This window comes from Methylobacterium sp. 22177 (assembly GCF_052045615.1).
Classification (GTDB): Bacteria; Pseudomonadota; Alphaproteobacteria; order Rhizobiales; family Beijerinckiaceae; genus Methylobacterium; species Methylobacterium radiotolerans.
On sequence record NZ_JBQEPK010000020.1, the window covers coordinates 45790 to 101073 of the forward strand.

At 71.6% G+C, this 55284-nt stretch carries 50 protein-coding genes, 1 tRNA gene and 1 pseudogene (1 of these 52 only partly in view); 20 read left to right on the forward strand and 32 right to left on the reverse strand.

The annotated features are described in order from the left end of the window. Both ACTJK8_RS18370 and pgeF read right to left on the reverse strand, forming a co-directional pair. A pseudogene (locus ACTJK8_RS18370) lies at positions 1-303 on the reverse strand (porin family protein); the annotation flags it as partial. A gap of 265 nt (positions 304-568) precedes the next feature. Further along, entirely contained in the window at positions 569-1336 is a 768-nt protein-coding gene (gene pgeF / locus ACTJK8_RS18375) for a peptidoglycan editing factor PgeF (RefSeq protein ID WP_053621647.1), read from the reverse strand. Between the two features lie 144 nt (positions 1337-1480). Between pgeF and ACTJK8_RS18380 the strand changes: the two genes are divergently transcribed. Then, positions 1481-1672 (forward strand): hypothetical protein, encoded by a 192-nt coding sequence (locus ACTJK8_RS18380; protein ID WP_012322302.1) that lies wholly within the window; start codon positions 1481-1483, stop codon positions 1670-1672. Between the two features lie 42 nt (positions 1673-1714). On the opposite strand, the gene ACTJK8_RS18385 is transcribed toward ACTJK8_RS18380, so the two are convergent. The 10 genes from ACTJK8_RS18385 to rpsF form a co-directional block, all read right to left on the reverse strand. Continuing rightward, the gene (locus tag ACTJK8_RS18385) at positions 1715-2785 is read right to left on the reverse strand and encodes a class I SAM-dependent methyltransferase (RefSeq protein ID WP_053621646.1); all 1071 of its coding nucleotides are present in this window, start codon (positions 2783-2785) and stop codon (positions 1715-1717) included. Continuing rightward, the gene (gene lgt, locus ACTJK8_RS18390; RefSeq protein ID WP_440762333.1) at positions 2782-3684 is read right to left on the reverse strand and encodes a prolipoprotein diacylglyceryl transferase; all 903 of its coding nucleotides are present in this window, start codon (positions 3682-3684) and stop codon (positions 2782-2784) included. The genes ACTJK8_RS18385 and lgt overlap by 4 nt, the downstream gene beginning before the upstream one ends. 82 nt (positions 3685-3766) lie before the next feature. Continuing rightward, the gene (locus ACTJK8_RS18395) at positions 3767-4654 is read right to left on the reverse strand and encodes a VOC family protein (protein WP_440762334.1); all 888 of its coding nucleotides are present in this window, start codon (positions 4652-4654) and stop codon (positions 3767-3769) included. Between the two features lie 59 nt (positions 4655-4713). Further along, on the reverse strand, positions 4714-5616 hold the full coding sequence (locus ACTJK8_RS18400) for an SMP-30/gluconolactonase/LRE family protein (protein ID WP_024828104.1): 903 nt from the start codon (positions 5614-5616) through the stop codon (positions 4714-4716). Between the two features lie 10 nt (positions 5617-5626). Beyond that, complete coding sequence (locus ACTJK8_RS18405; RefSeq protein WP_012322307.1) at positions 5627-6076, reverse strand: cupin; 450 nt, start codon at positions 6074-6076, stop codon at positions 5627-5629. A gap of 227 nt (positions 6077-6303) precedes the next feature. Further along, positions 6304-7791 carry a replicative DNA helicase gene (locus ACTJK8_RS18410; protein WP_012322308.1) on the reverse strand — a complete coding sequence of 496 codons (1488 nt, stop codon included), beginning with the start codon at positions 7789-7791 and terminating at the stop codon, positions 6304-6306. A gap of 289 nt (positions 7792-8080) precedes the next feature. Further along, entirely contained in the window at positions 8081-8653 is a 573-nt protein-coding gene (gene rplI / locus ACTJK8_RS18415; RefSeq protein WP_043075047.1) for a 50S ribosomal protein L9, read from the reverse strand. Positions 8654-8694: 41 nt separating this feature from the next. Next, on the reverse strand, positions 8695-9744 hold the full coding sequence (locus tag ACTJK8_RS18420; protein WP_024828103.1) for a DUF2232 domain-containing protein: 1050 nt from the start codon (positions 9742-9744) through the stop codon (positions 8695-8697). A gap of 128 nt (positions 9745-9872) precedes the next feature. Continuing rightward, on the reverse strand, positions 9873-10124 hold the full coding sequence (gene rpsR / locus ACTJK8_RS18425; protein WP_007561044.1) for a 30S ribosomal protein S18: 252 nt from the start codon (positions 10122-10124) through the stop codon (positions 9873-9875). A gap of 3 nt (positions 10125-10127) precedes the next feature. Continuing rightward, complete coding sequence (rpsF, locus tag ACTJK8_RS18430; RefSeq protein WP_012322311.1) at positions 10128-10592, reverse strand: 30S ribosomal protein S6; 465 nt, start codon at positions 10590-10592, stop codon at positions 10128-10130. A 567-nt stretch (positions 10593-11159) separates the two neighbouring features. Between rpsF and hpnA the strand changes: the two genes are divergently transcribed. From hpnA to ACTJK8_RS18460, 6 genes are all read left to right on the forward strand, one after another. Further along, entirely contained in the window at positions 11160-12188 is a 1029-nt protein-coding gene (gene hpnA / locus ACTJK8_RS18435; RefSeq protein ID WP_029357992.1) for a hopanoid-associated sugar epimerase, read from the forward strand. After that, positions 12185-13081: a squalene synthase HpnC gene (gene hpnC / locus ACTJK8_RS18440; protein WP_012322313.1), complete on the forward strand. Its 897-nt coding sequence runs from the start codon at positions 12185-12187 to the stop codon at positions 13079-13081. The genes hpnA and hpnC overlap by 4 nt, the downstream gene beginning before the upstream one ends. Further along, complete coding sequence (gene hpnD, locus ACTJK8_RS18445) at positions 13078-13929, forward strand: presqualene diphosphate synthase HpnD (RefSeq protein ID WP_012322314.1); 852 nt, start codon at positions 13078-13080, stop codon at positions 13927-13929. Before hpnC ends, hpnD begins: the two co-directional genes overlap by 4 nt. After that, complete coding sequence (gene hpnE, locus ACTJK8_RS18450) at positions 13929-15230, forward strand: hydroxysqualene dehydroxylase HpnE (RefSeq protein ID WP_012322315.1); 1302 nt, start codon at positions 13929-13931, stop codon at positions 15228-15230. Before hpnD ends, hpnE begins: the two co-directional genes overlap by 1 nt. 42 nt (positions 15231-15272) lie before the next feature. Then, complete coding sequence (gene shc / locus ACTJK8_RS18455; RefSeq protein ID WP_012322316.1) at positions 15273-17270, forward strand: squalene--hopene cyclase; 1998 nt, start codon at positions 15273-15275, stop codon at positions 17268-17270. Positions 17271-17503: 233 nt separating this feature from the next. Continuing rightward, positions 17504-18202, forward strand: a complete 699-nt coding sequence (locus ACTJK8_RS18460) for a phosphorylase (protein ID WP_440762335.1) — start codon at positions 17504-17506, stop codon at positions 18200-18202. A 115-nt stretch (positions 18203-18317) separates the two neighbouring features. On the opposite strand, the gene ACTJK8_RS18465 is transcribed toward ACTJK8_RS18460, so the two are convergent. Continuing rightward, positions 18318-19844, reverse strand: coding sequence for a Do family serine endopeptidase (locus ACTJK8_RS18465; RefSeq protein WP_012322318.1), 1527 nt, complete (start codon positions 19842-19844; stop codon positions 18318-18320). 326 nt (positions 19845-20170) lie between these two features. On the opposite strand from ACTJK8_RS18465, the gene ACTJK8_RS18470 reads away from it, so the two are divergent. Next, entirely contained in the window at positions 20171-20536 is a 366-nt protein-coding gene (locus tag ACTJK8_RS18470) for a hypothetical protein (protein WP_024828097.1), read from the forward strand. A gap of 70 nt (positions 20537-20606) precedes the next feature. On the opposite strand, the gene ACTJK8_RS18475 is transcribed toward ACTJK8_RS18470, so the two are convergent. The 4 genes from ACTJK8_RS18475 to ACTJK8_RS18490 form a co-directional block, all read right to left on the reverse strand. Then, positions 20607-23324 carry a valine--tRNA ligase gene (locus tag ACTJK8_RS18475; RefSeq protein ID WP_440762336.1) on the reverse strand — a complete coding sequence of 906 codons (2718 nt, stop codon included), beginning with the start codon at positions 23322-23324 and terminating at the stop codon, positions 20607-20609. A 113-nt stretch (positions 23325-23437) separates the two neighbouring features. Further along, positions 23438-23989: a PopZ family protein gene (locus ACTJK8_RS18480; protein WP_071000560.1), complete on the reverse strand. Its 552-nt coding sequence runs from the start codon at positions 23987-23989 to the stop codon at positions 23438-23440. A 197-nt stretch (positions 23990-24186) separates the two neighbouring features. Then, the gene (locus ACTJK8_RS18485) at positions 24187-25800 is read right to left on the reverse strand and encodes a TolC family outer membrane protein (RefSeq protein WP_043075051.1); all 1614 of its coding nucleotides are present in this window, start codon (positions 25798-25800) and stop codon (positions 24187-24189) included. 413 nt (positions 25801-26213) lie between these two features. Then, the gene (locus tag ACTJK8_RS18490; RefSeq protein WP_440762337.1) at positions 26214-26960 is read right to left on the reverse strand and encodes a collagen-like protein; all 747 of its coding nucleotides are present in this window, start codon (positions 26958-26960) and stop codon (positions 26214-26216) included. A gap of 279 nt (positions 26961-27239) precedes the next feature. Here ACTJK8_RS18490 and ACTJK8_RS18495 point away from each other — a divergent pair, with 279 nt between their 5' ends. Then, positions 27240-27464: a hypothetical protein gene (locus ACTJK8_RS18495; protein WP_012322324.1), complete on the forward strand. Its 225-nt coding sequence runs from the start codon at positions 27240-27242 to the stop codon at positions 27462-27464. Positions 27465-27506: 42 nt separating this feature from the next. On the opposite strand, the gene ACTJK8_RS18500 is transcribed toward ACTJK8_RS18495, so the two are convergent. Next, positions 27507-29420, reverse strand: a complete 1914-nt coding sequence (locus ACTJK8_RS18500) for a putative bifunctional diguanylate cyclase/phosphodiesterase (protein WP_106427881.1) — start codon at positions 29418-29420, stop codon at positions 27507-27509. 295 nt (positions 29421-29715) lie between these two features. Between ACTJK8_RS18500 and ACTJK8_RS18505 the strand changes: the two genes are divergently transcribed. Both ACTJK8_RS18505 and ACTJK8_RS18510 read left to right on the forward strand, forming a co-directional pair. Then, entirely contained in the window at positions 29716-30783 is a 1068-nt protein-coding gene (locus tag ACTJK8_RS18505) for a spore photoproduct lyase family protein (protein ID WP_440762338.1), read from the forward strand. 63 nt (positions 30784-30846) lie between these two features. Then, positions 30847-31305 carry a nucleoside deaminase gene (locus ACTJK8_RS18510; RefSeq protein ID WP_024828093.1) on the forward strand — a complete coding sequence of 153 codons (459 nt, stop codon included), beginning with the start codon at positions 30847-30849 and terminating at the stop codon, positions 31303-31305. A 16-nt stretch (positions 31306-31321) separates the two neighbouring features. On the opposite strand, the gene ACTJK8_RS18515 is transcribed toward ACTJK8_RS18510, so the two are convergent. Together ACTJK8_RS18515 and ACTJK8_RS18520 are read right to left on the reverse strand one after the other, a co-directional pair. After that, positions 31322-31633, reverse strand: coding sequence for an ETC complex I subunit (locus ACTJK8_RS18515; RefSeq protein ID WP_012322328.1), 312 nt, complete (start codon positions 31631-31633; stop codon positions 31322-31324). Positions 31634-31658: 25 nt separating this feature from the next. Further along, positions 31659-31735 (reverse strand) — tRNA-Pro (locus tag ACTJK8_RS18520). Between the two features lie 334 nt (positions 31736-32069). On the opposite strand from ACTJK8_RS18520, the gene ACTJK8_RS18525 reads away from it, so the two are divergent. The 4 genes from ACTJK8_RS18525 (at position 32070) to ACTJK8_RS18540 (ending at position 35307) form a co-directional block, all read left to right on the forward strand. Beyond that, positions 32070-33020 (forward strand): SMP-30/gluconolactonase/LRE family protein, encoded by a 951-nt coding sequence (locus ACTJK8_RS18525; protein WP_440762339.1) that lies wholly within the window; start codon positions 32070-32072, stop codon positions 33018-33020. A 103-nt stretch (positions 33021-33123) separates the two neighbouring features. After that, positions 33124-33831, forward strand: coding sequence for a glutathione S-transferase N-terminal domain-containing protein (locus tag ACTJK8_RS18530; protein ID WP_012322330.1), 708 nt, complete (start codon positions 33124-33126; stop codon positions 33829-33831). Between the two features lie 7 nt (positions 33832-33838). Next, positions 33839-34414 carry an NUDIX domain-containing protein gene (locus ACTJK8_RS18535; RefSeq protein WP_012322331.1) on the forward strand — a complete coding sequence of 192 codons (576 nt, stop codon included), beginning with the start codon at positions 33839-33841 and terminating at the stop codon, positions 34412-34414. Further along, a complete protein-coding gene (locus tag ACTJK8_RS18540; protein WP_024828089.1) occupies positions 34411-35307 on the forward strand; it encodes an inositol monophosphatase family protein in 897 nt (298 codons plus the stop codon). Before ACTJK8_RS18535 ends, ACTJK8_RS18540 begins: the two co-directional genes overlap by 4 nt. Before the next feature lie 85 nt (positions 35308-35392). Here ACTJK8_RS18540 and ACTJK8_RS18545 read toward each other — a convergent pair whose 3' ends face one another. Beyond that, on the reverse strand, positions 35393-37375 hold the full coding sequence (locus ACTJK8_RS18545; protein ID WP_440762340.1) for a DUF4139 domain-containing protein: 1983 nt from the start codon (positions 37373-37375) through the stop codon (positions 35393-35395). Between the two features lie 378 nt (positions 37376-37753). Continuing rightward, positions 37754-40378: an ATP-dependent chaperone ClpB gene (clpB, locus tag ACTJK8_RS18550; RefSeq protein ID WP_012322334.1), complete on the reverse strand. Its 2625-nt coding sequence runs from the start codon at positions 40376-40378 to the stop codon at positions 37754-37756. A gap of 199 nt (positions 40379-40577) precedes the next feature. Between clpB and ACTJK8_RS18555 the strand changes: the two genes are divergently transcribed. Beyond that, the gene (locus tag ACTJK8_RS18555) at positions 40578-41348 is read left to right on the forward strand and encodes an MOSC domain-containing protein (protein ID WP_012322335.1); all 771 of its coding nucleotides are present in this window, start codon (positions 40578-40580) and stop codon (positions 41346-41348) included. A 54-nt stretch (positions 41349-41402) separates the two neighbouring features. On the opposite strand, the gene ACTJK8_RS18560 is transcribed toward ACTJK8_RS18555, so the two are convergent. Next, a complete protein-coding gene (locus tag ACTJK8_RS18560) occupies positions 41403-41993 on the reverse strand; it encodes a c-type cytochrome (RefSeq protein WP_012322336.1) in 591 nt (196 codons plus the stop codon). Further along, positions 41993-43267 (reverse strand): PQQ-dependent sugar dehydrogenase, encoded by a 1275-nt coding sequence (locus tag ACTJK8_RS18565; RefSeq protein ID WP_012322337.1) that lies wholly within the window; start codon positions 43265-43267, stop codon positions 41993-41995. The genes ACTJK8_RS18560 and ACTJK8_RS18565 overlap by 1 nt, the downstream gene beginning before the upstream one ends. A 317-nt stretch (positions 43268-43584) precedes the next feature. On the opposite strand from ACTJK8_RS18565, the gene ACTJK8_RS18570 reads away from it, so the two are divergent. Further along, a complete protein-coding gene (locus ACTJK8_RS18570; RefSeq protein WP_012322338.1) occupies positions 43585-44238 on the forward strand; it encodes a protein-L-isoaspartate O-methyltransferase family protein in 654 nt (217 codons plus the stop codon). Between the two features lie 34 nt (positions 44239-44272). Here the strand turns inward: ACTJK8_RS18570 and ACTJK8_RS18575 are convergent, their stop codons facing one another. From ACTJK8_RS18575 to ACTJK8_RS18585, 3 genes are read right to left on the reverse strand one after another with little or no spacing between them, the layout of a single operon-like run. Next, positions 44273-45739 (reverse strand): flavin-containing monooxygenase, encoded by a 1467-nt coding sequence (locus tag ACTJK8_RS18575; RefSeq protein ID WP_440762341.1) that lies wholly within the window; start codon positions 45737-45739, stop codon positions 44273-44275. After that, positions 45736-46638: an alpha/beta hydrolase gene (locus ACTJK8_RS18580; protein WP_012322340.1), complete on the reverse strand. Its 903-nt coding sequence runs from the start codon at positions 46636-46638 to the stop codon at positions 45736-45738. The genes ACTJK8_RS18575 and ACTJK8_RS18580 overlap by 4 nt, the downstream gene beginning before the upstream one ends. Before the next feature lies 1 nt (position 46639). Then, complete coding sequence (locus tag ACTJK8_RS18585; RefSeq protein WP_012322341.1) at positions 46640-47485, reverse strand: SDR family NAD(P)-dependent oxidoreductase; 846 nt, start codon at positions 47483-47485, stop codon at positions 46640-46642. Between the two features lie 74 nt (positions 47486-47559). On the opposite strand from ACTJK8_RS18585, the gene ACTJK8_RS18590 reads away from it, so the two are divergent. Together ACTJK8_RS18590 and ACTJK8_RS18595 are read left to right on the forward strand one after the other, a co-directional pair. After that, the gene (locus ACTJK8_RS18590; protein WP_234741133.1) at positions 47560-48249 is read left to right on the forward strand and encodes a TetR/AcrR family transcriptional regulator; all 690 of its coding nucleotides are present in this window, start codon (positions 47560-47562) and stop codon (positions 48247-48249) included. 57 nt (positions 48250-48306) lie between these two features. Next, positions 48307-49554: a NupC/NupG family nucleoside CNT transporter gene (locus tag ACTJK8_RS18595; protein ID WP_012322343.1), complete on the forward strand. Its 1248-nt coding sequence runs from the start codon at positions 48307-48309 to the stop codon at positions 49552-49554. 4 nt (positions 49555-49558) lie between these two features. Here ACTJK8_RS18595 and ACTJK8_RS18600 read toward each other — a convergent pair whose 3' ends face one another. The 3 genes from ACTJK8_RS18600 to pqqA (ACTJK8_RS18610) all read right to left on the reverse strand — a co-directional run bounded on the left by ACTJK8_RS18600 (position 49559) and on the right by pqqA (ACTJK8_RS18610) (position 50896). After that, positions 49559-50512, reverse strand: a complete 954-nt coding sequence (locus ACTJK8_RS18600) for a class I SAM-dependent methyltransferase (RefSeq protein ID WP_440762342.1) — start codon at positions 50510-50512, stop codon at positions 49559-49561. 124 nt (positions 50513-50636) lie between these two features. Next, positions 50637-50726 (reverse strand): pyrroloquinoline quinone precursor peptide PqqA, encoded by a 90-nt coding sequence (gene pqqA / locus ACTJK8_RS18605; RefSeq protein WP_020090597.1) that lies wholly within the window; start codon positions 50724-50726, stop codon positions 50637-50639. Positions 50727-50806: 80 nt separating this feature from the next. Further along, positions 50807-50896 carry a pyrroloquinoline quinone precursor peptide PqqA gene (pqqA, locus tag ACTJK8_RS18610; RefSeq protein ID WP_041372433.1) on the reverse strand — a complete coding sequence of 30 codons (90 nt, stop codon included), beginning with the start codon at positions 50894-50896 and terminating at the stop codon, positions 50807-50809. Between the two features lie 393 nt (positions 50897-51289). On the opposite strand from pqqA (ACTJK8_RS18610), the gene mgtE reads away from it, so the two are divergent. Continuing rightward, on the forward strand, positions 51290-52702 hold the full coding sequence (gene mgtE / locus ACTJK8_RS18615) for a magnesium transporter (protein ID WP_373866325.1): 1413 nt from the start codon (positions 51290-51292) through the stop codon (positions 52700-52702). Between the two features lie 128 nt (positions 52703-52830). Here the strand turns inward: mgtE and ACTJK8_RS18620 are convergent, their stop codons facing one another. Together ACTJK8_RS18620 and ACTJK8_RS18625 are read right to left on the reverse strand one after the other, a co-directional pair. Continuing rightward, positions 52831-54372, reverse strand: a complete 1542-nt coding sequence (locus tag ACTJK8_RS18620) for an acyl-CoA synthetase (RefSeq protein ID WP_440762343.1) — start codon at positions 54370-54372, stop codon at positions 52831-52833. A 143-nt stretch (positions 54373-54515) separates the two neighbouring features. Beyond that, on the reverse strand, positions 54516-55284 hold the 3' end of the coding sequence (locus tag ACTJK8_RS18625; RefSeq protein ID WP_440762344.1) for a molybdopterin cofactor-binding domain-containing protein. The gene runs 1454 nt beyond the window's last position; 769 of the gene's 2223 nt are visible here — the last part of the coding sequence; its start codon lies off the right edge, out of view — the gene reads right to left on this strand; the stop codon is at positions 54516-54518.

Consider the following 55284-nt stretch of genomic DNA (forward strand, 5'->3'; position numbering starts at 1 on the left):
CTGCCAGTTGTAGCCGATCTGGCCACCGCCGGAGAAGCCGTCCTGGCTGCGGTTGCGGAAGGAGGCGACGGTGCCGGGGGCGGCGTAGGGGAAGGGCACCGCGAAGGTGTTGCCGGTGTTGCGGTCGCTGGCGTCGAAGGCGTAGCCGGCGTTGATACCGAAGTAGGCGCCGGTCCAGGTGAAGACCGGGACGGGGGTGAACACCGGCGGCGGGGCGGCGCGGCGCGGCAGGTCGGCCGCGAAGGCCGAGCCGGCGAAGGCGACGCCCGCGAGGGCCGTGGTCACACGGAGCATGGATTTCATGATCTGGTCCTCACTGGTGGTCCGCGCCGTCCGTCGCGGGAACGGTTGCGGAACCGGGTCTGGCTGCGTTCCAGCGGTTCCAGGGTTGCTTTGCGCTCCGCGGTGTCGCCGACCGCTCTCGCGGCCCCTTGTGGCAACCCGCCGTTTTCCCCGGCACCTTAACCCCTGAACGCGGCCGAATGGCCAAGGTTCATTTACGGCTACGCTTTTTTCGGTCTCGCGGTCGACAAAGTGTCGCACCCCCGCATCGTGAGGAACCGCGCGGTCAGGGGACGAGCGCGATCGCGGAGATGAGACGGCCGTAATCCGCCTCGCCGCGATGGGTGGTCCGCCGGTAGCTGTAGAACCGCTCGGGATCCGCGTAGGTGCAGAGGTTCAGGGCGGTAGCCTCACCGATCTCGGCCTCTTCCAGCCGGGCCAGGATGAAGCCCGGGAGGTCGAACTGCGCGTGTCCGGGCCGCGTGCCGGGGCCGAGGAAGCGCTCCATGCCGGGGGCGTCGCTCCGGAACCGCGCGACGAAGTCCGGGCCGACCTCGTAGGAGGCCTGCCCGATCGTCGGTCCCAGGACGGCGACGATCCGGCTCCGCCGCGCCCCGAGCGCCTCCATCGCCGACACGGTCGCGCCGATCACGCCGGTGAGCGCCCCCTTCCAGCCGGCATGGGCTGCGCCGACGACGCCGTTCTCGGGGTCCGCGAACAGGATCGGCCCGCAATCCGCGGTGGCGATGCCGAGCGCCAAGCCCGGTACCCGCGTCACCATGGCGTCGGCCTTCGGCCGCTCCTCCGCGAAGGGCGCCTCGACGGTGACCACCTCGGCCGAATGGACCTGATACAGGCTCACGAGCCGGTCCGGCGGCAGGCCGAGCCGCGCGCACATCCGCGCCCGGTTCTCGGCGACGCGCTCCGGCGCGTCCTGCGAGCCGAGGCCGCCGTTGAGCGACGCGTACAGGCCCTCCGAGACCCCGCCGACGCGGGTGAAGAAGGCGTGGCGCATGCCCGCGTGGGCGGAGAGTTCCGGCGCCTCGATGAACATGCCTGCGGTCACGGTCGGCCTCGCGCTTGCCCCTGTCGCGCCCCGATAGCGCAAGGGCGGACCCTTGACGATGTCGTTCAAGCGTCAGATTCTTGCTGCATTGCAGTATGGAGCCGATCCGGCTCCGCCTTGAGAAGGATCGCAATGTCACGAGGGATCGAGACCGACGCCCTGCCCGAGACGCCCGAGGCCGAAGAGCCCCGGATCCCGAGTGCGCCTGCCCACCCCGTCACGGGAGAGCCCGCCGCCTTCGACCCGACCGACCTCAACCCGCCCGCGCCGCCGACGCCGCGGCCCGCCAGCCAGACCGATTCCGGCTTCGGCTCCTTCGGCTGAGCGATCCCGACCCCGTTCGGGGCCGAGGACCTTCCCGGCGGCTCAGGGCGCCGGAAATCCCGGGAGCGGCCCGAGGGACGGGCCGCTCACCGCCAGCACCTTGAACAGTCTGCCCATGCCGCCCCGGCCCGGATCGGTCAGGCGGGTGACGGCCGCATCGATCGCGGTGACCTGCGCCGGATTGGCCCGTGCCCTCAGCCGCTCGGCACGGGCGCCGAGGCCGAGCGCCGCCAGGAAGTCACCCTGATCGACCGGACCGTGGATCGCTGCGCCCTCGGCCCGGGCCGCCTGGGCGAGGGCGGCGAAATCGACGTGATGCGTCAGATCCGCCTCGCCAGGCTCCGCCAGCGGGTCGGCGAAACGATGTCCTGCCAGCGCCTGGAGGGTGTCGCCGAAGCCCGGGCGGACATGGCCGTAATCGACGACCAGCAGGGCGCCTCCACCGGAAACCAGCCGTCGGGCCAGCGCGCGGATCAGCGCGAGGCCGGCCGCCGGCACGCTCATCAGCGCGCCGTCCGGGCCGTCCGCCACGAGGCCCGGGACCGGCTCCGGCGACAGGCCGAAGGCGAGACCGCCCGCCGGATCGAGGCCGATCTGCCGCTCGTGCCAGCCCGACGGCCGGCGCTCGAACTGGCGCACCGGCAGACAGTCGAAGAACTCGTTGGCCAGGATGATCGTGGGCCCCTCGGGCAGCGTATCGACGCTGTCGTGCCACACGGCGCCGGTCCCGGAGAGGGCGCGGGCCTGCGCGGCCCGCAGCACCGGGCTCGTCTCGACGAGGTGCGGTGCCACGCGCACCCCGGGGAGCGCCGCCCGCAAGGCGCGCAGCGCGTCCGCCATCAGCGTGCCGCGGCCGGGCCCCAGCTCCACCAGGAGGAGCGGATCCGGCGCCCCGATCGAGCCGCGGACGTAGGCTGTCCAGGCACCGAGCAGCTCGCCGAACATCTGGCTGATCTCGGGCGCGGTGGTGAAGTCGCCCTGGGCGCCCAGGGGATCGCGGGTGCGGTAGTAGCCGTGGACCGGGTGCCCGAGGCAGAGGGCCATGTAGCGGTCGACACCGATCGGCCCGTTCTGGCGGATCAGCGCCGCGATCTCGGCTCCGAGCGGTGTCACGCCTCGACGGCCGCCTTGCGGGCCGCCTCGGCCGCCGGCGCCTCGACGGGATGGCGGGGACGTGTCCGGCCGGTCGCGGCCAGCACGATGTAGGTGAGGCCGACGATCATCATCGGCACGCACAGCAGCATGCCCATGGTCACGCCGCCGCCCATCGGACCGACATGGTCGCCGAACAGGAAGCCGAGCTGGCGATCCGGCTCGCGGAAGAACTCGCAGAAGGTCCGGGCCAGCGCGTAGCCGAGGACGAAGATGCCGCCGAGGAGCCCCGGCTTGCGGAAGCCGAACCGGCGGACGCTGAGCGCCATCACGATGAACAGCAGCAGGCCCTCGGTGGCCGCCTCGTAGAGCTGGCTCGGGTGGCGCGGCAGCGGCCCGCCGCTCGGGAACACGATCGCGTAGGGGAAGTCCGGCGCGACCCGGCCCCAGAGCTCGCCGTTCACGAAATTGGCGATCCGGCCGAAGAACAGGCCGATCGGCACCACCACGGCGCCGATATCGAGGAGCGTGTAGGCGTTGAGGCCCTTGCCGCGGGCGAACAGCACGAAGGCCAGGATCGCCCCGACGAAGCCGCCGTGGAACGACATGCCGCCGTTGCGGATCGCCAGGATCTCCCACGGATCGGAGATGTACATCGGCAGATTGTAGAACAGCACGTAGCCGATCCGCCCGCCGAGCACGACGCCGAGCGCCACCCAGACGACGAGGTCGTCGATGTCGGCGACCTGCGGGCGCTTCACCACGCCCCAGAGACCGTCGGCCGTGACGAGGCGGCGCGCGTAGTACCAGCCGCCGATCAGGCCGGCGATGTAGGCGAGCGCGTACCATTTGATCGTGATCGGCCCGATCGCGATCGCCACCGGATCGATGGCCGGAAAGGGCAGGGCGAGGAGCGGCATCTATCTCACCTCCGGGGCGGCCGGCTTGGACGCCGGAGGGGCGACGCGTCAAGCCCGGAGGCCCCCTTCCGAAAGCGCGGCCTCAGCCGCGCACGAACAAGAAGCCGTGTCCGTCCGGGCCGGCGCAATAGGCGGCCGCGCCGTCGGCGGAGGTCAGCGGAGTTTGTCCGCTCTCGCGCAGGCGGTGCGAGAGGGACTGCGGGTCCGCCGCGGTGAACACGGAGCGGGTGGAGGCCCGGTCGGCGGGCCCGAAGACGAGCCGCCGCTCGGTCGCGGGCGTGCGGTAATGCAGGAGCTCCACGTGCGGCGCGGGCTCCGGAGGCTCGAGGGCGATCACGTCGACCTGCGGATCGTCGACGCCGTCGAGGCGCGCCTGCTCCGGCCCGCGGTTCAGGCCGCGCTCCGCCACCGACAGCCCCAGGGACCCGGTCAGGAAGGCCAGGGTGGCGTCGAGGTCGGTGACGGTGATCGCCGAGTGGTCGATTCCCAGGAACAGGCCCGGCGCGTCGCGCCAGCGGGTCGCGGCGGGCCCGTCGGGAAAGTATATCAACTCCAGGGGATGCCCGTCGGGGTCGCGGAACTTGTAGGCGGTCACGCCTCCCGTGGAGGCCGGCAGACGCTGCGGCCCGCCGCGGCTGATCGGCATCGGTGCGAGCCGTGCCAGCTGCGCCGCCGCGGCCCCCATGTCGCGGACCGGGACCGCCAGGTGCTGGAAGAACGGATCCGTCGCCGCTGGATCGGCCGGGTAGGGCGCGCCGGGCGGATCCACCGTCAGGAATGTCACGCTCTGCCCGCCGAGCCGCATGCGCAGCTGCGTGGCGCGCCGGCCCGCGAGGCCCATCGCCTCCGCCTGCGCGCCGGGCAGGGGTTCCGGTGGAGCGATCCGCGCGAAGCCGAGCCCGTCCCGGTAGAAGGCTTCGGTGACGGCGAGGTCCGCGACGGTGCGGCCGAAGCCGACGAGGGCGCGCACGCCGCTCTTGGGAGCGGTGCCGCTCTTGGGAGCGATGCCGCTCGGGGGAGCGATGCCGCTCACAGGAGCGGTGCCCCCCGCACGTTCACGTAGATCGCGTAGAGTGCCTGCGAGGCGCAGAGAAACAGGCGGCTGTTGTTGCGGCCGCCGAAGGTGAGGTTGGCGACCGTCGCGGGCACGAGGATCTTGCCGACCAGTTCGCCGCCGGGGTCGATGCAGTGGACCCCGTCCCCGGCGCTCGACCAGACATTGCCGTGCTCGTCGCACCGGATCCCGTCGGCATTGCCGGGCGCGATCTTGAAGAGCACCGAGCCGCCCGACAGGCTGCCGTCCTCGGCCACGTCGAACACGCGCACGTGCTGCAGCGGGTCGGTGTCGAACTGCAGCCCGGTCTCGACGATGTAGAGCCGCCGCTCGTCGGGCGAGAAGCAGAGCCCGTTCGGGCCCTGGAAATCGTCGGCCACCACCCGCAGCGAGCCGTCGCGGGGGTCGAAGCGGTAGACGGCGGCGGGCAGCTCGGATTCCTGCTTGCCGCCCTCGTAGTCGGTCTGGATGCCGTAGGGTGGATCCGAGAACCAGATCGTCCCGTCCGACTTGCAGACGATGTCGTTGGGCGAGTTCAGCCGCCGCCCGCGGTAGCGCTCCACGAGGCTGGTGATGCGGCCATCGAGCTCGGTCCGATGGATGCGCCGGCCGCGGTGCGAGCAGGACAGCATCCGCCCCTGGCGGTCGCGGGCGTGGCCGTTCTCGAAGTCGCCCGCCTCCCGGTAGACGCTCAGGCCGGCGTACTCCGCCCAGCGCATCACCCGATTGTTGGGAAGATCGGAGAACAGCAGCTCGTCGCGGTCGCCGAACCAGACCGGGCCCTCTGTCCAGCGGAACCCGTCGGCGAGCTTCTGCAGCGGGGCGTTCGGCAGGATGTAGGCCTTGAAGCGCGGCTGCGTGAGTTCGAAGCCGTCCATGGGGCCGCCCTTACTTGAAGCGGCCGGGCTGGTTGACGGTCGGCTCAACCTGGAGCCCGGTCACGATCATCGTGCAGGGCTCGTCGCCCACCGTGCCGGAGAGGTGGCCCTTCTTGCCATCCCGTTCCTTGGTGTTCTGATCCTCGCCCATCATAAGCTCGCCCGGGCCCATCTCGACCCGGTGGCCGTCCATCGTTTCCACGAACCAGCGGCCCGAGAGGATCGCGATCCATTGCGGCCGCGGGTTCTCGTGCCACTCGCCGACCCAGCCGACCGGCAGGACCGTGAAGGTCACGACCGACGGCGCAGGATCCATCTTGTCGTTCCACTGGGGCGCGGTCTCGGGGTTGATCCCCTCGAACTTGAACCGCTCGAGGTGGAACAGCTCCTGGCGGCTCACACCCTCCGCATCGGTGTAGACGTGCCAGTACGGCATCTTCGGAGGGGTCGGCTCACTCATCGTCGCTCCTGCCGCGGCGGGACTCACCCTCCCACAACGGCCGGGCTTGGCGATGGTTCGCGTCTGCCGACGAAGGCCCGGATGCCCCAGACGTCGTTCCGGGGCCGGATGAGCGGACGGCTTCCGCGACGGTGCGAGCGTAGCGAAGCCAGCCCGTGTCGCGCCGTGGCCTCCCCGTGGGGCGCTGGCCTGGGTCGCGTGCTGCGCTCCCGAGGACGGCGCGACGCTCACATCTGCTCGGGGATCCGGTCCGTCTGCGCGAGGTTCGAGAACCGGGTGATGTTCGCGTCGAACTGCAGTTCCACGGTGCCGGTGGGGCCGTGACGCTGCTTGCCGAGGATCACCTCGGCCTTGCCGTGGACGCGCTGCATCTCGGCCTCCCAGGCGAAGAACTCCTCCGTGCCCTCGCGAGGCTTCTTGTTCCCGACGTAGTACTCCTCGCGGAACACGAACATGACGACGTCGGCGTCCTGCTCGATCGAGCCCGACTCGCGCAGGTCGGCGAGCTGCGGCCGCTTGTCGTCGCGGTTCTCCACCTGACGGGAGAGCTGGGACAGGCCGATGATCGGCACGGCCAGCTCCTTGGCCAGCGCCTTCATGCCGGTGGTGATCTCGGTCATCTCCTGCACGCGGTTGTCGCTGCGCTTGGACGAGCCCGAGAGGAGCTGGAGGTAGTCGACGATCAGGAGGTCGAGGCCCTTCTGGCGCTTCAGGCGCCGGGCGCGGGCGGCGAGCTGCGCGATCGAGATGCCGCCGGTCTGGTCGATGTAGAACGGGATCGTCTGCATGTCCCGGGCGGCGTCGGTGATCTTGTAGAAATCCTCGGGCCGGATGTCGCCGCGGCGGATCTTGTAGGACGGCACGCCCGACTGCTCGGCGATGATGCGGGTGGCGAGCTGCTCCGCCGACATTTCCAGCGAGAAGAAGCCCACGATGCCGCCGTTCACGGTCTTGGTCGTGCCGTCCGGCTGCTTCTCGCCGCGGTAGGCCTTGGCGATGTTGAAGGCGATGTTGGTCACCAGCGAGGTCTTGCCCATGGCCGGGCGGCCCGCGAGGATGATCAGGTCGGAGGGCTGCAGGCCGCCCATCTTGGCGTCGAGGTCGGACAGGCCCGTGGCGATGCCCGAGAGCTTGCCGTCGCGCTGGTAGGCCTTGGCGGCCATGTCGACCGCGGCGGTCAGCGCGTCCGAGAATTTCTGGAAGCCGCCGTCGTAGCGTCCGGCCTCGGCGAGCTCGTAGAGCCGCCGCTCCGTGTGCTCGATCTGGTCGCGGGGCGACTCCTCCACCGGCGCCTCGTAGGCGCCGTTCACCAGGTCCTCGCCGATGGCGATCAGCCGGCGGCGGATGGCGAGATCGTAGATCGTGCGGCCGTACTCGCCGGCGTTGATCACCGTCGTGGCGTCGGCGGCCAGTCGCGCGAGGTACTGCATGACCGTCTGGCCGCCGAAATCGGCGTCGCCCAGATAGGTCTTCATGGTGATGGGCGTGGCGAGCTTGCCGGCCTTGATCAGGGACGCTGCCACTGTGAAGATCTGCTGGTGGGCATCCTCCATGAAGTGTTCGGCCAGCAGGAAGTCCGACACCCGGTAATAGGCGTCGTTGTTCACCAGGATCGCGCCCAGCAGCGCCTGCTCCGCGTCGATGTTGTGCGGGGCGACGCGGTACTCGGCCTGGACCGCTTCGAGCTTGGCCGTGAGCGCATTGGGCAGGGCCATCGGCGGACGACTCCGTATCAGGCGCCGCGGCGGGCGCGCCAGGATCACACCGCACGACCTTGACCCCGGTATGGTTACCGAAGCCTAGCCGACGGCCGGTTCTCCCGGGCCGGGGCGCGGAAAAGCGGACGCCCGCCGACTCTCGCGAGCGACGGGCGTCCATGCTGGAACAAAACTGGAACGTGTCAAGCCTCGGGGGCAATCATCCCCAGTGTTCACCGGTATACACGGCGGGCAAGGACCCCGCCGCCCGGCCGGCCGGTTGGCTGGCCGGGACCTCGAACCGGGATCAGCCGCGGTCGTCGGCACCCTCGCCGGCATCGGCCAGCGCCTGACCGACCTCGAGGCCGAGGTCGTCGAGGTTGAACGCCTCGCGCTCGGTGACCGACTCACCGCGGGCCTGGCGCTCGGCCTCCTCGGGGCTGCGGGCGACGTTGACGGTGATCTCGACCTCGACCTCGGGGTGCAGCACCACCGGGACCGTGTGCAGGCCGAGCGTCTTGATCGGCTGGTTCAGGATGAACTGACCGCGATCCACCGTGAAGCCCTCCTTCGAGACGACCTCGGCGAGGTCGCGGGTCGAGACCGAGCCGTAGAGCACGCCGGTCTCGCCCGACTGCCGGATCAGGATGAAGCTCTGGCCGTTCAGCTTCTCGGCGACGACCTCCGCGTCCTTCTTGCGGTCGAGGTTGCGGGCCTCGAGCTGGGCGCGCTGGGCCTCGAAGTGCTTCTTGTTGGCTTCCGTCGCGCGCAGCGCCTTGCCGCGGGCGAGCAGGAAGTTGCGGGCGAAGCCCGGGCGAACATTCACGGTCTCGCCCATCTGGCCGAGCTTGGCCACGCGCTCGAGCAGGATCACTTCCATGGTCTTTCTCCTTCAGGTGTTCGGCCACGCGGGCCGGGGTCTCACGGCGCCGGATCGCCCTTGGGACGTCGGCGGTCGAGGGCTGTGTCGGCGAGGCCGAACAGGGTGAGGGCGACCAGAGCGATGCCCTGGGTCACGAACAGGATCAGGTACATGCCGAACAGCATGAGCCCGCGCCCCGGCCGGCCGCGCGAGCGGTCGTGGAAAGCGGCGAGCCCCTGGAGCGCGAAGGCCGCGCTGAACGCGCCGAGGAGCGCGACCCCGAACACGCCGACGTAGCCGGGCGCGAAGCACATCGCGACGGCCGCCGCGACCGCCACGAGCGTGCTGCGCGGCATGGCGGTGGAGGGGATGTCGGGCCAGGGCCGCGGCAGGCGTCCGGAGATCTTCACGATCCGGGCCGAGGCCCAGAGATAGAAGGCCAGGAGCAGCGCGAGGCCGTTGGCCGCGAAGGCGGGCACGACGCGGGCGAGGGCGTCCGCCACCTCGGCCCGCGTGACGTCCGCCGGATCGGCATCGGCCTGCGGAGCCGGATCGGACGCGGTCGTCCCGTCCCTGCCGGCCGCCTCGCTGCCGGTCGAGGGCGCGTCGGCGCGCGGAGTCCCGGTGCGCGGGGGCTCGACGGACGGGCGGGTGGCGGGCAGCCGCGTCTGGACCAGGGTCTGGGCGAGGCCGCGCAGCTGCGCGTCGAAGGTGGCGTGGTTCGGCGAGGACAGGACAGCGATGGCGATGAAGGCGAGGGCAGCCGTGGCGGCGATCCAGCCGAGCAGGCGGCCGGTCGGGTACCATTCGAGGCCCGCCCGCGTCTCGCGCCCGAGGAGCGTGAGGTAGGCGAGCCACCAGGCGGGCAGGGCGATGTAGGCCGCGAAGGCCAATCCCATGAAGGGTGCGATCACCAGGACCAGCGCGAGGCTGCCGGCGGCGGCCGCGGCGAGCGCGGCCTTGTGGCTCCAGCCCAGGCCGACGATCAGGATCGGCAGCGGCGCCACGAGGTAGAGCAGGATCGCGAGCGGGGTCGCCTTCAGCAGCACCCCGAACAGGAGTGCGGAGACGAGGCCCGCGCCGATACCGATGCCGATGTGCTGTGCCATGAAGTCCGCTGTCCCGCTGCCGGTGCGGCAGGGTTAGAGGCGGCTACGCGCCCCAACGATCGGGCGGCGCGAGCCGCCCTCTGAGAGGGCCGGCCCGGGCAGATGCCGGGCCGGCGGGTTCCGATGGCCTACTTGATCACGTAGGGCAGCAGGCCGAGGAAGCGGGCGCGCTTGATCGCCTGGGCGAGCTCGCGCTGCTTCTTGGCCGAGACCGCGGTGATCCGCGACGGCACGATCTTGCCGCGCTCGGACACGTAGCGGGACAGGAGCTTGACGTCCTTGTAGTCGATCTTCGGCGCGTTCGCGCCGGAGAACGGGCAGGTCTTGCGACGACGGAAGAAGGGACGGCGTCCGCCGCCCGCACCAGCACCGAATGCCATGGGTTAGCCCTCCCCGCCGAAGCTGCGCTCGCCGCGGTCACCGCGATCGCCGCGGTCACCCCGGTCGCCGCCGAAGCCGCCACCGCCACCGAAGCCCTCATCATCGCGACGACGGCCGCGCTCGCGATCCTTGCGGTCATCGCGGTCGCGCTTCTGCATCATGGCGGACGGCTCGGAATCGAGCTCCTCGACCCGGATGGTCATGAAGCGCAGCACGTCCTCGGAGATCTGCATCTGGCGCTCCATCTCGGCGATGGCGGCCGGCGGGGCGTCGATGTTGAGGAGCGCGAAATGCGCCTTGCGGTTCTTCTTGATCCGGTAGGCGAGGGACTTCACGCCCCACATCTCGATCTTCTCGAGACGGCCACCGTTCTGCTCGATCACACCCTTGTAGGTGTCGATCATCGTCTCGACCTGCTGGGACGTCACGTCCTGGCGGGCCAAGAGCACATGCTCGTAGAGAGGCATCGTCGGGCCTTTCATCGTCATAAAGGAGCCCGGCCGCCGGAGGGCGGCTGATTCGGGCCGGTTCATCTCGCGCTACGCTCGGCGCCAAGCCCTTCGAGCCGATTTTCAGGCCCGAGCGGTTGATCGAAGGCGGAGACACCGGACGACGGGATCTGGGAGAGCCCTGTGCCGCGAGCGGCACCGTCCGTTCAGCCCCCGGCCGGAGCGAACGCGAGGGGCGGCGCATAGTCGGTTTTTGCGGGCGTGGCAAGGTCGTCTTGCCCATCACGGAGCCGGATGCGGCTCTGCGCGGCCTCGCCCCTGTCCGGCGCCGACCAGGACCGCATCCTCGGCGCGCGGCCGTTCCGTGTCAGGCGCTTCGCCCGACGGTGCGCCGTCATTCCGGATGCCGATCCGGAACCCCTGTCGGTGCGATGCCTCGCGGCGGCGTGTCGGGCGCCCCGGCGCCGCTGCGCGGCCCCGTCCGGACCCGCCGCGGCTTGCCGCTCGGGCGGTTCGATGACACAAGCGCGGCGCGGCTGGGGATCCCCGGCCGCGCTGGTTTTTCGGTAATCCTCCAGATCCGCGATGGCAGAGGCCCCATCTTCCGGCCCCTCCGAGGTCGGTCCCGTGCTGATCACCGGCGCGAGCGGTTTCCTCGGCTCAGCCCTGGTCGACGTGTTCCGCCGGGCCGGCTTCCCGGTGCGCATCCTCGTGCGCGCCTCGAGCCCTCGCCGAAACCTCACCTGGACCGACGTGGAGATCGCCGAGGGCGACATGCGCGACCCGGCCGCCGTGGCGGCGGCGATGCGCGGCCAGCGCTACCTCATCCATGCCGCGGCCGATTACCGGCTCTGGGCGCCGGACATGGAGGAGATCGTCCGGACCAACCGCGACGGCACGCGCCTCATGATGCGCGCCGCCCTCGAGGCCGGGGTGGAGCGGGTCGTCTACACGTCGAGCGTGGCGACGATCAGACCGCCGGCCGACGGCGTCACGCCCTCCGACGAGACCATGCCGCTGACGCCCGAGACCGCGATCGGCGCCTACAAGCGCAGCAAGGTCGTGGCCGAGCGCGTGGTCGAGGAGATGGTCGCCCGGGAGGGCCTGCCGGCGGTGATCGTCAACCCGTCGACGCCGATCGGTCCCCGCGACGTCAAGCCGACGCCGACCGGGCGGATCATCCAGGAGGCGGCGCTCGGCAAGATGCCGGCCTTCGTCGACACCGGCCTCAACCTCGCTCACGTGGACGACGTGGCCCAGGGGCATCTGCTGGCGCTGCGCAGGGGGCGGATCGGCGAGCGCTACATCCTCGGCGGCGAGGACGTGTTCCTCTCGCAGATGCTCGCCGACATCGCCGGCATGGTCGGCCGCAAGCCGCCGACCGTGAACCTGCCCCGGGCCGCCGTGTACCCGGTGGCGTTCTTCGCGCAGCTCGCCGCCCGGGTCACCGGCAGGCAGCCCTTCGCGACGATCGACGGGATCCGCATGTCGCGCTACCGGATGTTCTTCTCGGACCGGAAGGCGCGCGCCGAGCTCGGCTACACGGCCCGGCCCTACCGCGAGGGCCTGTCCGACGCGATCACGTGGTTCCGGGAGGCGGGCTACCTCGCATGAGCACCCTCGATTCCGCCACCGCGACGCGCTCCGGCAAGGGCCACCGGGACGAGAATTTCCCCGTCGCCTCGCACCTGATCCATCCCCGCCACCGGGGCGCGATCCTGGCCTTCTACAACTTCGTCCGCGCCGGCGACGACGTGGCCGATCACGCCGCCCTGTCGCCCGAGCGCAAGCTCGAGCTGCTCGATCGCCTCGCCGACGCGCTCACGGGCGCCGGGCCGTCCGATCCCGAGGCCGAGCCGCTGAAGCGCGAGCTCGCGGCCCGCGGCCTGCCGCCCCGGCACGCGCTCGAGCTCCTCGACGCGTTCCGCATGGACGCGCGCAAGAACCGCTACGCCGACTGGGACGAGCTGATCCATTACTGCCGCTACTCGGCCATGCCGGTGGGGCGGTTCGTGCTCGACGTCCACGGCGAGGATCCGGCCCGGGTCTACCGAGCCTCCGACGCCATCTGCGCGGCGCTGCAGGTCATCAATCATCTCCAGGATTGCGGCAAGGACTTCGCCGCACTCGACCGGGTCTACCTCCCGCAGGATTGCCTGGACCGTCACGGCGCCACCGTGGCGATGCTCGGCGAGGCCAAGGCGCCGCCGCAGCTCCGGGCCGCGATCCGCGAGCTCGCGCAGCGATGCCTCGAGCTCCTCGACGAGGGCGCGGTCCTGCCGGACCTGATCGACGATCTGCGCCTGTCACTGGAGATCGCCGCCATCCACCGGCTCGCCGTCGTGCTGAGCCGGGGCCTGCTGGAGCGCGACCCGCTCTCCGAGAAAGTTCATCACGGCAAGGCCGCCTTCGCGCTGACGGCGCTGGGCGGCATCGCCGCCACCCTGGCGCGCCGGCCCTTCCGCGGCCGGACCGTCCGGGCCGCGGCTCAGGGAATCCGCTCGTGACCGCCACCGCCACGCCCGCCCAGGACCCGGAGAGCGCCGCCCCGGCGCTGCCCGCCGCCGGCTCCTCCTTCTACACGGCGATGCGCCTGCTGCCGAAGGAGCGGCGGGAGGCGATGTACGCCGTCTACGCCTTCTGCCGCGCCGTCGACGACGTCGCCGACGACGGCGGCACCCGCGCCGTCCGGCAGGTCGAGCTCGACCGCTGGCGGGCCGACATCGACGCCCTCTACGCCGGCCGGCCGGCCGCGCGCGTGCGCGACCTCGTGGAGCCCGTGCGCCGCTTCGGCCTGAAGCGCGAGGATTTCCAGGCGGTCATCGACGGCATGGCGATGGACGCCGTCGAGGACATCGTCGCCCCCGACGCCGAGACCCTCGACCTCTACTGCGACCGGGTCGCGAGCGCGGTCGGCCGGCTGTCGGTGCGGATCTTCGGCATGCCGGAGGCGGACGGCATCCGGCTGGCGTGGCATCAGGGCCGCGCGCTCCAGCTCACCAACATCCTGCGCGACATCGACGAGGATGCCGAGCGCGGCCGCCTCTACCTGCCCCGGGAGAAGCTCCGGGCGATCGGCCTCACCGACCCGACGCCGGTCCAGGCGATCAGCCATCCCCGCATCGGCGAGGTCTGCGTCTCCCTCGCCCGCGAGGCCGAGGACCATTATCAGGCGACCTGGGAGATCATCCGGCGCAGCCCCCGCAAGGCGACCAAGGCCGCCCGGCTGATGGCCGCCGCCTATCACCTCTACCTCAAGGCGGTCCTCGCGCGCGGCTGGGCGATGCCCCGCGCCCGGGTGAAGCCCGGCAAGCTCGCGCTGCTGGGCGTCGTCCTCCGCCACGGCCTGATCTGATGGGCACCGTCCACGTCGTCGGCGCCGGCCTCGCCGGCCTCTCCGCGGCCGTCGCGCTCGCCGAAACCGGCGCCCGGGTGGTCCTGCACGAGGCCGCCAAGCAGGCCGGCGGCCGGTGCCGCTCGTACTATGACCCGGCCCTCGGCCTGACCATCGACAACGGCAACCACCTGCTCTTGTCCGGCAACGCCGATTCCCTCGGCTTCCTCCGGACCGTCGGCGCGCCGGCCGACGCCCTGGTCGGCCCGGATGTGGCCGAATTCGACTTCGCCGACCTGCAGACCGGCGAGCGCTGGCGGCTGCGGCCCAACGCGGGGCGGCTGCCCTGGTGGGTGATGAGTCCCGCCCGCCGCGTCCCCGGGACGCGGGCGCGGGACTACCTCGCGCCCCTCGGGATCCTGCGCGCGGCCTCCGGCAAGGCGGAGGGCGCGGGCGGAACCATCGGCGCGCACATGGCCTGCGAGGGCACGCTCTACCGGCGCCTCTGGCACCCGGTGCTGCTCGCGGCCCTCAACACCGAGCCCCGCGACAGCGATGTCGGGCTGGCTGCGCGGATCCTGCGCGAGACCCTGGGCGCGGGCGGCAAGGCCTGCCGTCCCCTCGTCGCGGTCGAGGGCCTGTCCTACGCCTTCGTCGATCCGGCGATCCGCTACCTCACGGCGCGCGGCTGCGAGATCCGCCTCGGCCGGCGCCTGCGCGGACTGGAAAGCGCGGAGGGCCGCGTCGGGCAACTCGTGTTCTCGGACGGCCCCGAGAGCCTCGGCCCGGAGGACGGCGTCGTGCTGGCGCTGCCGCCGTGGGTGGCCCGGGAGGTGTTGCCCGGTCTCCTCGCCCCGACGGAATTCCGCTCCATCGTGAACGCGCATTTCGCGCTGGCGCCGAAGCCCGGCAGCCCCCTCGTCCTCGGCGTCGTCAACAGCCTGACAGAGTGGCTTTTCGCCTATCCGGACCGGTATTCGGTCACGATCAGCGGTGCAGACCGGCTCCTCGACGTGCCTCGCGAAGACCTCGCGCGGCAGATCTGGGCCGAGATCGCGCAGCTGTACAACCTTGCACCGGACCTGCCCAGCTGGCAGATCGTAAAGGAGAAGCGTGCGACCTTCGCGGCGACGCCGGCGGAGGCCGCGCGGCGCCCGAAGGCCGAAACCGCCTACGACAATCTCGTCCTGGCAGGCGATTGGACCGCCACCGGCCTGCCGTCGACGATCGAGGGAGCGATCCGCTCGGGCCAGACGGCCGCACGTTCCTTGCGTGCGGGATCTGTCGTGCGCGCTGGAACCCAGGTGCGCGGCGCAGCTTGAGGCATGGCGTCCGCCGCGAGGCGGTCGTTCGAGGCGAGGACTATGAGAGAGGCCGTAAGCAAAGTCGAGGCGCTGCAGCGCTCCAAGACTCAGGGGATCTCGCTCGAGGACGTCGAGCGCGGCGTGGCGCAGGCGACGCGCGCGCTGACCGCCCTGGCGCACGACGACGGGCACATCTGCTTCGAGCTCGAGGCGGATGCCACGATCCCGTCCGAGTACATCCTGTTCCACCATTTCCGCGGCACGCAGGTCCCCGGCGACCTCGAGGCCAAGATCGGCAACTACCTCCGCCGCACCCAGGGGCGGCACGGCGGATGGGCCCTCGTCCACGAGGGGCCGTTCGACATGAGCTGCACGGTCAAGGCGTACTTCGCCCTCAAGATGATCGGCGACGACATCGAGGCGCCGCACATGCGCCGGGCGCGCGAGGGCATCCTGTCCCGCGGCGGCGCGGCCAACGCCAACGTGTTCACCCGCTTCATGCTGGCGCTCTACGGCGAGGTGCCGTGGCGCGCCGTGCCGGTGATGCCCGTCGAGGTGATGTTCCTGCCGAAGTGGTTCCCGTTCCACCTCGACAAGATCAGCTACTGGGCCCGCACCACCGTGGTGCCGCTGTTCGTGCTCCAGGCGACCAAGCCCCGGGCGCGCAACCCGCGCGGCATCAGCGTGCAGGAGCTGTTCGTCACGCCGCCGGAGAGCGTCCGCTCCTGGCCGGGCTCCCCCCACGCCACGTGGCCGTGGACGCCGATCTTCGGCTTCATCGACCGGGTGCTGCAGCGGGTCGAGAATCACCTGCCGCGCAAGAGCCGGCAGCGCGCCATGGAGATGGCCCGCGCCTGGGTGAGCGAGCGCCTCAACGGCGAGGACGGCCTGGGCGCCATCTTCCCCGCGATGGTCAACTCGGTGCTGATGTACGAGGTGATGGGCTACCGGCCCGATCACCCGCAGGTCCGCGTCGCCTGCGACGCGATCGAGAAGCTCGTGGTCGAGAAGGCCGACGAGGCCTACGTCCAGCCCTGCGTCTCGCCGGTCTGGGACACGGCGCTCGCGAGCCACGCGCTGCTCGAGGCGGGCGGCCCCGAGGCCGAGGCCCAGGCCCGCGCCGGTCTGGACTGGCTGAAGCCCCGCCAGGTGCTCGACATCGTCGGTGACTGGGCGGCGCGCAAGCCGAAGGTCCGGCCGGGCGGCTGGGCGTTCCAGTACGCCAACGCGCACTATCCCGACCTCGACGACACCGCCGTGGTGGTGATGGCGATGGACCGGGCCATGCACCAGCACGGCCTCGTCGCCGGCATGCCGGACTACAAGGCCTCGATCGCCCGCGCCCGCGAGTGGGTCGAGGGGCTGCAGTCGGAGGACGGTGGCTGGGCGGCGTTCGACGCCGACAACAACCACATGTACCTCAACCACATCCCGTTCTCGGATCACGGCGCGCTGCTCGATCCGCCGACCGCGGACGTGACTGCCCGCGTGGTCGGGATGCTGTCCCAGCTCGGCGAGACCCGGGAGACCTCCCGCGCCCTCGACCGCGGCGTGAACTACCTCCTGAACGACCAGGAGGAGGACGGCTCGTGGTACGGCCGCTGGGGCATGAACTTCATCTACGGCACGTGGTCGGTGCTCTGCGCCCTCAACGCCGCCGGGGTGGACCCGGCCGATCCGCGCATCCAGAAGGCCGTGTCCTGGCTGATCCGGATCCAGAACCCGGATGGCGGCTGGGGCGAGGACGCCTCCTCGTACAAGATCGACCCGGCCTTCGAGCCCGGCTCGTCCACCGCTTCGCAGACCGCCTGGGCGCTGCTCGCCCTAATGGCGGCCGGCGCGGTCGATGACCCGGCCGTGACCCGGGGCATCAACTTCCTGACCCGCACGCAGGGCGCGGACGGATTCTGGAAGGAGGAGCGCTACACCGCCACGGGCTTCCCGCGGGTGTTCTACCTGCGGTACCATGGCTACCCGAAGTTCTTCCCGCTCTGGGCGATGGCGCGCTTCCGCAACCTCAAGCGTGGCAACAGCCGGCGCGTCCAGTTCGGCATGTGACGTCCGCCGACGTCCTGGGGCCGGCCCGGCGGGCCGGCTCCGCTCCGCCGGATCGCAGCGCGTTCGACCGTCCCGACAGCCGATCCGCGAGCCCCGGTACCCGACACGTGGCCTCCTCTGACAGCGATCCCGCGGGACCGGACGAGCCGCCCCCCGCGCCGGATCCGGCCCGGACCCCGCCCCGGCGCTCGCGCCTGCTTGCGGACCTCGCCGGACTGGTCCACGAGCGCGCCATGATCGATCCCGCCGCACCCGTCCTGGCCGTCACCGGCCTCGCCCGCGAGCGCCGCATGGCGGCGGGGGAGGGGGTCGAGGCGATGGGGGCCGGCGGCAATCCCCACCGTCTCCGCCAGCTCCTCGAGGCCCGCACCCAGCCCGGCTGCCGGGCGGTGGTCAGCTTCGGCATCGCGGGCGGCCTCGATCCCTCGCTCCGGCCCGGCGACGTCGTGGTCGGCACCGGCGTGGTCAGCGAGGAGGGGCGGCGCGCCGCCGATCTCGACCTGTCGGCCACGCTGCTCAACATCCTGTCCGGCGTCGGGCCGCGGGTGATCCCGGCGGATCTGGCGGGCGTCGACACCGCGGTTCTCGCGGTCGACGGCAAGACCGACCTGCGGACCACCACCGGCGCCGCGGCCGTCGACATGGAATCGCACGTGGCCGCGTCCTTCGCGGGCCGGCACGGCCTGCCCTTCGCGGCCGTGCGCGTGATCTGCGATCCGGCCGACCAGGCGTTGCCGGCCTTCGCGGCCTCGGCGCTCACGCCGGACGGCGAGCCCGACATCGCCGCCGTGTTCTTCGCCTTCGCGCGCGGCCGCGCGCGCCTCGGAGACCTGATGCGCCTCGCTCGGGACTCGAACGCCGCCTTCGCGGCGCTGGGACGGTGCCGGACACGGCTCGGACCGGGCCTGGGCATACCGGCCCCGGGGCGCTGAGACGCGCAGCCGCGGTGAGGGTGGCTACGAAAAAGCGCCGGCCTGCACGGCCGGCGCGAGTCGGAGGTCACCACGAGACGGCGCGGGGCGGACCCCGCGCCGGGAGGAACCGGCCTCAGCCGGCCTTCTTGTTGAGCGAGACCGCCACGAACCGGGTCTGGCCCTTGCCGCTCTTCACCCGCATCAGCACGGCCTTGCGCCCGCTCGTCTCGGCCGCCCGGATCTGCGTCGCCACGTCCGCCGGGCGGGACACGCTCTGGCCACCGACGTCGAGGATCACGTCGCCGGCCTCGATGCCTTTGGCGGCCGCCGGGCCGTCGGGATCGACCTGGACCACCGCGACGCCCTGATCCGACAGGCCGACATCGCCGGCCGGGGCGAGCTGCAGGCCGAGCCGCGGCTGGCCGTTGCCCGAGTCGTCGTCGCGGCTCGCCATCTTGGTGCCGTCGGTCGGCATCGTGCCCAGCGTCACCGTGGCGGTGTCGGTCTTGCCACCGCGCAGGTAGCTCAGCTCGACCTTGGCGCCCGGCTTCAGGCCGGCGATCTTGCGGGACAGCTCGCGGGCGCTGTCCACCGTATCGCCGTTGACCTTCTCGATCACGTCGCCCGCCTTCAGGCCGGCCTTGGCCGCCGGGGTTCCGTTCTCGGCGTGGTCGACGAGGGCGCCCTTGGCCTTGTCGAGGCCCAGACCCTCGGCGATATCCTGCGTCACGGGCTGGATCTGGACGCCCAGGTAGCCGCGGGCGACCTTGCCGTCGGTGCGGAGCTGGTCGACGACCGCCTGGACGGTCTCGGCGGGTATCGCGAAGGCGAGGCCGACGCTGCCGCCCGACGGGGACGCGATGGCGGTGTTCATGCCGACCACCTCGCCGTTGACGTTGAAGGTCGGCCCGCCCGAATTGCCCTTGTTGATGGGCGCGTCGATCTGCAGGAAGTCGTCGTAGGGGCCGGCGCCGATGTCGCGGCCCCGGGCCGAGACGATGCCGGCGGTCACGGTGCCGCCGAGACCGAACGGGTTACCGATCGCCACGACCCAGTCGCCGACCTGCGGAGCGGCCTTGCCGAACTGCACGTACGGGAAGTTCGAGCCCTCGGTGATCTTCAGGAGCGCGACGTCCGTCTTGGAATCCTTGCCGATGACCTTCGCGTCGAGGGTGCGGCCGTCGTCCAGCGTCACCTGAACGGTCTTGGCATGGTCGACCACGTGGTTGTTGGTGACCACGTAGCCGTCGGCCGAGATGATGAAGCCGGAGCCGACCGCGCCGCGCGGGCCCTGATGCTGAGGCTGCATGCCGCCCGGGCCGTTCTGGCCGAAGCGCTTGAAGAACTCGCGCAGCTGCGGCGGCACGTTCTGGAGGTTGCGCCCCTGGCTCGGGCCGTCGTCGTCGTCGCTGCTCGCCGAGTCGTCGAGCTTCACCTTCACCGAGACGACGCCCGGCTTCACCTTGCTGACGATGCCGGCGAACGAGCCCGGCGGGTGCTCGGGAGCCTCGATCGGCGACTTGGGCAGCGCCTGCGCGTAGGCCGGGGTCGCGGCCGGCAGATAGCCGCTGCCGACGGCACCGCCGGCGATCAGCGCGGCGGCCGCCACGGAGGCGAGGGCGCGGCGCGAGGTGCGGCCAGTGGGACGGGTCTCGGTCATGGGGGGTCTCAACCTCTCGGGACTGATCGGGACGACGCCGGCGGTCGCGGCCGTCGATGGGATCTGTCTAAGGGGTGGCGCCTGACCCGGGCGTGGCGATCAAATTACCGTTTGGACAGGTGGCCGAGCGGTCGCGAAGCCCCGGCGCGACCACGGCGATCGACCGATACCGGAGGCCCGACGTCGCGGCGCCGGCCGAGCCGGATCCGGGCCCGTGCCGTCCGACACCGCAGTTTCCGGGAGTCGATCTAAATTACCGCTCAGTTCGGCAGGCCGGCGTAAACTCGGTGCTGCTAGAACCGAGCGTGTAGGCGGAGGGATCGACAATGAAGGCGCTGCTGGCGGCTGCCATGTTTTTCGGGTCGACTGTCGGCGCGCTGGCGGTCGAGTCTTACGCGGATTACCGTGATTACTTCGACGCGAAGCCTGTCGTCAGAAGTCGCGCGCCGTGCAGCGTTTCCGACGGGACATACGGCGTCGATACGCGCCGCCCCGGCGATGAGCGCACCGCGAAATCGGGAGCCAACTTCCGGCCCGGCTACTGGAACCAGGCCGGCGGCTACGTTCCGCCGGACTATTCCCTGCATCCGCGGGGCGCGTCGCAGGACGGCTTCTGGACCCCGAACGACGCGTCCGCCGCCAATTGGGGCGGGCCGCGGGCGTTCACCGGCACGCTCGGCACCCGCCGCTGACGCGGGCGCAGGGCGCCGAGGCCAAGCCGGGACGCGGCCTGACGGTTCGGGGCGCGTCCCGGACGGGCGCTCAGTCGCCGCTGAGCCGGACCAGAGCTTCCTCGATCTTCGCCAGCCGCGCCGACTCGCTCTCGCGGCGCTCCCGGTTCTCCTCGATGATCTCCTCGGGCGCCCGGGCCACGAAGTCGGCGTTGCCGAGCTTGGCGTCGATCTTCTTGATCTCGCCCTGCGCCTTGCCCTGCTCTTTCCTCAGGCGCGCGACCTCGGCGGCGAGGTCGACCACGCCTTCCAGCGGCAGGGCGGCGACGCTGCCACGCACGAGGAGCTGCACCGAGTTCTTCGGCGGCGTCTCCGCGAAGGTGATCTCCGACAGCCGGGCGAGGCGCAGGAGCGTGTCCCGCCACGCCTCCGCCCGCGCCCGGACCTCCGGGGCGGCGCCGACCATGACCAGGGGGATCTGCGCGCCGGCCGGGACGTTGGTCTCGGACCGCGCCGAGCGGATCTGGCTGACCAGATCGACCACGAACCCGACCTCGGCCTCCGCGGCCGCATCGGCGAGCCCGCCGAGGTCCGGCCAAGCGGCCAGGGTCAGCAGTCCGCGCTCCGGCAGGTCGGCGCCCTTGATCGCCCACAGCTCCTCCGTGAGGAACGGCATGAACGGGTGCAGCAGCTTGGCGACCTGATCGATCAGGAACGCCACGCTCGCCTGCGTCTCGGCCCGAATCGCGGGATCGACGCCCTCGCCCTGGAGCACAGGCTTGGCGAGCTCGAGATACCAGTCGCAGAAGATGTTCCAGACGAAGCGGTAGGCCGCCGCCGCCGCGTCGTTGAAGCGGAAGGCCTCGAGGGCGCCCGTGACCTCGTCGACCGCGCGGGCCGCCTCGGTGAGCGCCCAGCGGTTGATCGCGCCGGTGGCGGAGCGCGGGTCGAAGGCCGGGTCGAGGCGGCAGCCGTTCAGCTCGGCGAAGCGGGCGGCGTTCCAGAGCTTGGTCGCGAAGTTGCGGTAGCCCTGGACCCGGTCGGTCGACAGCTTGATGTCGCGCCCCTGAACGGCCAGCGCGCAGAGGGTGAAGCGCAGGACGTCGGCGCCGACCTGATCGATCAGCTCCAGGGGATCGACGACGTTGCCCTTGGACTTCGACATCTTCGCGCCCGACGCGTCCCGCACCAGGGTGTGCAGGTAGACCGTCTCGAACGGCGCCCGGTCGGTGAGGTGCAGGCCCATCATCATCATCCGGGCGACCCAGAAGAACAGGATGTCCTTGCCGGTCACCAGGGTGTTGGTCGGGTAGTAGCGCGCGAGTTCCTGGGTCGAGTCCGGCCAGCCCAGAGTCGAGAACGGCCAGAGCGCCGAGGAGAACCACGTGTCGAGGACGTCCGCGTCGCGGGTGAGGGCGACCGGTCGGCCGCGCTGCGCCTCGGCCGCGGCCCGCGCCTCCTCCTCGCTCTCGGCGACGAAGATACCGCCTTCGTCGTCGTACCAGACCGGGATCTGGTGGCCCCACCAGAGCTGGCGCGAGATGCACCACGGCTCGATGTTGGTGAGCCACTGGAAGAAGATCTTCTCGTAGTTCTCGGGCACGAACTTGGTCTGCCCGTCGCGCACCGCCTGCAGGGCGCGCTCCGCGAGCGGCTTGACATTCAGGTACCACTGGTCGGTCAGGTACGGCTCGATGACCACGCCCGAGCGGTCGCCGTGCGGGACCGCGTGGGTGTTCGGCTCGATCGCGCGCAGCCGACCGCGCGCCTCCATCAGCGCCACCACCTCCTTGCGGGCCTGCGCCCGGTCGAGGCCGTGGAGCGCCAGGGCCTCCGGCTCGGGCGCGACGCCGTCGAGGAAGTCGGCGTTGCCGTCGAGCTGCATCCGGCCCTCGGGGTCGAGGACGTTGATCAGGCCGAGCCCGTGGCGGCGGCCGACGTCGAAGTCGTTGAAGTCGTGGGCGGGCGTGATCTTGACCGCGCCCGTGCCCTTCTCGGGATCCGAGTAGGTGTCGGCCACGATCGGGATCAGCCGCCCGACCAGCGGCAGGCGCACGCGCTGGCCGACGAGCGCGGTGTAGCGCGCGTCCTCGGGATGGACCGCGATGCCGGTGTCGCCCAGCATCGTCTCGGGGCGGGTGGTGGCCACCGTGATGACGGCGCCGGTCTCGTTGCCAGCCTCGTCCACCACCGGGTAGTCGAAGTGCCAGAGATGGCCTCTGGTCTCGATCTGCTGGACCTCCAGGTCCGAGATCGCGGTCTGGAACTTCGGGTCCCAGTTCACCAGCCGCTTGTCGCGGTAGATCAGGCCCTGCCGGTGCAGGTCGACGAAGGTCTTGAGCACGGCCCGGCTCAGGCCCTCGTCCATGGTGAAGCGCTCGCGGGACCAGTCGCAGGAGGCGCCCAGCCGCTTCAGCTGGTTGACGATCGCGCCGCCGGACTCCGCCTTCCAGGCCCAGACCTTCTCGACGAACGCCGCGCGGCCGATCTCGCGGCGGCCCGGCTCCTGACGCTCCATCATCCGCCGCTCCACCACCATCTGGGTGGCGATGCCGGCATGGTCCGTCCCCGGCTGCCAGAGCACGTCCTTGCCGCGCATGCGCTCGAAGCGGCAGAGGATGTCCTGCAGCGTGTTGTTGAGGGCGTGACCCATGTGCAGCGAGCCCGTCACGTTCGGCGGCGGGATCACGATGCAGTAGGGCGGAGCGCCGGCGCGCTCGGGTCGGCCGGCGCGGAAGGCGTCCGCCTCGGCCCAGGCAGCGGAGATCCGCGCCTCGACGGAGGTGGGCTCGAAGGTCTTGTCCATCATCGCGGGTACGGGCCGGCGCTTGTCCAAACGGGGGTTGCCCCGCTTTCGACCGTCACGCCGCTCCCGTCAACACGCGGAGGGTGGCCCGCGGCCACCAGAGCCAGGCCGCCGGCTCAGCGGCCGCGCGAGACCCGCTCGATCTCGGCGCGCACGAGGCGCTCGACCACGGCCGGCAGGTTGTCGTCGAGCCAGGATTTCAGCATCGGCCGGAGCATCTCCTTGACGAGATCCTCCAGGGTCCGGGCGTTCTGCGTCAGCACCGTATGGGCCAACAGGTTGAACGCGCCGCTGACGCTGGCATCGGTGGCCGGAGAGACCAGGGCTTCCGGCTCCGGCTCGGGGGCGCGGGCGGCCTGGAGCACGGGCTGCGGCGGCGGCGGCGGGGGCGGCTCCGGGGCCGGTTCGGGTTCCGGGAGCGGCTCGGGCTCGGGCTCCGGCGCGGCGGTGACCGGATCCTCGAAGTCGATCGCGTCGAAGTCGAGCAGGTCCGGGGCCGGCTCGGGTTCCGGCTCCGGCTCGACCACGCGCGGGCGCGTCACCGGCTCGGCGACCTCCGCGAGGTCGAGCACGTCGTCGGGCTCCGGAGCGGTCACCGGGACCTCGGCCGGCTTGGCGGCCTGATCGTCGGCGATGATCCTTCGGATCGACGCGAGGATCTCTTCCATGGAAGGCTCGTGCGCCTTATCGGCAGCCTTGTCCTGGAATTTCGAGTCCGGGATCTTGGGGCTTGCTGCACTCATCGGCAGGCGCACTCGGGCATGGGAGACTGGAAAGCGACCCGAACGGATCGATCTTCAATCAGTATTCCATGCCGTTTCGTCGCGGCAAGCGCGCCCGCAACACACTCCCCGTGGAAAAGCCGTCAGCGGCCGTCCGGCGTGCGCAGGCCGAACCACAAATCCTTGACCTGATCGTAGTGGACCTTGGCGCTGTAGTATTCGACCGGGAGCGCCGTGAAGCGCGCGGTCAACTGTCCGATCGCCTGGACCACCCCGTAGGAGAAGATCACCCGGTCGCGCTGGGCGACGATGAGGTTCACGCGGGAGTTCAGCAGTTCCTGCTGCGCGTTGAGGACGTCGAGGGTCGTGCGCTGGCCGACGCGCGCTTCCTCGCGCACGCCGTTCAGCGCCACCTCGTTGGCCTGGACCTGGGCCTGGGCGGCGATCACCTGCGCCTTGGCGGCTTCGAGCCGGCCCCAGAAGTCGACGATCTGGGCGCGGACCTGATCGCGGATCTGATCGACCTGGATGCGGGCCTGGCCGACCGATTCCTTGGCCTGCCGGATCTGCGCGTAGGTCTGGCCGCCCTCGTAGATCGGGATCGAGAGCCGGCCGCCGACGAAGCCGACGAAGAAGCTCTGGTTCGGCCCGTTCTGATCGTAGAGCTGGCTGAGCGAGCCCTGCAGGCTGAGCTGCGGGGCGAGCTGGCCTTCCAGGACCTTCACCTGGGCCTCGCTCGCGTCGACGTTGTGGATGGCCGAGACGACCTGCGGGTGCTCGCGCAGGCCGACGGCGATCGCCTGATCGAGACTGCGCGGCACGAACCGGTCCAGCGGGCGGCCCGGCGCGAGCTGGCGCGGCTCGACGCCGATGTTCTGCCGGTAGACGCCGATGCTCGTGCGGAGGGTCGATTCGGCTTGGGCGACCTGCGACCGCGCGCCGGCCAGTCGGGCCTCGGCCTGCGCGACGTCGGTCCGGGTCACCTCGCCGACGTTGAAGCGGTCCCGGGTCTGGCGGAGCTGCTCTTCCAGAACTTCGACGTTGTTCCGGTTCAGCTCCAGCGTCGCCGTGTTGCTGAGCACGTTCATGTACGCCTGGACGGCGTTGTACAGGACGGTCAATTCGGTGAAGCGCAGGCTCTCGCGCTGGCTGTAGACCTGCGACTCGGCGCGTCGGACGGTGTTGTCGGTCTGGAAGCCGTTGAAGAGCGTCTGCGTGACGTTCAGGCTGGCGGAACTCGGAAGGTACGTGGTGCGCGTCGTCCGCCGGGAGGTGATGACCTGGCTCGCGATGTCGGACGTCGCGCCGCCGGCCAAGCCCTCGCCGCCGGTCGCGGATCCTGCCGCCCCGGCTCCTGAGGTCCCGATGCCCGTGGTTCCGCCCGCCGTCCCGATCCCCGTCGTCCCGATCCCCGTGGTGGTCCCGGTACCGGTCGTCCCGGCGCCGGCCGTCCCGCCCAGGCCTCCGCCTGTCGTTCCGAGGCCCGCTCCGGCGGTGGTCGCGGTCGTGCCGGCGGTGCCCGCCGACGCGACGGAGCTGGACGAGCGCGTCTGAAGGTACTGGACGCCGATCGCGGCGTTGACGTTGACAGTCGGCCGGTAGCCCGACTGCGCGATCGCCACGTTCTCGTCGATGGCGCGCACGCCCGCGCGGCTGGCGTTCAGGCTCGGATTGCCCTGATAAGCCTTCGCGAGAGCGCTCTCCAGAGTCTCGGCGGATGCCGGCATCGCAGCCAGCATCGCGAGTCCGGACACCATCCCGGCCAGGCGGAACGTCGGGCAACTCGCTGGTGGACGTCGTGTCACGATGAACAAGCCCTTGCGGTCTCTTTCGGTCCGGAAGTCCGAGACGAAAACGGCCAAGGTACGGCGTTTCGCTCGTCTCCGATCAAGCCCGCCCCACCGTCACGCTTAGCGCAAACCGGGCGATTTGGCTCGCCTCGCCGTGGGTCCCGCGGCGGAAAGTGCGGCGTTGGGGCATTAAGGTGACACACCCCGCACGCACACCGCGGCGTGGACGCGTATTGAGCTGTTTAGTTTCATAAATACGCCCCTTCAGAGACTATTGCCGGCATGCGGAGGCGCGAGAACTCGGAGCTGACCGAGCGCCGGCAGGGGAGGGGGCGGTCCGTCCGCGACCGTTCGACTCCGCCGACGGCACCGGCGCCCGCCTAGTACCGGTCCATTCCGCCGCCCCCGGCGTCGGGCTCCAGCTCCAGCGGGCCCTCGGGGCCTGAGTCGGATTCGGGCGCACGGCGCGCGCGCGCCGGCGGACGCGGTCTGGGCACCGACCCTGTCAGCGCTTCCGACGGTTTCGGCTTCGGGGCTGCGCTCGGGGAAGCCGGCTGTCCGCGGGAGCCGGGCGGCCCGGGCGGTCCGGCCGGACCCGTGGCGCCCATCAGCCCCGGAGCGCCGGCCATTCCGGCGGGGCCGCGCTCGCCCGGCGGACCCGGCGGTCCGGCGACACCCTGTGCGCCGGCGGGCCCCTGCGGTCCGGGCGGTCCCATCGCGCCCCGCTCCCCGGGCGGCCCGGCCTCGCCCCGCGGACCGGCCTCGCCGCGCGGGCCGACCAGACCCGGCGCCTGCGGCCCCTGCGGCCCCTGCTGGCCGCACTCGCCGACCACGATGCTGCGGCTCTGCTTCGGCGTCCGCAGAATCGCGATGCAGGTGGCCGGATGGTAGACGACGCGGAACTCGAAATAGCCGCGGCTGTCGGTCCTGTGCGGGAACTGGCCGTCGAGCGTGATCTCCACCCCCGGATCGTCGGCGTAGCCGATGATCCAGAGGTCGCCGCCGGTGATCTTGGCGGCCTCGATGCGCATCTCCGCCGCCCGCGCCGGCAGCGCGCAGGCGGCCGACAGGGCCAGCATCGAACAGAGCGCCCAGCGCTCGCGCCACAGGCGCCTGGCAGATCTCATGGCAGGTCACACAGTCTTTTCGACAGTCAGAATGCCATAGCCCGCAAACTAGGCAATAAATTGCGGAGAAAGTTGGATGTGGAAAAGCGCGACCGGCCGAACGCCGTAATCCGAAATGGGTATTCGCAGGGCGCACGGCGGGGCCCGTAGCGTGCCCGCGCTGGACCGGGTCAGGCGCGTGCGGACCGGGCCAGCTGAGGGATGGCGTGCCCCGGTCCACCGGTCAGCGCCGCGCGAGCGCCCCGGGTCCGAGTCCGATCCGCGGTGGAGGGTTCAGCCGTGGACGACAGCGATCCGCCCTGGGACACGGACCCGCTCTGGTACGACCGGACCGAGTCCGGGGCGCCGCCGGGGCCCATCCTCGAAGCCCTGGCCTGGCTGTTCCTGCTGGCGATCGCCGGCTGCGCGGGGCTCGTGTGGCTCTACGGGATGCCGGACCGCCTGTGGCGCGCGGCGGCGCGCCGGCTCCCGTCCCGCGATCCCGCGGATGCGGAGCGTTTCTGAGGGGGGCTGGCGGCCGTGACCGCTCCGCGCACCGGCGCCGGGTCAGGCGGCGATGATGCGCGTGCCGAGCAGGGTGGCTTCCAAGTCTGCTACGGGCATCGGGCGGCCGAGATGGTAGCCCTGCAGGAACGGGCAGCCCATCGCCTGCAGGATGTTCAGGTCCTCGGCCGACTCGACGCCCTCCGCCACGACGTCGAGGCCGAGCAGCCGGCCGAGGCCGAGGACGGCGAGGACGAGCCCGCGCTTGTCGTCGCTCGCCCCCAGGCCGGTGACGAAGCTCCGGTCGATCTTGATCCGGTCCGCCTTGAGCTGCCGCAGCGAGGAGAGCGACGAGTAGCCGATCCCGAAATCGTCCAGGGCGACCCGGATGCCGGCGCGGGACAGCGCCTGCAGCTTTCCCTGCACCGCGCCGATGTCGAGGGCCGTCTCCTCGGTGATCTCGATCTCCAGCATGGTGGGCGGCAGGCCGAGGAGGCTCAGCCGCTCGATGACGATCTCGTCGACCGGCACCTGTGCCATCTCCCGGGGGGAGACGTTCATCGCCACGCGGACGCTGCCCAGGCCGCGGCGATGCAGGATCTCCAGCATCGCGCAGACCTGCTCGAGGATGTAGCGGAGCAGCGACTCTGTCAGGCCCGCCATCGCGGCGGCGGCGATCAGGTCCGGGGGCGCGATCCAGCCGAGTCGCGGATGCTCCCAGCGGATCAGAGCTTCCAGCCCGACCAGGGTCCGGCCGTCGCCCGCGTAGATCGGCTGGAACCAGACCTTCGGGGCGTTCTCGACCAGGGCCTGCGACAGGTCGCGCTCCAGGTCCCGCCGCATCTGCAGCCGCTCGCGCAGGCTCGAATCGAACACGCGGAAGCGGTTCCGCCCGGCAGCCTTGGCGGCGTAGAGCGCCTCATCGGCGCAGCTCAGCATCTCGGTCAGGCTGGGCTCCCGACTGGCGTGGACGCCGATGCTGACCCCGAGGCGACCCGCGTCGAAACCGTCGAACGGCTGCGACACCGCGGTGATGAGGTTCGCCGCCATGACGGCGTCGGGCACGCCCGACGTCACGGGATCGTACAGCACGGCGAACTCGTCGCCGCCCAGCCGGGCCGTGAGACCGTTCTCCGGGAGCGCGTCGTTCAGCCGGCGCGCCACCTCGACGAGCACCCGGTCTCCCGCCTTGTGGCCGTAGACGTCGTTGACGAACTTGAACCCGTCGAGGTCGAGCATCAGCAGGCTGAGTGTCCCGGTGCGGAGCCGGTTCTCCGTCGCCTGGAGGAAGCCCGCGCGGTTCAGCAGGCCGGTGAGATCGTCGTGCGTGGCGCGCCACCGCATCTCGTCCACGAGGGCGCTCGCGCTGGCATGGGCCTCGGCGCGCGAGCGGGCGAGGGCGTGGGCCTCGTTCTTGAGCCGGCTCGCATCGCGGAACACCGCCTCGCTCCGGAACGCCGTGTGCGTCAGGGCGAGGAAGTAGAGCAGCACACAGGCGGCGAGGCAGTTCCGGTCGAAGTCGCCGGCATAGGCGAGGCAGGCCGTGACCGACAGCAGCGGCAGGGCGATGAAGGCGAGCGGGATGCGCGCGTAGGCGGTCCCGTGCGTCACCGCCCCCGCGGTCACGCCGCAGGTGATCGTGAGATAGAACAGGGTCTCGGCGGTGGTGTAGCCGTCGCACAGGAGCGGCTGGCAGGCCCAGACCAGTCCGGAGAGGAATGCGGCGAACGTGCAGGCGCGCAGGTGCCGGTCGACGGAGCGCGCGGCGGCCGCGGCGAGGCTCGGCGTCATGTCGGCGGTCAGCGCCAGGCCCAGGCAGGGAATCCGGCAGAGGGCGATGCGCAGGAGATTGACGCTGGTCGAGGCCGCGAACCAGACGGCCCCCACGGTGCCGTGCCCGCTCCGATAGGCGACCAAAATGCTCGCCAGGCCGAGCAGCATGTTGACCGGTATGGCGGCCAGCACGCTTCCGCGCATCGCGTCCAGCTGGTCCCGCCGGATCAGCGCGTTCCACCTCGGATCCGCAGGGTCGAGAGAATCACCGGAGCCGGATGAACCCGGCACGGACCTCTCCTGGTCCCGAACGATCATTGCACGTCCACTCGAAGATGAGGGACTCATGGCAGCGAATCGTAAGATATCGTTGAACGATCAACGTTCGCCGCGCGCGATCCCGCGCAGCGGGGACAGAGACGACCGGTCGCAAGGCATTCCGGCCGCGTCGGCGCGCACCATATCGGGTCCCGGGCCGCTTCCGGGCCCCGGATCGTCCATGGCCCTGACCCGCGACCTGCTCGACATCCGGACGATCTATCACGAGCCCGCCGTGGGCGACTTCCCGCTGGGCCGGGAGATCCTGGCGCGCTTTCCCGACGCCGCGCGCATCGTCGTGCCGTCGCACTGGAACATTCCGGAACTCCACGGCAACGCGGGCTCGGTGGAGGATTGGGTGAGGATCAAGCGCTCGACCCTCGTCCTCGGCGTGAAGAAGGGCCTCGCGATGCGCCCGAACGGCCGCAGCGCCCACTTCATCGCGCCTTCGACGTCCAACGGCTGCGCCATGGCCTGCGCCTACTGCTACGTGCCGCGCCGCAAGGGCTACTCCAACCCGATCTCGCTGTTCGTGAACGTCGAGCAGGCCTGCGCGGCGATCGCCCGCCACGCCGGGCGCCAGGGGCGCCTCCCGGAGCCGGATCCGATCGATCCGGAGTACTGGGTCTACGATATCGGCGAGAACGGTGACCTGTCGGTGGACGCGGCGGTGAGCGACGGCGCGCGCGCCCTGGTCGCGCTGTTCCGCACCCTGCCCAACGCCAAGGCCTCCTTCGCCACGAAGGCCGTGAACCGCGACCTCCTGGCCTACGATCCGCAGGGCAAGACGCGCATCCGCTTCTCGCTCATGCCGGCGCGGATCGCCCGAATCGTCGACGTGCGCACCGCCCCGATTCCCGAGCGGATCGCCGCCATCGACGACTTCGTGGCCGCCGGCTACGAGGTCCACGCCAACTTCTCGCCCGTGATCCTCTACGAGGGCTGGGAGGCGGACTGGCGGGCGCTGTTCGCCGAGATCGACGCGACGCTGTCCGACGCCGCCAAGGCGCAGCTCAAGTGCGAGATCATCATGCTGACCCACAACGCGGATCTGCATGCGGTCAATCTCGGCTGGCACCCGAAGGCCGAGGACCTGCTCTGGCGGCCGGACATCCAGGAGTCGAAAGTCTCGGAGGGTGGCGGCGCCAATCTGCGCTACCGGGCCGGCTGGAAGGGCCGGTGGCTCGCGCGGTTCAAGGCCCTGCTCGCCGAGACGATGCCCTACTGCACGGTGCGCTACGCGTTCTGAGCGCGGATGGCTGAACTTCCCGGCATGCGCGGCGTTGGCGCGCCAGGGGAGGAAAGCTCAGCCATGTCGACGCACGAGGACCATATCCGCGAGGCGGTCGCCCTCGCCGCGGCCAATGTCGAGGCCGGCGGCGCGCCCTACGGCGCGGTGATCGTGCGGGACGGCGCCGTGCTGGTCCGCGCGGCGAACACCGTGCACGCGACCAACGACCCGAGCGCCCATGCCGAGATGGTGGCCCTGCGCGAGGCCAGCCGCCTGCTCGGCCGCCGCGACCTCGGCGACTGCGTGATGTACGCCAGCGGCCGTCCGTGCCCGATGTGCCACGCGGCGATGCGGCTCGCGGGTTTCAAGGAGGGCTACTTCGCCTTCTCGGCCGAGGAGGCCGAGACCTACGGTGCCGGCAGCGCGGCGATCTACGCCGAGCTGTGCCGACCCCTCGACGCGCAGCCGATGCGGGTCACCCAGATCCGTCCGCCGGGCGATTCGCCTTACGCGGCCTGGAGGGCGCGCCGGGAGGCCTGACCCGGCCGCGCGGAGCTCAATGCGTCCAGGGGGCCGTGCGGTTGAACTTGAAATTGTCCGAGTACGACAGCCCCTTGCGGTGGGCCGGCTTGGCCGGCTGCTCGACGCGGAACGCGATCCCCTCGCGCTTCGCGTAGGCCACGGCCTCTTCCTCGGTGTCGAACTCGAGGCGCACCTGCTGGAGCATGTCGGAGGACCCGTTCCACCCCATCAGCGGATCGATCTCGCGCGGGCTGGTCCGGTCGAACTCCAGGATCCACTGCTTGGTTCGGGCGAGGCCCGACTGCGTGGCATCCCGAGACGGACGGAAGATGCGGGCGCTCGGCATCTGACTCGACAAGCTCCTGATCGAATGGTCGGGGCGATAGGATTCGAACCTACGACCCCCTGGTCCCAAACCAGGTGCGCTACCAGACTGCGCCACACCCCGACTGCCACACGGCCTCAATGCCGTAGCGGTTCCGCCGTTCCCCCGCAAGGCGCGGCGCGGTGCGCGCGGCCTGTGCCGGCGGCGGCTTCCCCGCGCAGAGATCGCGCGGCACCTCGCTTGTCAGACAAATGGGAGGGCGTTAGCGTCGGTTCCGGGACGAGGGCTGGGCCTCCCCGCCGTCGAACCGGCGCCTGCCATCACTGGGGGGTGGAGGATGGTGCGCTCGGATCGGCGTGCCGGGTGGTTCCGGTCCTCGTCGCCGCGGCGTAGGTCCGCGCCCGCGCGGCGGGTCTTGCCGGCCTTCGCGGAAACGGTGACGATCACCGCGAGCGACATGGATTTGACCGTGTGGACACCGAGCCCGCGCTACCCCGACCCGGCGGTCGAGATCCTCGACGCCGCTTTCGCCCGCTACCGGGTGTTCAACGCGGCGGTCGAGCGCCTCGCGACCGGCTTCCGCTGGTGCGAGGGGCCGGTCTGGTTCGGCGACGGTCGCTACCTGCTCTGGAGCGACATCCCCAACGACCGGATCCTGCGCTGGGACGAGGAGAGCGGGGTCGTCGGCCTCTACCGGAAGCCGTCAGGCTTCGCCAACGGCAACACCCGCGACCGGCAGGGGCGGCTCGTCACCTGTGAGCACGGAGGACGTCGCGTCACCCGCACCGAGCATGACGGCGCGATCACCGTCCTGGCGGACACGTTCGAGGGCCGCCGGCTCAACTCGCCCAACGACGTGGTGACCGCGGCCGACGGCGCGGTCTGGTTCACCGATCCGCCCTTCGGGATCGGCGGCTTCTACGAGGGCGTCCGCGCCGAGCCCGAGCTGCCGCACAACGTCTACCGGCTCGACCCGGTCACCGGCGTGCTGGAGGCGGTGGCCACCGACCTCGCCGGCCCCAACGGCCTGTGCTTCTCGCCCGACGGCCGCGTGCTCTACCTCGTGGAGTCGCGCGGCCGGCCGACCCGGCGGATCGTCGCGTACGACGTGGTCGCCGGCCGCGCACTCGGAGACCGGCGGGTCCTGATCGACGCCGGGCCCGGCACGCCGGACGGTCTGCGCTGCGACGTCGACGGGAATCTCTGGTGCGGCTGGGGCATGGGCGACGACGCCCTGGACGGCGTCATGGTGTTCAACCCCGACGGCCGGCCGATCGGCCGCATCCGTCTTCCGGAGCGCTGCGCGAACCTGTGCTTCGGCGGCCGGCACCGCAACCGCCTGTTCATGGCGGCGAGCCAGTCGCTCTACGCCGTCCACGTCGACGTCCAGGGCTGCGCTGGCGGGTGAGGCCCCGATACCGGGGCCCGAGCCCGCCGCCGGGCTCATGCTTGACCGGAGCGCCGCGCCGACCCACTTCCCGTCCGCCGGGGGCATAGCGGGACACCGACCGATGATCGAACTCCACTACTGGCCGACGCCGAACGGCCATAAGATCACGATGTTTCTCGAAGAGGCGGGCATTCCCTACCGTATTCACCCAGTCAATATTGGTAAGGGCGAGCAGTTCAATCCCGATTTCCTCAAGATCGCGCCCAACAACCGGATGCCGGCGATCGTCGACGACGAGCCGGCGGGCGGCGGCGCGCCGGTCTCGCTGTTCGAGTCGGGGGCGATCCTGCTCTACCTCGCCGAGAAGACCGGGCGCTTCATCCCGGGCGACCTGCGGGGCCGGGCCGAGGTGCTGCAGTGGTTGTTCTGGCAGATGGGCGGCCTCGGCCCGATGCTCGGCCAGAACCATCACTTCTCGCAGTACGCGCCGGAGAAGATCGACTACGCGATCAAGCGCTACGTCAACGAGACCAACCGGCTCTACGGCGTCCTCGACCGGCGGCTGGCCGACCGCGCCTTCGTCGCCGGGCCGGACTACTCCATCGCCGACATGGCCTGCTATCCCTGGATCGTGCCGTGGGAGAAGCAGGGTCAGAACCTCGACGAGCACCCGAACCTCAAGCGCTGGTTCACGGCGATCGCCGAGCGGCCCGCCACCAAGGCGGCTTATGCCCGCGCCCCGGAGGTCAATCCCGACTTCGGCAAGACCATGAGCGAGGATGCCAAGAAGGTGATGTTCGGACAGACCGCCTCCAGCACCAGGCGCTGACCGGACCATGACCGAGACCCTGCCCGCGCTGCCGCTGGAGGTGATCCACCGCGGCTGGAACACCTTCGGCATCGCCACCCTGACGCTGCCGGATGGCAGCGCCGTGCGGCGGGCGCTGGAGGATCACGGGCAGGCCGCCTGCGTGCTGCCGTACGATCCCGAGCGGCGCGTGGCGCTGCTCGTCCGGCAGGCGCGGGTTGGGCCCGCGTTCTGGGGGGAGTCGGCCGAGTTCGACGAAGCCCCGGCCGGCGGACTCGACGGGGACGCCCCCGAGGCGACCGCGATCCGCGAGGCGATGGAGGAGGCGGGCGTTCGGTTGACCCGGCTCGAGCCGGTCGCGCACGCCTACAGCATGCCGAGCGTGTCTTCCGAGCGCCTCTGGCTCTACCTCGCGCCCTACGGCGCCGCCGACCGGGTCGGTCCCGGCGGTGGGCTGCACGCGGAGGGCGAGCAGGTGATGGTCGTGGAGATGCCGCTGACCGCGCTGGCGGAACAGGCCCGGGCCGGCCGCCTGCCCGACCTCAAGACCCTGGCCCTCGTCCAGGCCCTGATGCTCCGAAGCCCCGAACTGTTCGCCGCATGACCCTCTCGCCCACCGCACCCGCGCCGGATGTCCTCGCGGCGATGCTCGCCTTCGCCGAGGAGGCGGCCCCTCTGGCCCTCGCCATGCGGGCGGGCGGCCTCGCCATGAGCAACAAGGGCCCCGATCTCGGCCAGGCCCTGACGGAGGCCGACCTCGCCGTCAGCCAGCTGATGCACGCGCGGTTCGGCCCCGACCTGATCGAGGAGGAGACGGCCGAGGATCTCGGGCAGGCGGCGGCCCGGGCGCTGCTCGCCCGCGACGCCTGGACCTTCGTGGGTGACCCGATCGACGGGACCCGGCCTTTCGCGGGCGGCCTGTCGGGCTGGGGCGTCATGGTGGCGGCCTGCCGCGCGGGCTGGCCTCGAGCCTGCGTCATGAGCCTGCCGGCCTGGAACGAGGACCGCTCGGCACCGGCCCGGGGCACTCCGGCGGAGGCTACGGAGGGGCTCCTGCTGGCGGCGAGCGAGGGCCGCGCCTTCTGGGCACCGACCCGCGGCGGCCGCATGACGACGGCGCTGCGCCCGCTCGAGCGCGCGGCGCGACGGACCGGCCATGTCGGCTGGCTGTCGGTCACGGCGCAGCGCTACACCCTGGATTACGGCCGCGGCTGGTTCCCCTGGAGCGAGGGCGGGGCGATCTCGGACGCCGCGCTCCTGGCGACCGGGCGCCTCGACGCGACCCTCAGCAACAACCGATTGTGGGACCTGGGTCCGATCCTCCCGCTGTTCGAGGCGCTGGGCTTCCGCCTGTTCCACTGGCCGGACCTCGGAGATCCGCCGGCGGACTTCGTCGACCTGTTCGACGCGGAGCTGTCGGCCCACGACGACCTCTGGCTGGTGTGCCGGGACCGTGCCCAGGCCGCCGATCTGGCGACGGCCATCCGCCGCGCCTAGGACGGGGCCCGTGAGGGCCGCGCCCGGGCGCAGGGCCCGACGAACGGGCGGTTCTCCCGGACCGCGACAGGAGCCGGGCGGGCTCTCAGAGCGCCGCGATCAGCGTCCGGATCCGCGCCCGCGACGCCTTGAGTCCGCTCTCGGCCTCGGCCCGGGCGGCGGCGAGCTTCGCCAGCTCGTCCTCCTGGCCACCCATGCGGGTAAGGTAGCGCCGCGCCAGCTCGCTGTCCTTCGGAACGGCGCCGAGATTGCTGCGGATGCGCTCCTGCTCCGCCTGCACCTTCGCCTCGCGCTCGGCGATCTCCTCGACGGTCCGGGTCGCCGCGGCGACCTCGGCGCGGGCCTGGGACAGGGTCTTGAGCTTGCCGCCCAGCTCCGGGTCGGTGGCGAGGCCGGCCCACCGGACCAGCAGCGCCTCGTCGGCGTCGACGAGATTGTAGGCGTCGATCTGGACGTGCTCGAGCACGGCCCGGGTCTCGGCCGTCCCGCCGGCGGGGACCGCGACCTTGAGCCGATAGGCCGTGGGGGTCTCGCTGTCGCGGGCGGAAGCGGTGAGGGTCCAGCCCTCCCGTCGGGGATGCTCGATGATCACGGACCGGGCGGCGTCCGGCGCGCCCTTGATCGTGTAGGTCGTGACCTCCCGGGCGATCACCGTCGCGCGCGCCACGCCGTCGACCACGGTGATCTGGGTCAGGGCTTGGCTCGGCTCGGTCTCCGCCTGGACGGCGACCTTGCGGTCGAGGGCGAAGCTGGCGAGCCGCTGCTCGCCGACCGGCGTCGCGGGCAGGCGGGCATCTCCCAGGTAGCCGGCCTTGCGGTCGTAGAGGGTGATGAGGCCCGCCGGCAGGGTCGCGGTGGCGCTGTTCCGGATCCGGAAGGCCGCGGTCGGATGGATCCCCCGTCCCGGCTGCCAGAGGGCGACCCGCTCGGCCTCGATCTCGGTATCGATGAACGGCACCGACAGCGTGCTGCCGGCGCGGAGATCGACCGGATGCGGCAGCGTGAAGTTCGCCGCCACATCCCCCTCGCTGGCGGCGGCGCCCGCGGTGGCGGCCGCGGCGTCGTAGCTCGGTTCCGCTGACTCCGCCCGGGTGTCCATCCGCGCCATCGGTGCCGGAAGGGGCGCGGCGGCGGGCGCAGGGGCGCGCAGGCGCGCGACCGACCTCGGGGCGACCGTGCCTGGGTCGAGGTCCGGCATGCCGACATCCTCGACCATCACCGGCGCCTCCGGTCTCTTGCGCCAGTAGCGCCGGTGCAGGCGCTGGAGAAGCGCCACCGGCGAGCCGGACGAGAGGGTGACGTCGACGCCTGCCCAGTCGGCCCCGAGGGCGTTCTCGATGATGGCCCAGGCCTGCAGGTTCGCGCGGCCGCCGCCGCCGTCGACGATGCGGTAGCTCGTCTTCCAGACCGGTGCGGCGACCACGTAGGTCAGCCGGACCTCGCGCTGGCCACGCCCCGAGACATCGACCTCGACCCGGTGGGCGTCTCCGACCTTGGCCGTCCCGGCCGCCGCGATCGCCTCGGCGATCTTGGCCGCCATGGCCGAGTCCTGGATCGTGACGGCGGCGCCGTCCTCGATCGGCACGGATTCGAGCGTGCCCGTCCCGGTCAGCACGGTCAGGATCGCGACCTCGCCGCTCTCGGTCCCGGCGTTCCGCTCGGACACGCCGAGCACTCGCCCCTCGAGTGTGCGCCCGCCGCTCTGGATCCTGATCGGAACGCCCTGCAGCTTCCCCAGGAGGCGTGCCGGCCCGGACAGGTCGTCCGCGGTGAACGGCATCGTCCGCAGCGTCTCGTCGGCCTGATCCAGCCCGTCCAGGCGCAGGGCACCGACGGTGCCGACGGGATCCCGCACCACGAGGCTCTTGAGGATGTCGTCGATCTGCTCGGAGCGAGCGTCGAGCCCGATCGTCGCGTCGCCGTCGACCGGGTGGTCCTGGGTGACTTCCGCGAGGCCGCCGCTCGACAGGGTGACGGCGCGGATCCGCCCCGGGGACGCCGCCCTCAGGGGCGGCGCGGCCGCGATCATGCACAGCAGAACGCCCGCCCACACGACATGAGACGTCACCAAATCGCCTGCCTCCCGTTCGAGCGCCGTCCGCCGCGGCGGTCGCGGATGTGATGGCGGGTTCGAGCCGCCGGCACGGCACCGTGACGCCCGCTCCCACGCGGTCGCCGACGGGGAGCCGGCAGCCCGCGCGCCTCGGCCTGCGCGGCAGATCGCCCGTCTCCGCGGCAGCCGGTGATACCGCGAAGCCGGGAACCGCGACGGCGCGACGCGTGCCGCCAGGATTCTCCGTCCCGTCGGCGCTGTCCAGCCAACTAGGTCATCGCGGTGCCGCAACTCCGGACCCGATCCCGGGCGCCGTCGGCCTGGCGTCCGGGGCGCAAAAGAAGGCGGCGCGCCATCGCGTGGCGCGCCGCCTCGGTGTTGGGTCTCGGGCGATCAGTTCAGCGTCGCGTTGACCGGCCGCCGCTCGGCGCCGACCGTCACGTCGCCGATCATCAGGCCCATGGGCCCCAGCCGGACCGGCACCGTCTCGCCGTCGTGGACCTTGCCGGAGAGCACCAGCTCGGCCAGCGGATCCTGGACGTTCTTCTGGATCACCCGCTTCAGCGGCCGCGCCCCGTAGGCCGGGTCGTAGCCCTTGTCGGCGAGCCAGTTCTTGGCGTCCTCATCCACGTCGAGGGCGATCTTGCGGTCGTCGAGGAGCTTCTGCAGGCGCCCGAGCTGGATCTCGACGATCGCCCCCATCTCCGACCGCGCGAGGCGGTGGAACAGGATGATCTCGTCGACCCGGTTCAGGAATTCCGGCCGGAAGTGACCGCGCACCACGCCCATCACCTCGTCGCGGACCGCGTCGGTGTCCTGGCCCGCGGGCTGGTTCACCAGGTACTCGGCCCCGAGATTCGAGGTCATGATCAAGAGCGTGTTGCGGAAGTCGACCGTCCGCCCCTGACCGTCGGTGAGCCGCCCGTCGTCGAGAACCTGCAGCAGGACGTTGAACACGTCCGGATGCGCCTTCTCGACCTCGTCGAACAGCACGACCTGGTAGGGCCGGCGCCGCACGGCCTCGGTGAGGGCGCCGCCCTCCTCGTAGCCGACGTAGCCCGGAGGCGCGCCGATGAGCCGGGCGACCGCGTGCTTCTCCATGTACTCGGACATGTCGATGCGCACGAGCGCCGTGTCGTCGTCGAACAGGAAGCCGGCGAGCGCCTTGGTCAGCTCGGTCTTGCCCACGCCCGTCGGGCCCAGGAACATGAATGAGCCGATCGGCCGGTTCGGATCCTGTAAGCCCGCGCGGGCGCGCCGGACCGCGGTCGAGACCGCCTCCACCGCCTCGCGCTGGCCGACGACGCGCTTGGACAGCGCCTCCTCCATGGCCAGCAGCTTCTCGCGCTCGCCCTCCAGCATCTTGTCCACCGGCACGCCGGTCCAGCGGGAGACGACCCCGGCGACGTGGGCGGGCGTGACCGCCTCCTCCATCATCGCGTCGCGGCCGTTCTCCGCCTTGGCCTCGATCTCGGCGAGCTGCTTCTCGAGGCCCGGGATGACCCCGTAGGCGAGCTCACCCGCGCGCTGGTACTGGCCCTGGCGCTGCGCCGCCGCGAGGTCGTTGCGGGCCTCGTCGAGCTTCTTCTTGAGGCCGGCGGCCGTGCCGAGCTTGTCCTTCTCGGCCTTCCAGCGCGCGGTGATCGCCGCCGACCGCTCCTCCAGGTCGCCGAGCTCCTTCTCGAGCCGGACCAGCCGGTCGCGGGAGGCGGAGTCGGTCTCCTTCTTGAGCGCCTCGGCCTCGATCTTCAGCCGGACGATCTCGCGGTCGATGTTGTCGAGCTCCTCGGGCTTCGAGTCGACCTGCATGCGCAGGCGCGAGCCGGCCTCGTCGACGAGGTCGATCGCCTTGTCGGGCAGGAAGCGGTCGGTGATGTAGCGGTTCGACAGCGTCGCGGCCGCGACCAGGGCGGAATCCTGGATGCGCACGCCGTGGTGCTGCTCGTACTTCTCCTTCAAGCCGCGCAGGATCGAGACCGTGTCCTCGACGGTCGGCTCCGACACGAAGACCGGCTGGAAGCGCCGCGCCAGCGCCGCGTCCTTCTCGACGTGCTTGCGGTACTCGTCGAGCGTGGTCGCGCCGACGCAGTGCAACTCGCCGCGGGCGAGCGCCGGCTTCAGGAGGTTCGAGGCGTCCATCGCCCCGTCCGCCTTCCCGGCGCCGACCAGCGTGTGCATCTCGTCGATGAACAGGATGATGCCGCCCTCGGCCGCCGTGACCTCGGAGAGCACGCCCTTCAGCCGCTCCTCGAACTCGCCGCGGTACTTCGCGCCGGCGATCAGCGCGCCCATGTCGAGGGCCAGCAGGCTCTTGTCCCGCAGGGACTCGGGCACGTCGCCGTTGACGATGCGCAGCGCCAGCCCCTCGACGATCGCGGTCTTGCCGACGCCGGGCTCGCCGATGAGGACCGGGTTGTTCTTGGTGCGCCGGGACAGGACCTGGATGGTCCGCCGGATCTCCTCGTCGCGGCCGATCACCGGGTCGAGCTTGCCGTCCCGTGCGGCCTCGGTGAGGTCGCGGGCGTACTTCTTCAGCGCGTCGTAGGCGTTCTCGGCCGAGGCGTTGTCGGCGGTGCGGCCCTTGCGCAGCGCGTTGATCGCGGCGTTGAGCGAGGCGGGGGTGACGCCCGCCGCCTGCAGCGCGCGGCCGGCCTCGGAATCCTTCTCCACCGCGAGGGCGAGGAGCAGCCGCTCCACCGTCACGTAGGAATCGCCCGCCTTCTCGGCGGCCTTCTCGGCGGTGTCGAACAGGCGCATCAGCTCGCGCGTCGCCTGCGGGGCGGCGGCGTTGCCGGAGACCTTCGGCTGCTTGGCGAGCCACTGCTCGGTCTGAGCGAGCGCCACCCGGGACTGACCGCCCGCGCGGTCGATCAGACCGGCGCAGAGGCCTTCCGGATCGTCGAGCAGCACCTTCAGCAGGTGGCCCGGCTGAAGCTGGGGATGTCCCTCGCGCATCGCGAGGTTCTGAGCCGCCTGCACGAAGCCGCGGGCGCGCTCGGTGTACTTTTCGAAGTTCATGCACAACCCTCCCGTACCGGCATCCGCCGCCCGATGAGAGGCGCGGCGCCACCGAAACGTCGCCCTCCGGCTATCCGCCGCGCGAGGGCCCCGGCGCCGCTGGTGGCCGCCGGTAGACCCGATGTGGTGTTGCAATTCAGCACCACAAGGGGCGGCGAAGCTCTTGCACCCCGGATCATTTCAGGGCCACGCTCCGCGCATGACCGCATTGATTCATGTCAGCGCCCTGTATCGCTATCCGGTGAAGGGCCTGAGCCCTGAACCCGTCGCGCGGGCGGAACTCGAGACCAGCGGTTTCTTCCCGGGCGACCGGCTCTACGCCATCGAGAACGGGCCGTCAGGTTTCAACGCAGTGGCGCCCCGGCACCAGCCCAAGACCAAGTACCTGATGCTCATGCGCGACGAGGCGCTCGCCCGCCTGCGCACCCGCTACGACGACGCCACGGCGACGCTGACCGTCGAGGGGCACGGCGAGCCGCGGGCCTTCCGCCTCGACACCGAGGCGGGGCGAGAGGGGCTCGCGGAACTGATGCGGCGCTTCGTCCCCGAGAGCCTGCGCGGCGAGCCGAAGGTGCTCGCCGCCCCGCCGCAGTACCGCTTCACGGATTCGCCGACCGGCTACGTGTCGCTGATCAACCGCGCGAGCGTGGCGGCGGTGGAGGATTACCTCGGCGCGCCCGTCGACCCGCTGCGCTTCCGCGGCAACCTGCTGGTCGAGGGGCTCGAACCCTTCGCCGAGCTGGAGATGGTCGGCCGGGTGATCGAGGCGCCGAGCGGGCTGCGGCTCAAGATCACCAAGCGGACGGTGCGGTGCGCGGCGACCAACGTCGACCCGGTCAGCGGCGTGCGCGACTGCGACATCCCCTGGACCCTCGACGCGCGCCTCGGCCACCGCGACCTCGGCGTCTACGCGGAGGTGATCGCCGGCGGGACGCTGGCGAAGGGTGACGCGCTGCGCGTGGTGGGGTGACGAGCTAACTCTTCCCTCCGGTGCTGCCGTCGTCGCGGTCAGAGGGAGGTCGTGTCAGAGCCGCGACACGTAGGCCGCGAGATCCTTGATGTCCGCCTCGCTCAGGCCCTGCGCGACCTCGTTCATGGCGGGATCGTAGCCGGGCCGGGCGTTCGACTTGTAGGCGGCGAGCGCCTTGGCGAGGTAATCCTCCCGCTGCGCGCGGATCCGCGGGATCGCGTCGCGGCCCGCGAGGTCCGGTCCGTGGCAGGAATTGCACTGGTGCTTGGCGACGAGCGCCTGCGCGCGCGCCGCCAGAGCCGCGTCGGCCGGTGGCCCGGCCCAGGCGGGCGGCGGCAGCGTCGCCACCGCGTCGGCGTAGCCGCGCAGGTCGTCGTCGGAGAATCCGGCGGCCACCTCGTTCATCGGCGGCGCCTCCCGCTGCTTCTCCCGGAACTGGAAGAGCTGCGTGACCACGTAGTCCGGGAGCTGCCCGCCGAGCGAAGGCACGCCCTCCGTCGCCGACGTGCCGGCCCCGTGGCAGCCGATGCAGGGAGCGAGGCGCTCCTGCATCGCCGCGTCCGGGGCGGCGCGCGTCGCGCCCGTGAGCAGCAGCCCGCCGAGGGCATAGACCAGCCCGCGGATCAAACGGAGATGGCGGCGCATCACCGGCCGTAGCTGACGCGGTAGATCGCGCCGTTGTAGTCGTCGGAAACGAGCAGCGATCCGTCCTTGGCGACCAGCACGTCGACCGGCCGGCCGACATACTTGTTGTCCTGAAGGAAGCCGGTCAGGAACGGCTCCACCGCGGCGGTCTTGCCGTCCGGTCCGGGCTTGGCCACGACCACGTCGCCGCCGAGCTTGGTCGTGCGGTTCCACGAGCCGTGCCGGGCGACGAACATCGCGTCCCGGTAGGCCTCCGGAAACTGCGTTCCGGTGTAGAACCGCAGGCCGAGCGAGGCCGTGTGCGGGCCGAGGAGCGCCGCCGGCGCGGTGAATTCCGAGCAGGCGTGGCCCCAGCCGTATTCCGGATCCGTGAACGTGCCCTGGTGGCAGTACGGATAGCCGAAATGCTGCTTGCCCGGCTCCGTGAGCACGTTCAGCTCGTCGTTCGGGATGTCCTCCGAGACCCAGTCGCGGCCGTTATCGGTGAACCAGAGCTGCTTGGTCTTCGGGTTCCAGTCGAACCCGACGGTGTTGCGCACGCCGCGGGCGATCACTTCGGCGTTCTTGCCGTCGAGGTCCATCCGCCGGATCTGCGCGTGGGTGTCCGGCGGCATCACGATGTTGCCCGGCGCGCCGACCGGGACGTAGAGCTTGTTGTCCGGGCCGATGGCGATGAACTTCCAGCCGTGGGCCTCGTCCTTCGGAAGGTCGTCGTAGACCAGGGTCGGCTTCGCCGCGCCATCGAGATGGTTCGCGATGTCGTCGTAGCGCCAGATCTTCGAGAGTTCGGCGACGTAGAGCGCGCCGTCGTGGTACGCGACGCCGTTCGGCCGGTGCAGGCCCGTCGCGATGGTCTTCACCGCGCGCTTCCCGTCGCCGTCCGGCTTCGGCAGCACGGCGTAGACCTTCCCCACCGTCCGGGTGCCCACGTACAGCGTGCCGTCCGGCGCCTGGGTCATTTCGCGGGCATTCGCGAGGCCGCTGGCGTAGACCTCGATCTTGAAGCCGTCCGGAACCGTCAGCTTGTCGAGCGGCAGCTTGGCGGCCGCGGTCGCCAGCGGCGGTCCGGCCACCGGCGCGAGCTTGGCCGCGGCGCCGCCCTCGGGGCGGCCGTAGAGGGCCGAGCCGCGATCGACCTGGACGCTGGGCGGCGGGGCCGCGGTCGCGGGCGTCTCCTGCGCGGCGACCGGGCCGGATCCCATCAGGCCGAGACCGAGTCCGGCGAGGGCGGCGGTGAGGCTGCGGGTCAGGATCGGCTGGCTGATCGGCGTCATGATGTCTCCCGGTGGGGGCGGCCCCGCGGACCGTCCGCTCGCTCTGCACTCTTTATTCAACGGTCGGCCGGAGAGCGCGACCGGGCCGGGCGCCGCGGAGGCGACACTCCGCGGCCGCCGTAACGCGGGCCGAGATCAGGTGCGCCGCCGCGCCCTCCAGGGCCATCGCCGGCTGTCGCGTCGGCTCACCTTGCGTTTTGGGCGATGATCTCCGAAAACGCCCCCCGTCCGGGAAGCTTAGGCTTGGCCGGGGATGCCGGCCGTCCGCCGGAGCCCGGCCGACGCGGCGTTCCGATCCGGTTCGAGGACACGTATCGATGATCGATTACGCGCAGGCGCGGCGGATGATGGTCGACTGCCAGTTGCGGACCTTCGACGTGAACGACAACACAGTGCTCGACGCGTTCGACACCGTGCCGCGCGAGGCCTTCGTGCCGAAGGGCCGCGAGCCCTTCGCGTATATCGACCAGACCCTGAACCTCGGCGAGGCCGACGGCGAGACACGCTGCATGCCGGCCCCGATGGTCGTGGCCCGGATGATCCAGGCCCTGCGGGTCCGCCCGGGCGTCGCCGCCCTCGACGTCGCCACCGGCTACGGCTACGCCGCCGCCATCATGGCGCAGCTCGGCGCGCAGGTCACGGCGCTGGAATCGGTGCCCGATCTCGCCGCGGCGGCGCGCACCCGGCTCGGCGCCTCGGCCCAGGTGATCGAGGGCCCGATCGCCGACGGCGCCCCCGAGCAGGGCCCGTTCGACGTCATCCTGATCAACGGCCGCGTCGAGGTCCGGCCGCAGGCGCTGCTGAACCAGCTCAAGGACGACGGCCGCCTGATCTGCGTGTTCGGCCCGCATCGCAACGCCAAGGTCACCCTCTTCGTGCGCGCCGGCGACGCGTTCGGGGCCCGCCCGCTGTTCGACGCGTCGCTGCCCAATCTGGAGGCCTTCGCGGCGGAAGCCGGCTTCGCGTTCTGACACCGCGCCGAGGCGGCGCACGCGTGCGCCCCGATCAGCCGAGCCTGTAATCCCTCAGCCGGGCGCGGCGGGCGCTCCGGCGATAGGCCATGACCGAGTCGGGCCAGAGGGTGCTGTTGCGCCCGGTCGCGTCGAGGTACCAGCTGCGGCAGCCCCCGGCCTGCCAGATGCTGTCGGCCATGCGGCTCTGGAGCCGGTCGACGAACCGGGCCTGAGCCTCCGGCCGGACCTCGACGGTCTTCGTCCCGCGCCCGAGCGCCGTCAGACAGTCGAGGACGTGCTGCACCTGGATCTCGATCATCGAGACGACCGAGTTGTGCCCCAGCCCGGTATTGGGCCCGAGCAGCATGAAGAAGTTCGGGAACCCCGCGACCGTGATGCCCTGGTAGGCGCCCACGCCGCCGGCCCAGGCCTCGGTCAGGCTCCGGCCGTCGCGGCCGACGAGGTGCATCCGCGCGAAGGTCGCGGCCACGTCGAAACCCGTGGCGTAGACGATCACGTCGAGCTCGTGATGCCGCCCGGTCTCGGTGGTCACGCCGGTCTCGGTGATCCGGGCGATGCCGTCCGTCTCCAGGGTGACGTTCGGGCGCTGGAGCGCGGGGTAGTAGTCGTCGGAGATCAGCACCCGCTTGCAGCCGAGCCGGTAGTTCGGCGTCAGCTTCGCCCGCAGGGCCTTGTCGGGGACAGCCTTGGCGAGATGGTGCCGCGCGAGGGATTCGGCTTGGCCGGTGAGCTTCGAGACCTTGGTGAAGCCGAGCAGCGCCCGCACCTCGTGCAGACAGAACAGCCGCGCCCGCTCGAGCCGCCGGCTGAGCGGCAGGCGCCGGTAGCGGTCCCGGGCACGCTCCGCGATGGCGTGATCGTTCTTGGGCATGATCCAGGGCGGGGTGCGCTGGAACAGCGTCAGGTGGGACGCGACGGCGGCGAGTTCCGGCACCACCTGGATCGCGCTCGCACCGGTGCCGATCACCCCGACGCGCTTGCCGGCCAGCGCCGCGGAGTGATCCCAGGCCGCCGTGTGGAAGGCGGGGCCGGCGAACCGGTCGCGGCCCGGGATGTCCGGGAAGGCCGGATGGTGGAGCCCGCCCATGCCCGCGACGATCGCGCGCGCCGTGATCCGCCCCCGGTCGGTCTCCACGTGCCACAGGGCGCGCTCCGCGTCCCAGGTGGCTCCGGTGAAGGTCGTCCCGAGCTGGATCAGGGGCATCAACCCGTTCCGCTCGGCGGTGTCCCGGAGGTAGGCCAGGATCTCCGGCTGCGGCGCGTACATCCGGCTCCAGTCGGCCTTCGGGGCGAAGGACAGCGAGTAGAGGTGCGAGGGGATATCGCAGGCCGCCCCTGGATAGGTGTTGTCGTGCCACGTGCCGCCGATCCCGTCGGCCTTCTCGATCACCCGCAGCGGCCCGATTCCCGCCTGCCGGCAGCGGATCGCCATCGCGAGCCCCGAGAAGCCGGCGCCGACGATCAGGACGGCCAGGGTCTCGGACGCGGGCTCGGTCATCGCTGAGGGCTCCCGAAGGGGGCGTGGGGCGCGTGCGCCGTCAGGAAGGCCGCGGCCTCGTCGAGGGAGGTTCGCGCCTCGGGCAGCACGCCGGCGGCGAACTGCCAAGCGTGGGACACGACCGGGAAGAGCTTGAGCTCGGTCTCGACGCCGGCCGCGCGGGCCCGCTCCGCCATGCGCACGGAGTCGTCGCGCAAGACCTCGCGGGCGCCGACATGGAACAGCAGCGGCGGGAAGCCGGTCGGGTCGCCGAAGAGCGGCGAGACCCGCGGATCGGCCGGATCGGCGGCGCCCAGATACATCGGCCGGATCGCCGCGAGCGCCTGCGGGTCGAACATGGCGTCGCGCCACGCATTGGTCACCCGCGACCCGTCCTCGGAGACGAAGTCCGTGGCCGGCGAGAACAGGGCCGCCGCCCAGGGCATCGGCAGGCCGCGGGCGCGGGCTTGGCCCATCAGCACGAGGGCGAGGTTGCCGCCGGCCGACTCGCCCGCCACGCAGGCGGCCCCCTCGGCGCTGAACGCCGCCCAGGCGGCGGTCACGTCGTCGACCGCCGCGGGGAACGGGTGCTCGGGGGCGAGGCGGTAGTCGGGCGCGAAGATCGTGAAGCCCCGGTTCGCCAGCGCGCCGGTGATGGGACGGTGCGTGCGCGGCGAGCACGCGATGAAGCCGCCGCCGTGGATGTAGAGCATCCGCCGGCCGGGCCCGGCCTTCGGCCGAACCCACTCGCCCTTCACGCCGCCGACGATGCCCGGCTCGTAGGTGACGCCCTTGGGGTCGGGGAAGGTCGGCGCCTCGAAGATCCGGCGGAACGCGGCCGCGTCCCGCGCCCGGGACAGGGGGCCCCGAACCCGGCTGCGGACCATGTAGGCGCCGAGATACGCGCGCAGGCTCGCCATCTCAGAGCGTCCCTCCGGACAGGCGCACGATCGTCTTCCAGTAGCCCACCGGCATCAGGCGCTGGATCAGCGCGGCGTTCTTGGCGTCCTTGCCGACGACGATCCGGGGCGCCCGGGCCTCGATGCCGCGGATGATGGCGGCGGCCGCGTCGGCCGGCGCCAGGGTCAGGAGCTTGCCGAACGCCGCCCGGGCCTTCTCGTCCTCCACGGCCGCGCGCTTCGCCGCCTCCGGATCGGTGGGCGGCCGCCGGCCGCGGGCGTTGCGGGAGATGGCGGTGGCGACGCCGCCCGGATGGACCACCGTCACGCCGAGGCCGGTGCCGTCGAACTCGTGCCGGAGGGCCTCCGAGAAGCCGCGCACCCCGAACTTGCTGGTGCAGTAAGCAACCTGCCCCGGCGGCGCGATCAGGCCGAACAGGCTCGACAGGTTGACGATCTGCGCCGCCGGACGGGCGCGCAGCATCGGCAGGAAGGCGTGACACATCCGCACGACGGCGCGCAGGTTGATGTCGAGCAGCCACTCGAAGTCGTCGAGATGCGTCTCGTCGAACCGGCCTCCGAGGGCGACGCCGGCATTGTTGATCAGCAGGTCGAGGTGCCCGGACTGCTCCGCGACCCAGTGGGGCAGCGCGCGGATCCCCTCGGCATCCGTGAGGTCGAGGACGCGCGTCGCGACCGTGACCCCGCGGATCTGGGCAGCGACGGCCGCGAGGCCGGTCTCGTCCCGGTCCACCAAGAGAAGCGTGCAGCCCTTCGCGGCCAGGCCCTCGGCCAGTGCCGAGCCGATGCCGCTCGCCGCGCCGGTGATCAGGGCCACCGCGCCCGCGAGTTGGAACCGCTGTGCCAAACCGCGCCTCCCCGTGCCGTCGATCCGGATCGACTGTTCTCGGGGGATAGGCCCGGCCGGCCGGATTGTCTAGGGTGAGCACCCTAGACGGGGACGGGATCATGTCGCGGGGCGAGGTTCGGAGGGGTGAGCGCGGGGCGGATGTCGATCCGGAGGCCGATCTCGCCGCCGCGTCCCCCGATACGCGCACCCGGATCCTCGCGGTCAGCCTCGCGCTGTTCAATGCCCGCGGCCTCGGCCACGTCACGACGGCGGAGATCGCGGCCGCGGCGGGGATCCGCGAGGGCAATCTGCAGTACCATTTCCCGCGCAAGCGCGGCCTGGTCGAAGCCCTGTTCGCGGCCTTCGAGACCGAGGCCGTGGCGGTCGCGGGTCGGATGCCCGCCGACCCCGCGGCGCCGGAGGCGCTGCTCGCCTATCAACGGGCGTGGTTCGACCTGATGTGGCGCTACCGCTGCGTCTACCGCGACGGCATCGCCATGGTGGAGATCGCGCCGGCCCTGCGCGCCCGGGTCCATACCCTCCGGGCCGAGACCCAGGCGCTGGCCCGCGGCGTGTTCGAGGCGGCCGTGCGGGCAGGGCGGCTGCGCGTCGCCCCGGACGCGCTCGGCCGGCTCATCGACAATGCCTGGATCGTGTCCAGCCACTGGATGAGCCACCGCCTCCAGGGCGGCACCGCCCTCACGGAGGCGGACCGGGACTGGGGCTTCGCGCAGGTGCGCGACCTCTTCGCGCCCTATCTCGTGCCGGAAGGTCCCATCTGACGGCCCCTGGCCCGATCCTTCCATGCGCCCCGGCCAAGCTCGGACCCGAAGGACGCGATGCTCGACCGCCTGACCCATGCCGGCCTCAGCCTCCTCGTGCTGCTCGCCGTCGCGTTCCTGTTCTCGACGAACCGGCGGGCGATCAGTCCCCGCGTGGTCCTCACCGGCCTGGCTCTGCAGGTCGGCCTCGGCGCCCTGGTCCTGTTCCTGCCCGCCGGCCAAGCCGCGCTGCGGGCCGCCGCCGCCGGAGTCGTCACCGTGCTGTCCTACGGCGACCGGGGCACGGCCTTCCTGTTCGGCGGGCTCGTCGAGCCCAAGATGTTCGAGCTGTTCGGCGGCTCGGGCTTCATCCTGGCGCTGCGGGTCCTGCCGCAGATCCTCTACGTCTCCGCGCTGATCGGCGTGCTCTACCATCTCGGCGTGATGCAGGCGCTCGCCCGCTTGCTCGGCGCGGTGCTCCGGCGGATCCTGGGCACGTCGCCGATCGAGTCGTTCTCCGCGGTGATCACGATCGCCATCGGCCAGAGCGAGATCGCCGTCGCCCTGCGCCCGTTCCTCGCCCTGCTGACCGGGGCCGAGCTGTTCGCCGTCATGTCGAGCGGTGCCGCGTCCACCGCGGGATCGATCCTGGCGGGCTACGCGGCGCTCGGCGTACCCATGACCTACCTGCTCGCGGCCTCCGTGATGGCGATCCCGGGAGGGCTCGTCTACGCCAAGATCCTGATGCCCTCCACGGAGCCGACCCGGATCGCGACCACCCGGGTGGAGTTCGGCGAGACACGGGCGGCCAACATCATCGAGGCGGCGGCGGACGGCACCCAGAAGGGGCTCGCGGTGGCGGTCTCGGTGGGGGCCATGCTGATCGCCTTCGTCGGGCTGATCGCCCTGGCGGACGGCCTGTTCGGCACCCTCGGGGCCTGGATGGGCTACCCGTCCGCCTCGTTCGAGGGCGTGCTCGGCCGGGCGCTCGCCCCGCTGGCGTGGCTCCTCGGCGTGCCCTGGGACCAAGCGACCCTGGTCGGCGGCGCGATCGGCCAGAAGCTCGCCTTCAACGAGTTCCTGGCCTACGCCAACCTGTCGCCGGTCCTGAAGGCCGGCACCCTCGAGCCGCGGGCGCAGGCGATCGTCTGCTTCGCCCTGTGCGGCTTCGCCAATTTTGCGTCGATCGCGATCCAGCTCGCGAGCTTCTCGAGCCTCGTCCCGGAGCGGCGCTCCGAGGTCGCCCGGTACGGGCTGCGGGCGATCCTGGCGGGGACGCTGTCGAACCTCACGAGCGCGGCGATCGCCGGGCTGTTCGTGGCGTGACGGATCAGGCGCCCTTGCGCGCCGCGAGCAGCAGCGCGTTCGGGCGGGTCCGCTTCGGCACCGGCAGGACGCGGTCGAGGATCGTGCCGACGCCGTACGCGAAGGCGAGCGCCGCCGCCCAGGACCACGTCCGCCGGAAGAAGCGGTCGCGGCAGCGGACGGGGCTGACCTTGGCCATCCAGTGGATCAGCGAGTCGTGCCGGTCCATGCCGATGGCGTGGACGGCCTCGGGCGTGCAGCCGAGCGTGCCGGCCAGCGCCTCCAGGGCGGTGGGCGTCCACCACGTCAGGTGGTGGGGCGGCGCGTTGATGACGAAGTTCGGGATGGTGGTGTTGGGCGAGGGCCAGAGCGGCGTGCCGATCAGGACCACGCCGCCCGGCTTGACGCAGGCCGCGAGCGCCTTGGCGAAACCCAGCGGGTCCGCCACGTGCTCGATCACCTGGAACGCGCAGGCGACGTCATAGACCGGGCCGACGCGCGCCGCGTGCGCCTCCACGGTCTCGTCGAGGATCGCGCCGGTCGGGTCCTCGGCGGAGAAGTTCGGGTCGAGGCCGGTATAGATGGCGTCCGGCACGTAGGCGCGGAACCCGCCGTGGCCGCAGCCGACATCGAGCACACGGGCGCCCGCGGGCACGTGCGCGGCCGCTTGGCGGAACTCCAGGCGCTCCGTCTCCGGTCCGGCGAGCTTATCGTGCGCCGCGATCCGGCCGTAGAACGCCCGGTAGAAGGCCGCGTCGCCGGCCACCGGCGGGTCGAAGAAGAGCAGCCCGGTCGGGGATTCCCAGAGCCGGAACGTGCCAGCGGGGCGCAGAAGCGGCCCGACATCGACGCGGCCGGAATGGTGCCAGAGAAGCGTCAGGAAGGCAGCGTCCAGGCGTTCGACGCAGCGCAGGGCGGGGGCGCCGGTGATCGGGCAGGGGGGGATCGACTGATCGGCCGCTCGGGCGCTGTCCGCCAAACTGATCCTCGCTCGCTCCGCAGGCCCGGACGGTCCGGGGACGCCACAGCGGCACAGGTTTGGTGTGGCCCGTCAAGCCGAGGCGCGACTTCCCACGTGCGCCCGACACCGTCGGAGCGACGTCTTAGTGGAAGGTGTCGATCTCAGCCGACTCGTAGCTGGTGACTTCCATGCCGACGCAGATCTCGGAGACGACGGGGGCGGACCAAGCCATGATTTCCTCCAGGTAAATTGATGCGGTGGATGGTGAGGCCGCGGAGGCCGGAGCGACGCGCGCTCCAGGCCGGGCGCGACTTAGTGGAACGTGTCGATCTCGGCCGACTCGTAGCTGGTGACTTCCATGCCGACGCAGATCTCGGACACGATCGGGGCAGACCAAGCCATGGCGTTTCTCCTCGCTGTTGGTGCGATCCATATAGGCAATATCTTGGACGCAATACAAGCGAGCACAACACTTATATTTCTCATAGGGTGCTCGGCCGGGAGCCGCGCGCAACCCTCCCGTGGCCGCGCGGCCACCCGCCGGGGCGCCGTTCGGCATCGGCTGCGGATGGGCACGGTTTCGGCTTGACGGGCTCTGCGCGCGGGCGCACGACGCACCCGCGCGACGGTGTCCTCGACGGTGTCGCGCTCCCATTCCAGCAGCGACCCGCGAAGCGACGTGCCCGACCGATCGTGCCTGCCGTGCCCGGCCCCGTGCCGTCGTCCCGCCTGAGCCGCTGAGAGGCCTGGCCGCGGGGCGACCGACGCGGCGGCCGGTCACGGCCCTGACCCAGGATGACCGGCGACGCGTCGCCTCGTAATGCACGAGGCGAGGCCATGAACGAGATCGCCCCCTTCGACACGCGCGTCGATCCCTCCGTGTTGGCCGCACGCTTGTCGGACGAGCGGGCGCCCGACATCGTCGAGGCCCTCAACGACGAGGCCCCCGAGGTCGCCGCCGCCATCCTGCTCGGCCTGCCGATGGAGCGGGCCATCGAGGTGCTGGACCAGCCGGAGCTCGACTGCGCCGCCGACATCATCGAGATGCTGCCGCGGGACCGGGTCGCGGGCTACCTGTCGGGCATGTCGGCCGACCGGGTCACGGACGTGTTCCGCGAGATCGAGGAGCCCGGCCGCTCCGACCTGCGCGCACGCCTCGACGCCGAGACCCGCGGCGCCGTCGACCGGCTGTCGGCCTACGGCGAGGAGACCGTGGGCTCGCTCATGACCACCGAGTTCGTCACCGTGCCGGGTACCTGGACGGTGGGCCAGACGCTGGAGCACATCCGCCACGTCGAGAAGACCCGCGAGACGATCTACGCGATCTTCGTGCTCGACCCGCGCACCCGCGCGCTCACCAAGGCGGTGCCGCTGCGACGCCTGATCTCGGGGGATCCGGGCGACAACGTCCTCAGCGTCGCGCCGGGACGCCGGCCGCTCGCGGTCTCGCCGACGGCCAGCCGCGAGGAGGCGGCGCGGCTGATCTCCAAGTACGACCTCCTGGCGCTGCCGGTGGTCGACGCGGTCGGCCACGTGATCGGCATCGTCACCGTCGACGACATGATCGACGCGATGATCGAGAAGCAGACGCAGGACGTGCAGCGCTTCGGCGGCATGGAGGCTCTGCCCGAGCCCTACATGGATATCGGCTTCTTCACGATGATCCGGAAGCGGGCCGGCTGGCTGTGCGCGCTGTTCCTGTCGGAGATGCTCACCGCCTCGGCCATGCAGGGTTTCGAGGGTGAGCTGGAGAAGGCGATCGTCCTGACCCTGTTCATCCCGCTGATCATGAGCTCCGGCGGCAATTCCGGCTCGCAGGCGACCTCGCTGCTCATCCGGGCGCTGGCCCTGCACCAGATCCGCCTGCGCGACTGGTGGCGGGTGGCGCTGCGCGAGTTGCCGACCGGGATCTTCCTCGGCGCGATCCTCGGCGTGATCGCGGTGATCCGGATCGTGGCGTGGCAGAAGCTCGGCCTCTACGACTACGGCGAGCACTGGCCGCTGGTCGCCGCCACGGTCGGTGCGGCGCTCGTCGGGATCGTGACCTTCGGATCGCTCGCCGGCTCGATGCTGCCGTTCCTGCTCCAGCGCATCGGCTTCGATCCGGCCACCGCCTCGGCGCCCTTCGTGGCGACGCTGGTCGATGTCACTGGCCTCGTCATCTACTTCTCGGTGGCGCTGCTGATCCTGCGCGGGACGCTTCTGTAGGCGCGCCGACCCTCTGGGTCGGACGCTGCGCAGCCCGGCCAATGCCGTGGATGACCGCGAGCGACCGGCCCCTTATCCCGTGCGGGAGCGGGGACCCGCCTCCCGTCCGGATGGCGTTCGAGCCTGCTTCAGCCCGCCACCGCCTCGGCCAGCCGCTTCCGCTGAACCTTGCCGTTCGCGGTGCGCGGCAGGGCATCCAGGAAGCGGATCTCGCGCGGGCGCTTGTAGGCGGCGAGCCGCTCGGCACACCACGCGAGCAGGCCCTCCGCGTCGGGCTCGACGCCCGGCTGGAGTACCACGAAGCCGCAGATGACCGAGACGTCCGCACGCACCGGCAGCTCGGCGACGCCCACCTCCGCCACGGACGGGTGGGTCGACAGCACCGCCTCCACCTCGTTGGGCGAGACCCGGTAGCCCATCGCCTTCATCAGGTCGTTGTTGCGGCCCTCGAACCACAGGTAGCCGTCGGCGTCGAGACGGGCGAGGTCGCCGCCGACGAACCAGTCGCCGCGCATGACCTCGGCCTCTTCTTCCGGCCGGTTCCAGTAGCCGAGCATCAGCGCCGGCTCGGTCCGGTGGACGGCGAGGAGCCCGCTCTCGCCGGCGGGAAGCGGCACGGGCTCGCCCGCGACGGGCAGGATCGCCACGCGCCGGCCCGGCTGCGGCTTACCGGGCGAGCCGGGGCGCACCGGGATGGTCGGGCCGCTGGAGATGTAGGTCGAGATCTCGCTCATCCCGAGTGCCTCGTAGAGGGGCTTGCCGGTGGCCTGACCCCAGGCCTCCAGAAGCTCCACCGCGAGGGGCTCGCCGGCCGTGCAGCCGTGGCGCAGGCTCGACAGGTCGTGGGCGCCGAGGTCGCCGTACTTGAGGATCTGGCGGTAGAGCGTCGGGACGGCGGCGAACAGGGTCGCGCCGTAGGCGGCGATCAGGCGCGGCCACACCCCGGGATCGCGCGGGCCGTTGTAGAGCACCGCGGTCGCGCCGACCGACCAGGGATCGCTCAGGCCGACGCCCAGCGTGTAGGTCCAGTTCATGGTGCCGGCGTGGAGCATCACGTCGGATTCGGTGAGCCCGAGCCAGTGGTCGAGCATCGGGCGGCGGCCGTAGGCGGCGCGGTGGGCGTGCAGCACGCCCTTCGGCCGGCTCGTCGTGCCGGAGGTGTAGATCAGCATCGCCGGGTCGTCGGCGGCGGTGTCGGCGTAGTCGGGCAGGGGCGGGCCCGCCTTCAGGGCGGCGACCGCGGCGGCGTCGAGCAGGAGGCGCCCGCCCAGAGCCTCGGGCGCGACCGTGCAGCCGCTCCCGACGACCACGGCGGCGGCGCCGGAATTCTCCATCAGGAAGGCGGCCTCGCCCTCCGTGAGCTGCGGCGAGGAGGGCAGCGCCACGAGGCCGGCCGCCAGGGCACCGAAATAGACGAGGACGTAGTCGGCCTCGTTGCCCATGCGGATCATCACCCGGTCGCCGGGCTTCAGGCCGAGGCCGAGAAGGCCCGCCGCGATGCCGCGCACCGCGCGCTCGACCGCGCCGAAGCTGAGGCGGTCCGCGGTGCTGTCGCCGACCATCACCAGGGCGGTCTTGTCGGGGCGCAGGCGCGCGTTCTCGGCGAGGCAGTACCGCGCCGCGTTGAAGCGGGCCGGCGGACGGCGATCATCGTGCTGGCTGTCGGACACCGGGCGCTCCCCCGCGGGCGGGCTTTTCGCCGGGTGTCCCGCCTGGGCGCGCCTGCGTCAACAGGGGCCGCCGCCGCGCACGGCGCGAGGTCCGCCGGCGACCGTGACGCCGGGGGGCGCGCAGTGTCAGCGGAACCAGGCCCTCACGTCCGCCGCTGGGCCTGGCCCTCCTGCTCCTCGAAGCCCTTGAGCATCTTGTCGAGGGTCATCGGGTAGTCGCGGACCCGGATCCCAGTGGCGTTGTAGATCGCGTTGGCGAGCGAGGCGCCGGCGCCGCAGATGCCGAGCTCGCCGAGCCCCTTGCTCTTCAGCGGGTTCGCCTTGTCGTCGAGCTCCGGCAGGAACACCGCGTCGATCTCCGGGAGGTCGGCGTGGACCGGCACGTGGTACTCGGCCATGTCGTGGTTGACGAAGTAGCTGTAGCGCGGATCGACCACCGCATCCTCCATCAGCGCCGCGCCGACGCCGAAGGTCATGCCGCCGATCGCCTGACTGCGCGCGGTCTTGGCGTTGAGGATGCGGCCGCCGGTGAAGACGCCGAGCATCCGCCGCAGCCGGATCTCGCCGGTGTCGACGTCGACGCCGACCTCGGCGAAGTGCGCCCCGTACGAGTACTGCGAGAACTTCTGCTTCATCTCGCCGGGCTTGATCTCGCCGGAGGCCTCCAGCCCGGTCTTGGCGAGGTCGGTGAGCGACTCGGTGCGGTTGCCGGACGTCACGGCGCCGTCGCGGAACGTGGCACCGTCCGGGTTGAGGTCGCCGGCCTTGAGCAGGGCCTGCCGGAGGTTGTCGCAGGCGACGTAGAGCGCCGAGCCCGCCGAGCCGGCGCCGAAGGATCCGCCCGAGCCGGCCGCGAACGGGAAGTCGGTGTCGCCCATCTCGACCCGCACGCGCTCGGGCGGCAGCCCCAGC

What these genes read in the sequence shown, in the direction of transcription:
- ACTJK8_RS18420 (WP_024828103.1), bottom strand. Translation starts at nt 9,744, where the DNA reads ATGGCACAGCACATCGGCATCGGTATCGGCGCGGGCCTCGTCTCCGCA.
- ACTJK8_RS18575 (WP_440762341.1), bottom strand. Translation starts at nt 45,739, where the DNA reads ATGACCGAGCCCGCGTCCGAGACCCTGGCCGTCCTGATCGTCGGCGCC.
- hpnE (WP_012322315.1), top strand. Translation starts at nt 13,929, where the DNA reads ATGGGCACCGTCCACGTCGTCGGCGCCGGCCTCGCCGGCCTCTCCGCG.
- ACTJK8_RS18380 (WP_012322302.1), top strand. Translation starts at nt 1,481, where the DNA reads ATGTCACGAGGGATCGAGACCGACGCCCTGCCCGAGACGCCCGAGGCC.
- ACTJK8_RS18400 (WP_024828104.1), bottom strand. Translation starts at nt 5,616, where the DNA reads ATGGACGGCTTCGAACTCACGCAGCCGCGCTTCAAGGCCTACATCCTG.
- mgtE (WP_373866325.1), top strand. Translation starts at nt 51,290, where the DNA reads ATGACCGGCGACGCGTCGCCTCGTAATGCACGAGGCGAGGCCATGAAC.
- ACTJK8_RS18465 (WP_012322318.1), bottom strand. Translation starts at nt 19,844, where the DNA reads ATGACCGAGACCCGTCCCACTGGCCGCACCTCGCGCCGCGCCCTCGCC.
- ACTJK8_RS18475 (WP_440762336.1), bottom strand. Translation starts at nt 23,324, where the DNA reads ATGATGGACAAGACCTTCGAGCCCACCTCCGTCGAGGCGCGGATCTCC.
- ACTJK8_RS18500 (WP_106427881.1), bottom strand. Translation starts at nt 29,420, where the DNA reads ATGCGCGGAAGCGTGCTGGCCGCCATACCGGTCAACATGCTGCTCGGC.
- ACTJK8_RS18410 (WP_012322308.1), bottom strand. Translation starts at nt 7,791, where the DNA reads ATGGCCCTGCCCAATGCGCTCACGGCCAAGCTCGAAGCGGTCCAGGCC.
- hpnA (WP_029357992.1), top strand. Translation starts at nt 11,160, where the DNA reads ATGGCAGAGGCCCCATCTTCCGGCCCCTCCGAGGTCGGTCCCGTGCTG.
- rplI (WP_043075047.1), bottom strand. Translation starts at nt 8,653, where the DNA reads ATGGAAGTGATCCTGCTCGAGCGCGTGGCCAAGCTCGGCCAGATGGGC.
- pgeF (WP_053621647.1), bottom strand. Translation starts at nt 1,336, where the DNA reads ATGTTCATCGAGGCGCCGGAACTCTCCGCCCACGCGGGCATGCGCCAC.
- ACTJK8_RS18540 (WP_024828089.1), top strand. Translation starts at nt 34,411, where the DNA reads ATGACCCTCTCGCCCACCGCACCCGCGCCGGATGTCCTCGCGGCGATG.
- ACTJK8_RS18460 (WP_440762335.1), top strand. Translation starts at nt 17,504, where the DNA reads ATGATCGATCCCGCCGCACCCGTCCTGGCCGTCACCGGCCTCGCCCGC.
- ACTJK8_RS18525 (WP_440762339.1), top strand. Translation starts at nt 32,070, where the DNA reads ATGGATTTGACCGTGTGGACACCGAGCCCGCGCTACCCCGACCCGGCG.
- ACTJK8_RS18565 (WP_012322337.1), bottom strand. Translation starts at nt 43,267, where the DNA reads ATGACGCCGATCAGCCAGCCGATCCTGACCCGCAGCCTCACCGCCGCC.
- ACTJK8_RS18535 (WP_012322331.1), top strand. Translation starts at nt 33,839, where the DNA reads ATGACCGAGACCCTGCCCGCGCTGCCGCTGGAGGTGATCCACCGCGGC.
- ACTJK8_RS18580 (WP_012322340.1), bottom strand. Translation starts at nt 46,638, where the DNA reads ATGGCGAGCCTGCGCGCGTATCTCGGCGCCTACATGGTCCGCAGCCGG.
- ACTJK8_RS18480 (WP_071000560.1), bottom strand. Translation starts at nt 23,989, where the DNA reads ATGGAAGAGATCCTCGCGTCGATCCGAAGGATCATCGCCGACGATCAG.
- clpB (WP_012322334.1), bottom strand. Translation starts at nt 40,378, where the DNA reads ATGAACTTCGAAAAGTACACCGAGCGCGCCCGCGGCTTCGTGCAGGCG.
- ACTJK8_RS18405 (WP_012322307.1), bottom strand. Translation starts at nt 6,076, where the DNA reads ATGAGTGAGCCGACCCCTCCGAAGATGCCGTACTGGCACGTCTACACC.
- ACTJK8_RS18595 (WP_012322343.1), top strand. Translation starts at nt 48,307, where the DNA reads ATGCTCGACCGCCTGACCCATGCCGGCCTCAGCCTCCTCGTGCTGCTC.
- lgt (WP_440762333.1), bottom strand. Translation starts at nt 3,684, where the DNA reads ATGCCGCTCCTCGCCCTGCCCTTTCCGGCCATCGATCCGGTGGCGATC.
- ACTJK8_RS18530 (WP_012322330.1), top strand. Translation starts at nt 33,124, where the DNA reads ATGATCGAACTCCACTACTGGCCGACGCCGAACGGCCATAAGATCACG.
- rpsR (WP_007561044.1), bottom strand. Translation starts at nt 10,124, where the DNA reads ATGGCATTCGGTGCTGGTGCGGGCGGCGGACGCCGTCCCTTCTTCCGT.
- ACTJK8_RS18485 (WP_043075051.1), bottom strand. Translation starts at nt 25,800, where the DNA reads ATGGTGTCCGGACTCGCGATGCTGGCTGCGATGCCGGCATCCGCCGAG.
- shc (WP_012322316.1), top strand. Translation starts at nt 15,273, where the DNA reads ATGAGAGAGGCCGTAAGCAAAGTCGAGGCGCTGCAGCGCTCCAAGACT.
- ACTJK8_RS18490 (WP_440762337.1), bottom strand. Translation starts at nt 26,960, where the DNA reads ATGAGATCTGCCAGGCGCCTGTGGCGCGAGCGCTGGGCGCTCTGTTCG.
- ACTJK8_RS18470 (WP_024828097.1), top strand. Translation starts at nt 20,171, where the DNA reads ATGAAGGCGCTGCTGGCGGCTGCCATGTTTTTCGGGTCGACTGTCGGC.
- ACTJK8_RS18505 (WP_440762338.1), top strand. Translation starts at nt 29,716, where the DNA reads ATGGCCCTGACCCGCGACCTGCTCGACATCCGGACGATCTATCACGAG.
- ACTJK8_RS18560 (WP_012322336.1), bottom strand. Translation starts at nt 41,993, where the DNA reads ATGCGCCGCCATCTCCGTTTGATCCGCGGGCTGGTCTATGCCCTCGGC.
- ACTJK8_RS18555 (WP_012322335.1), top strand. Translation starts at nt 40,578, where the DNA reads ATGACCGCATTGATTCATGTCAGCGCCCTGTATCGCTATCCGGTGAAG.
- ACTJK8_RS18570 (WP_012322338.1), top strand. Translation starts at nt 43,585, where the DNA reads ATGATCGATTACGCGCAGGCGCGGCGGATGATGGTCGACTGCCAGTTG.
- hpnC (WP_012322313.1), top strand. Translation starts at nt 12,185, where the DNA reads ATGAGCACCCTCGATTCCGCCACCGCGACGCGCTCCGGCAAGGGCCAC.
- rpsF (WP_012322311.1), bottom strand. Translation starts at nt 10,592, where the DNA reads ATGCCTCTCTACGAGCATGTGCTCTTGGCCCGCCAGGACGTGACGTCC.
- pqqA (WP_020090597.1), bottom strand. Translation starts at nt 50,726, where the DNA reads ATGGCTTGGTCCGCCCCCGTCGTCTCCGAGATCTGCGTCGGCATGGAA.
- pqqA (WP_041372433.1), bottom strand. Translation starts at nt 50,896, where the DNA reads ATGGCTTGGTCTGCCCCGATCGTGTCCGAGATCTGCGTCGGCATGGAA.
- ACTJK8_RS18510 (WP_024828093.1), top strand. Translation starts at nt 30,847, where the DNA reads ATGTCGACGCACGAGGACCATATCCGCGAGGCGGTCGCCCTCGCCGCG.
- ACTJK8_RS18515 (WP_012322328.1), bottom strand. Translation starts at nt 31,633, where the DNA reads ATGCCGAGCGCCCGCATCTTCCGTCCGTCTCGGGATGCCACGCAGTCG.